Source organism: Stenotrophomonas sp. TWI169 (genome assembly GCF_039674705.1).
Lineage (GTDB): Bacteria > Pseudomonadota > Gammaproteobacteria > Xanthomonadales > Xanthomonadaceae > Stenotrophomonas > Stenotrophomonas maltophilia_P.
The window spans coordinates 1-56,558 of the sequence record NZ_JBDJOB010000013.1 but is presented as its reverse complement, the minus strand read 5'-3'; the positions used below and the strand labels follow the sequence as shown (position 1 = coordinate 56,558).

The following is a 56,558-nucleotide window of genomic DNA, read 5'->3' as shown; positions in this document are numbered from 1 at the left end:
GTGACGGTCTGGGATCACCCTGAACTCACCGTACCCGCCGGCTCCCAACAACAGGGCGCGCTCGCCGGTCGTCTGGTGCAGAGCGATGGCACGCTGTTCTACCCCTACATCGGGAAGGTCAAGGCGGCGGGCAAGACCCCGTCTGAGATCCGTGAGGAAATCAGCCGGCGCCTCGCGCAGTACGTGGAATCGCCGCAGGTGGATGTGTCGGTCCTCAACTACGGCAGCCAGCGGGTGTGGGTCACCGGCGCGGCCGAGCGGTCCTCGCCCGTCCCACTCGGTACCTCGCCGCTTACCCTGACCGATGCCATCAGCCAGGCCGGACTGAACGCAGCCCAGGCGGATCTCTCGGGCATCCAGTTCAGCCGCGACGGAGTGAGCTACACCATCAACCTTGAAAGTCTGGCCAAGGAACATGGTGGGCGCCAGCTGTTCCTGAAGGATGGCGATTCAATTTATATCCCCTATCTGGATCGCAAGGAGGTCTTCGTCGTTGGCGAGGTCAACCTGCCAGGCGCGTACAGCTTCCGGACTGGCGACGTCACATTGAACCAGGCGCTCGGTCGTGCACGCGGGCTGCTGCAGCAGACGGCCAATGGCAATGCGGTGTACGTCATCCGCGGCAGCACCGATCTGCAGCAGGAGCCTTCGGTGATCTATCAGCTGGAAGCACGCTCACCAACAGCATTTGCCGTTGGCAGCCAGTTCAAGCTGCAGCCCGGGGACGTGGTGTTTGTCGGCGCCGCAGGTGTGAGCCGCTGGAACCGCTTCGTCAACCAGCTGCTGCCCTTCACCAATATCCTCTACACGGCCGCGCGCACCGGAACCGAAGTCAGGGACAACTGACATGGCGCGCACGGGAGCAGCCTCGGTGCGTTCATTCCGACGCACTTCAGGCCGTCTATTGCGCATGGCGTTGATCGCCGTGGCGCTCGTGCTTGCCGGTTGCACCACCGGCAGCCGGGCAACGGCGGACAGCTTCCGGCTGTTGCTGCACAAGCCCGTTGAGGTCAGCCCCGCTACCGTGGCGGCAAATCGCTTCCCGCAGGTGCTGGTCGAGACACGGGACCTGACCGCGGTGGCCGTTCTTGGCTACGTTGATGGTGGCCGGCAGCAGTGGTACGCCGGCACGCATGCCGTGATCGAGCTGGACGGCAACGGCGTGCTGCTGGGCTCAAGCGGGCTGGGACGTCAGTTGCAGACGCGGATCATCGGCGCGTCCCCCTTCGACCGCCTGACGTCGTTAAGCGGACCGGCACAGGTGCAACGCCAATACGACTGGATGTCGTCGTATCAGCTCGGCGTTGTCGTCACCGGCACGCTGACACCCGGCGCCACCGAGGAGGTCAGGATTCTCGGCCGCACCCGCACCCTGCAGCGATTCGTCGAGCATCTCCAGGGCGGCGGAATGGACACGCAGAACATCTACTGGGCGGACCCGGCGACCGGATTCATCTGGAAGAGCCGGCAGCATCTTGCCCCCGGGTACGTCGTGGAACTCACCCAGCTCAAGCCCTACCGTGCCCCGAAGGGATGACAGGCATGAACACTCGAATTCTCTGCCTGATGCTGTCGGCGCTACCGTCACTGTGCTGGGCGCAGGCGCCGTCGGTCGTGCGCGTCGAGGGTGCGGTCGCCCATCCCGGTGACCAGGCCATCCAGCCGGAGCGGCGACTGGCCGATGTGGTTGTCCAGGCCCAGCCTGCGGCCGGCGCCTATCTGCTCGGCAGCAGCTATCTTCGCCGCCAGGCGCTCGTTGAACAGGTCCGACTGCGTGCCGGAATCCTGCACGGCCTGACGCAGCTTCAGCTCAACGCAGATCCGGCCATTGTCGAAACCGCGGCGACCCTCCAGCAATGGGTGCAGGCGCACGCCGCGACCGGACGTGTACCGACGGTGATTTCGCCACGCCTGATGCAGGTGCAGCCGCAGAGCAATCCGGTGCTCATGGCCGGCGATGTCCTCCGCATTCCCGTCCGACCTGATCACATCACGGTCCTCGGCGCGGTCCGAACCAGTTGCACTGTCCACCATTCCCCGCAGCGCGATGCACGGGACTATCTGCGTGACTGCCCACCCAGCGCGGCCGCCGATCCCGACTCGCTCTATATCGTGCAACCCGATGGCCGGGTTCAGCAACAGGGCATTGCACTCTGGAACCGCGCGGATCCCCAGGCGGTCGCCCCTGGCGGTTCGATCTATGTTCCGTTGCGCGAATCGGTGCTGAAATCCATCGACCCGGCATTCAACAACGACGTTGCCACCTTCATCGCCACCCAGCCTGTCAGCCCGTAATGACCGACATTCCCCAGCGTGCACGCGTGCCGCGCCCAGCCCGCTTTGCGCTGACCGCGCTCGCCTTGTCACTGAGTGCCGCGTTGCAGGCCCAGGAAGCCCCTCCGCCGACCGCCAACGAATGGGGCGGCATCGGCCTCCTGCAGACACCGACGGCACGCATGGCGCCCGACGGCGACCTCAGCTTCACGGCCTCGCACAATTCCCCGTACAGCCGCTACAACCTCACGCTGCAACCGTTCCCCTGGCTTGAGAGCACGTTCCGCTACATCAACGTGTCCAACATCCGCTATGGTCCGAACATCGCGGGAGACCAGAACTACAAGGACAAATCGATCGACTTCAAGCTGCGGCTCTGGCAGGAATCACGATGGCTGCCGGAGCTTGCCTTCGGTGTACGCGACCTCGGTGGTACCGGCTTCTTCTCCAGCGAATATCTGGTTGCCAGCAAGAATCTGGGGCCCATCGACGCCTCCATCGGCCTTGCGACCGGCTACATCGGCAACCGCGGCGATTTCGCCAATCCACTGGGAGCGATCGACGATCGATTCAAGAATCGACGCCCCATCGCGGGCAGCAACATCAACGACGCCGGTCGCTTTGGTCTGGACAACATGTTCAAGGGCCCGGTCGGCGTCTTTGGCGGCATCACCTATCAGACGCCGCTGGATTCGCTGCTGGTCAAGGTCGAGTACGACGGTAACGACTACCGCCGTGAGCCGCGCGGGAACAATCTGGAACAGCGCACCCCCATCAACGTGGGGCTGGTCTACGTCCCCAACCGCAACGTGGAACTCACCGCCGCGTGGGAACGCGGTGACGCGGCGATGTTCTCGCTGACCTGGCGCGGCAATCCCGGCCATGCCGTGTCTGCGCCCAAGCCTTTCGATCCCCCGCCGCAACGGATCGTGCCTCGCGACCCGCAGGCAGCCGCGGTTGCGGCGACCGCAGCGCGCGACGCCGGCGCCACGACAGCAGAAGGCGGCCCGGACTGGGCTGCCATCAGCGCCGACCTCACCCGGAATGCAGGCTTCCGGGTCGAGCGCATCTCCCGTCGCGGCGATGAGCTCTACGTGGACGGCTACCAGAACCGATACCTCCACAACGCCAAGGGCCTGGGACGCGCCGGCCGCATCCTGGCCAATGCGACGGGCGATGAGTACGAGTGGTTCACGCTGCGGACAACACGACTGGGGATGCCCATCGTGGACACGTCCGTCGCCCGCGGTGCCCTCGTGGGCTATCTGGATGGTCGGGTCAGCGAGGACGTGCTACGTCGCAGCACCGAGGTGCAGTCTCCCGACGACGTCACTCGCCAGACGTTGTATGAACCCAGGACACGCCCCTATGGCGGCGGCTTCAACATCGGCTACCGACAGAATCTCGGTGGCCCGGATGGTTTCATCCTTTACCAGATTGCCGCCAATTATTCCGGAAGCCTGTTCGTACGCCCCAACATGTGGCTTACAGGAACCGTCAGCGCCAACCTGATCAACAATTACGACAAGTTCAAGTACAACGCCCCAAGTCGACTCCCGCGCGTGCGCACCGATCTGCGCAGGTACATGGTGGACTCGGACGTGGTGTTGCCAAATCTGCAGTTCAATGTGGCTGGGCGCCTGGGCCGCGATCTCTATGGCATCGCGTACGCGGGTTACCTGGAGTGGATGTATGCCGGCGTAGGCGGTGAACTGCTGTATCGTCCCGGCGGTGAGCGATGGGCCGTCAGCGCGAACCTGAATCGCGTGCAGCAACGCGACTTCGATCAGCGCTGGGATCTGCGCGACTACAAGGTCACGACCGGGCACGCCACCTTCTACTACAGTTTCGACGCCCGCGAGCGCATCGTCGGCTCGCTGTCCGTCGGCCAGTATCTGGCGGGGGACAGGGGCGCAACCCTGGACGTCGCCCGCGTCTTCGACAATGGCGTCACGATGGGTGCCTATGCAACGAAGACCAACGTTTCCGCACGCGATTTCGGCGAAGGCAGCTTCGACAAGGGAATCTACATAAGCGTCCCGCTGGACGGATTCCTGCCACGGTCGACACGCGGACGAGCCGCGTTCAACTGGAATCCCCTGATCCGCGACGGTGGCGCCATGCTCAGCCGCAAATATTCGCTGTACAACATCACCGGCGATCGCGACGAGCGATTCTTCTACGACAACATCCGCTCGATCGACGATTGACCTGCCGGAACGCAGCAGGGCGGCCAAAGGCCGCCCTGCTGCACGTTCGCCCGGTGAAGACCTACAGGTACCGCACCCAACTTTCGATGCCTTCGGCCATCAATCTGTAGACATGCTCGAAAGCAGGACGCTGCTGGCGATAAGGATCGGGGATTTCCCGGTCCTGCTGCCACTTGCCCAGCAGGAAGGTCTTGCCCGACGCCTGCGGCGCGATCTCGGTGATGCGGTGAATGTGCTTGCGCTCCATGGCCAGCACCAGATCGGCCGCCCCAAGGATCGCATCATCGATCTGGCGTGCGCGGTGAGCCAGCCCATCCATGCCCTGCTCCACCAGCAGCGCCTGGGCAGTGGCGTCGATACCATGCCCGACGAGTGCTCCCAGACCTGCGGAAGAAACCTGGATGCCTCTGCCCTGGACCGCCCGTCGAAGCATCACTTCAGCCGAGGGACTGCGGCAGATATTGCCGACGCAAACAAAAAGTACGTTATTGAACACTGACCTGGATCCTGTGGCATTCCATGCAGGCCCCGCCGCGAAACGGGCGGAGCGCTGACAGCTGCACAGATTACCTTACAGCGCCGCTGCTGGCGAGAAAATAGCCATGCAATTCATGGAATTACGTCGCAGTTCGCAGTTCTGCAGGGTCAATAAGCCGACTTCTGCCCGAGAACCTTCAGCGCCGTCAACGCAATGATCCGCACATCCAGGGTCGGGCTCCAGCGACGGATGTAGTCGATGTCGTACTGCACGCGCTTCTTCATCGACCGCAGTTCCGGCGTCTCGCCCCGCAGCCCGTGCACCTGCGCCCAGCCGGTGATGCCCGGCTTGACGTAATGGCGGTGCATGTAGCGTTCGATCACGCGTTCATAGTGATTGTTGTGCTGGATCGCATGCGGACGCGGGCCCACCACCGACATGCTGCCACCCAGCACGTTGAAGAACTGGGGCAGCTCATCCAGGCTGCTGCGCCGCAGGAAGGCACCGAACCGGGTCACCCGCGGGTCGCCCCGGGTCGCCTGCGTGATCTGCCCCGTCCCTTCCTCATGCACGCGCATGGAGCGGAACTTCAGCATCCAGAACTCCTTGCCGCCCAGGCCGTGGCGGCGCTGGCGGAACAGGATCGGGCCAGGTGAACTGAGCTTCACACCGATCGCCAGCACCACGAACAGCGGCGCCAGCAGAATGACCGCTACGCCGGCCACGAGGATGTCCTCGATGCGCTTGAACAGGCGGAAATTGTGGTCCACCAGGCCCTGGCGCACGCCGATCATCGGCACATCGCCCACCTGGTGCACGCCCGGGTTCAGTGCCCCCAGGCCCGTGGTATCGGGAATCAGGCGGATCGGCACCGGGAACCGCTCGATCTGTTTGAGCATGTCACGGATGGGCGCGGTATCCCCCAGCGGAAGGGACACCCAGACCTGGTCGAACTCCCCCCGGTGCGCATCCAGGTAGCGCGGTACATCATCCAGTGCGCCCAGGCGCTGCGGGGCATCGCCGCCACGCCGGGTGGCAATGTCGCCCTTGCTGGTGAAGTAGCCGATCACCTCCTTGCCCATCTCCGGCTTGCCGCGCAGCAGGCGATGCAGCCTGAGCGCCGGGGCCCGGAGCCCGACCAGCAGGATCCGCTCGCGATCCAGTCCACGCGAACGCAACCGGTGCAGCTGGACACGCAGGAGTACGCGCAGCCCCGCCATCGAGGCCAGGCCGCCGATGTACCAGCCCACCAGCCAGCGCGATGGCACGGCATCGGCCAGCCCCACCAGCACGGCATACAGGGAGAACAGGGCGAAGCTGCCGGACCAGGCCAGCAGCAGCAGCCAGAGGTCGGCCAGCAGGCCACGCAGGCGCCAGTTGCGGTAGACCGGTGCGATGGAGAAGCAGACGATGGCGCTGAGAATCACCGCACCGAAGACGATGCGCTGGGACTGGTTGGGGGCCGGCGTGCCGTAGCATACGACGTGGGCCAGTGCAGCCATGCCGGGCAGGAGCAACAGGTCTCCGAGGCGAAGCCCCAGTTCCAGGGCCGCCCGGGCTTCGACCCGGCGGCGGCCGGCATCGGCACGCTCTGCGGGGAGGTCATCTACCGATCCATGTAGCACTGCACTTCTCCAAGCTGTGTTCCGATCCAGCACTACAATGTGATGGCTGTCGCATACCAGGCCTCCCCAAGCCGGTGCGAACAGACGGAATTGCGTCAATAAGTCGAACGTGATTGTGAATGATGTGAAAGGCAATTGGTAGGAAGCGGCAGCCCGTCGCGCGCCCATTCACCCGCCCGACCCACCCTAAGTCATTAGAACTATTCCTATTTTTTAATATTTCAAAATGCGTCAAAATGATTCGCACTACGTCCGACAGCGTCCAGAAATTGACGTTTGATGCACGGAATCATCCCATCACGCTCCGAAGGATCAACCCGATTGGCGCCGCCGGGCCCCCCGTCCCCGTCACGTCCGCCAGGCCTGGCACCCTGCACTGCACCAAGGCCGCTCATCGCCCTCTGCTACCATCGGCGGTTCTGTTCATCGCCCCCCACCCGCCCGCGATGACGCCAAACAACGTAACGAAACACAGGAGTCTGCATGTCTTCCGAGCTGCTCAAGTCCCTTGGCCTGGACGCGATCAACGCTGGCACGTACCTGGGCAACGGGGAGTGGTCGAGCGCTGCCAGCGGTGAGCTGATCACCCCGGTCAACCCGACCACGGGCGAGCCGATCGCACAGGTGCGTGCGACCACCGAGGCTGAATACGAGACGGTGATCGCCCGCGCCCAGGAAGCGTTCAAGCAGTGGCGCACGACCCCTGCCCCGCGCCGTGGCGAAGCCGTGCGCCTGTGCGGCGAGGCGCTGCGCAGGCACAAGGATGCGCTGGGCTCGCTGGTTGCCCTGGAGATGGGCAAGAGCAAGCCGGAAGGCGATGGCGAGGTGCAGGAGATGATCGACATCGCCGACTTCGCCGTCGGCCAGAGCCGCATGCTGTATGGCTACACGATGCACTCGGAGCGCCCCGGCCACCGCATGTACGAGCAGTACCACCCGCTGGGCCTGGTCGGCATCATTTCAGCCTTCAACTTCCCGGTCGCGGTGTGGAGCTGGAATGCATTCCTGGCGGCGATCTGCGGCGACGTGTGCATCTGGAAGCCGTCCAACAAGACGCCGCTGACCGCCATCGCCTCGATGAAGATCTGCAACGACGCGCTGCGCGAAGCCGGCTTCCCGGACATCTTCTACCTGGTCAACGATGCCGGCACCGCACTGTCGGAAAAGCTGGTTGATGATCGTCGCGTGCCGCTGATCAGCTTCACCGGCTCCACCCAGGTCGGCCGCACCGTCAATGAAAAGGTGGCGCGCCGCCTGGGCCGCTGCCTGCTGGAACTGGGTGGCAACAATGCCATCATCCTCGACGAGACCGCCGACCTGAAGCTGGCTGTGCCGGGGATCGTGTTCGGCGCCGTCGGTACGGCCGGCCAGCGCTGCACCACCACCCGCCGCCTGATCGTGCACCGCTCGATCTACGCCGACGTGCTGGCCACGCTGGTCAAGGCGTACAAGCAGGTGGAAGGCAAGATCGGCGACCCGACCGATGCCGCCAACCTGATGGGTCCGCTGAACAGCGAAGGTGCCGTGCAGCAGTTCCTCGACGCCATTGCCCAGGCCAAGGCCGCCGGCGGCACCATCGAGACCGGCGGCACCCGCATCGACCGCGCCGGCAACTTCGTGCTGCCGGCCATTGTCAGCGGCCTGAAGAACAGTGATGCCGTGGTCCAGCACGAGACCTTCGCGCCGATCCTGTACGTGATGCCCTACGACAGCATCGACGAAGCCATCGACATGCAGAACGGGGTACCGCAGGGCCTGTCCTCGTCGATCTTCACCCAGAATCTGAAGACCGCCGAACGCTTCCTGTCGGCTGCGGGCTCGGATTGCGGCATCGCCAACATCAACATCGGCACCTCCGGTGCGGAGATCGGTGGCGCGTTCGGTGGCGAGAAGGACACCGGTGGTGGCCGCGAGTCGGGCTCGGACGCATGGAAGGTCTACATGCGTCGGCAGACCAACACCATCAACTACTCCGATTCGCTGCCGCTGGCCCAGGGCATCAAGTTCGACCTGTGATGCATCCCGGCCCGGACGTCGCCGAGAGTGGGGCCCCGACGGGGGCTCCAATCCTCGACTTCAGCGGCCGCCGGGTGCTGGTTGCCGGCGGCAGCAAAGGCATCGGCCGCGAGATGGCCTTGGCCTTCGCTGCGGCCGGCGCCCATGTCTCGGTCTGCGCACGAGGTCAGGCGGGGCTCGACGCCCTGCTGGCCGACGCAGTGGCCCAGGGGGCATCACTGCACGCCTTTGCCGCCGACCTGGCCGACCCCGGCCAGATCGACGCCTGGCTGCATGCGGCCGCAGCGTCCCTGGGCGGCGTCGACGTGCTGGTCAACAATGCCACCGGTTACGGCATGGCAGACGATGAAGACGGCTGGGCCGCAAGCCTGCAGGTCGACCTGATGGCCGCGGTGCGGGCCTCGCGGCTCGCCCTGCCCTGGCTGCGCGAATCGAGCGACGCCTGCATCCTCAATCTCTCCTCGATCGCCGCGCAGCAACCCCGGCCGGGGGGCGCTCCCTATGCGGCTGCCAAGGCCGCTCTTTCGCACTACACCACGTCGCAGGCGCTGGCACTGGCGCCGGACCGGATCCGGGTCAACGCCATCGCCCCCGGCTCCATCGAGTTTGCCGACGGTCTGTGGGACCGGCGCAGGACCCGCGACCCGGCGCTGTATCACGGCACCCTGGCAAGAATTCCGTTCGGCCGCTTCGGCCAACCACGCGAGATTGCCGATGCCGCGCTGTTCCTGTGCTCGCCGCTGGCGCGCTGGATCACCGGTCACGTGCTGAACGTCGATGGTGGCCAGGTACTGATGGGCTGAACCGCTCGGGCCGGGCACTGCCCATGGGATTGCCCGGACGGAGGCACTATCATGTGCGTACTGCAAGGAGGACCCGATGAGCGTGGCACCCCGACAGACAAGCGCCCTGGCCGTGGTCAGCCTGGTCATGGGCATTGCCGCCTGGACTGTCCTGCCCTTCGTGGCCAGCATCGTCGCCATCGTCACCGGCCACATGGCCCGCGCCGAGATCCGCCGCCGCCCGCATGAACTCGAAGGCGATGGCCTGGCCGTCACCGGGCTGGTGCTGGGCTGGGTGATGGTGGCAGCCGCCCTGGCGGCAGTCCTGGCCTTCATCCTCTTCTTCGGTGGCCTGGCCTGGCTCGCCGCACTGTCGAACTGACCGCCATGACCTCCTCCGACAGCACCGAACGCTTCAGCAGCCGCGTCGCCGATTATGTCCGTTATCGGCCTGACTACCCGCCGGCGTTGATGGAATGGCTGCATGGACCGATGGGCGTCGACCACGATGCACGGGTGGCCGACATCGGCGCCGGTACCGGCATTTCCAGCCGTCTGTTCCTCGACACCGGCCATCCTGTGGTCGCGGTCGAACCCAACGCCGCCATGCGCGCCGCCGCCGAAGGCTGGCTGGCTGCATATCCGTTGTTCCAGGCCGTCGATGGGCGTGCCGAGGCCACCGGCCTGGCAGAGCACAGCGTCGATCTGGTCAGTGCCGCGCAGGCCTTCCACTGGTTCGACACCGACGCCGTCCGTGTTGAATGGCAGCGCATCCTGCGCCCCGGCGGACTGGCGCTGATCTACTGGAACTCACGCCTGCTCGATGCCAGCCCGTTCCTGGTCGGCTATGAGCAGTTGCTGCTCGATTACGGCACGGACTATTCCGCCGTGGCCGAACGCTACCAGGATGACGCCACGATGCAGGCATGGTTTGGTGCCGGGTTGCGCGGCCAGGTGGAACTGCCGAACGTGCAGCATCTGGATCTGGACGCCCTGCGCGGCCGCCTGCTGTCGTCCTCCTATGCGCCACAGCCCGGGCATCCGCGCCATGCGCCGATGCTGGCGGCACTGCAGGATCTGTTCGCGGCCCACGCGGTCAACGGCCAGGTCGCCTTTGAATATCGAACCCGAGCCTTCCTCGGCACGCTGGACTGAACCGACGCATGTATTCGCTTGCCCGCCCCTTCCTGTTCTCGCTCGACGCCGAGCGCGCCCACGGCCTCGGCCTGTCCGCATTGGACGTGGCCTACCGCACCGGCACCACGCCGCTGCTGGCCGCACGCATCGCGCCGCTGCCGAGCACCGTGTTCGGGCTGACATTCCCCAATCCGGTCGGCCTGGCGGCCGGCCTGGACAAGAATGGCGAGCACATCGATGCGCTGTTCGCGCTGGGTTTCGGCTTCGTCGAGATCGGCACGATCACGCCGCGGCCACAGGCGGGCAACCCGACGCCGCGGCTGTTCCGGCTGCCGGCGCACAACGCCATCATCAACCGCATGGGCTTCAACAACGCCGGCGTGGATGCACTGGTGCGCAATGTCGAGCGCGCGCGCAACCGTCGCGGCCTGCTCGGCATCAACATCGGCAAGAACAAGGACACCCCCAACGAGCAGGCCGTCGACGACTATGTGGCCTGCCTCGACAAGGTGTACCCGCTGGCTGACTACATCACCGTCAACATCTCCTCGCCCAACACCGCCGGCCTGCGCGAGCTGCAGGAGGAAACCGCACTGCGCCAGCTGGTCAGCCAGCTGCGTGACCGCCAGGAAGACCTGGCCGCGCGGCACGGCCGGCGCGTACCGATGCTGGTGAAGGTGGCGCCTGACCTCAGCGAGCGCGACATCGACGCTGCTGCGCGCGTGCTCGGCGAGCTGCAGGTGGACGGCGTGATCGCGACCAACACCACGATCGACCACAGCAAGGTGGCCGGCGATCCGCTGGCGAACGAAGCCGGCGGTCTGTCCGGTGCCCCGGTCCTGGAACAGTCCACCCTGGTCCTGCGGCGGCTGCGCTCGCGCCTGCCCGAGTCGGTGCCGCTGGTCGGTGTCGGCGGCATCCTGTCCGGCGCCGACGCAGTGGCCAAGATGGCGGCGGGCGCCTCGCTGGTGCAGTGCTACAGCGGCCTGATCTTCCGCGGGCCGGCGCTGGTATCGGAATGCGTGGAGGCGATCCGCCGCCGCCGCGAAGCGCCCAGCCGTGGCGCGGTGGCGCCGCTGTGAGCGCCCCCATGGATGGACTCGACACCGCCGCACCGCTGCGCTGGACACTGACCCGGAACGCGCCGCTGCAGGCGCTGAACACCTTCCACGTGCGTGCCAATGCCGCGCAGCTGCTGGAGCTGCATGACGCATCGCTGTTGCCGGACGTGCTGGCGCTGCCGGAGGTTTCCGGCGGACCGCTGCTGGTGCTGGGCAGCGGCAGCAATGTGCTGATCGCCGACGATGTGCCTGGCACCGTGCTGGTGTTCGGCAACCGCGACATCAGTTTCCTGGAGCATCGCGCCGATCATGCGGTGATCCGCGCCGGTGCCGGCGTGCCCTGGCACGGCCTGGTGATGTGGTCGCTGCAGGAAGGCCTGTCCGGGCTGGAGAACCTGGCCCTGATTCCAGGCACGGCCGGTGCAGCGCCGATCCAGAACATCGGCGCCTATGGCGCACAGGTCGGCGAGTTCATCCAGGCAGTGGAAGCCTGGGACTGCCACGAGCAGGCCTGGGTGCGGCTGGACAACGAACAGTGTGGCTTCGCCTACCGCGACAGCGTGTTCAAGCAGCAGGCAGACCGCTACCTGATCACCGCCATCGAGCTGAAGCTGCCCTTGCTGCACGACCTGCGCATGGACTATGCCGGCATCCGCGAAGAACTGCAGGCGCAGGGCGTGGAGCTGCCCAGTGCCGTGGACGTGGCCAACGCAGTCATCGCGATCCGCCGCCGCAAGCTGCCCGATCCGGAGGTGCTGGGCAATGCCGGCAGTTTCTTCAAGAATCCGGTCCTGCCCCTGGAGCAGGTCGACGTGCTGCTGCAGCATTTCCCGGACCTGCCGGTGTTCCCGGCCGATCGTGAGGACCGGCGCAAGGTCTCCGCAGCGTGGATGATCGAGGCCTGCGGCTGGAAGGGCTTCCGTGAGGGCGATGCAGGCGTTGCTGCCAGCCATGCGCTGGTCCTGGTCAACCATGGCAACGCCACCGGGGCCGAGCTGCTTGCGCTGGCGCGGCGCATTTCCGCGTCGGTGCTGGAGAAGTTCGGCGTACCGATCGAGCCGGAGCCCCGCCTGCTCGGCGCACAGTGGTGAACACCCCCGCCCTTTCCACCGGCGCCACCCCGATGCGGGCGGCGCTGCTGATGCTCGGCAGCACCCTGGCGTTCGGCATGATGGCGGTGGCGATCCGTTACGCCACCCGTTACGTACCGACCCAGGAGGTCGCCTTCTTCCGCAACGCGTTCGGCCTGCTGGCACTGCTGCCGATGCTGCTGCGGCCGGGCCATGCGCCGCTGAAGACCCAGCAGCTGCCACGCTATTTCGTGCGTAGTGCGATCGGCCTGGGTTCGATGCTGTGCGCGTTCTGGGCGTTGGGCCATCTGCCACTGGCGCAGGCGGTATCGCTCTCGTACTCCACACCGTTGTTCGTCACCATCGCCGCCGTGCTGTGGTTGGGCGAAACCGTGCGTGTGCGCCGCTGGGCCGCAGTGGTGGTCGGTTTCATCGGTGTGCTGGTGATCGTGCGGCCGGGCACCACCGGCTTCACCGCTGGCAGCCTGGTCGCCGTCGCCGCTGCGGTGCTGAGTTCACTGGTGGCCATCCAGATCAAGCAGCTCACCCGCGTGGACAGCGCCGATACCGTGGTGCTCTATACCTACGTCTTCTGGGTGCCGCTTTCGCTGGTTCCGGCAGTGTTTGTCTGGGTCTGGCCCAGTGGCGTGGCCTGGCTGTGGCTGCTGGTCACCGGCGTGATGGGCACGGTCGGCCAGCTGCTGTGGACGCGTGCGCTGCGCCTGGGAGAAGTGTCGGCGCTGACGCCGATCAGCTTCCTGCAGCTGCCGCTGGTGACCCTGTGCGGGTGGCTGCTGTTCAACGAGACCGTGGACCGCTGGACCATCGTCGGTGCGGGCATCATTCTGGCCGCCAACGCTTACATCGCCCACCGCGAGGCCGTGCTGTCGCGGCGGGCGGCTACGGCGGCGGCGTCAGCGGCGGCCAAGCCCGCCGAATGATCCACCGTCAACGCTGCAGCGGCGACGCGTCCAGCGCGCGATACGCGCGTTCGGCTGCGTCGAACACATTGCCCGGCGCGAACTGTTCGCCCAGGTAGTGCAGCGACTGACGGCGCAGCTGCGGCGAGCGCTCCAGCGCGTCGCCCCCCAGCAGCACCTGTTCGAACTCGATCAGGTCCTGCAGGATCCGCCAATGCCGGTACCAGGCGATCCAGCGTGGGTCCCCCAGGTCCGGGCCATACCCTTCCACGAAACCGAGCGGACGTTCGCGCCCCCAGCGTCCACCCACCGCCGCGCCGGGGAACATCAGATCCCGCTCGCGCGGCGCCAGGGACAGGCCATCCCAATCAATCAGGTGCAGGTTGCCCTCGTTGCCCATCAGCAGGTTTCCCGCATGCAGGTCGGTATGGCACAACCGCAGCGGCGGCCGTTCGTCGCGCAGTTCATCGTGCAGTTCCGACGCGCGGCGGTGGACCTCGGCGATACGTTCGCGGCGCAGCTCCCAGACGGCCAGGAATGCGCTGCCCAACCGATCCTGCGCGACCGGCAAGGCATCGCCCGGCTGCAGCCAGCGCCCAACGGTGTTCAACGCATCCGCTTCAAGGCGCAGGCTCGGCAGCGCGCGTTGCAGCGATTCGGGCACCTCAGCGTCATGCAGCCGGCGCAGCACGTTGCCCAGGCGCAGCCACTGCGCATGGCTGAGCGGCGCCTCGAAACCGGACTGGCCCTCGATGTAGGGAAACAGCGTGAACTGCAGGCCCCAGCGCTGGACCGACGCGCCGCCGGTCAATGCCGGCCATGGCGCCACGATCTCCTCGATGCCCAGGGTGCCCCGCAGCCAATGCAGCGTGTCCCAGACCGCCGGTTGCACCTGGTAGGTGCGGCATTTCAACCACCACTGACCGCGTCGCGCGTCGATGCGGTAAACGCTGGCATTGGCGTCTGCGCCAACCGGGCGAGGCACCACGGCGGCGGTGGTGATGCCATAGGACTGTTGCAGGACTTCGCCGATATGGCGCGCCGAAGCGGATGACATGGAAGCAATCGTGCATTGATACCCGACGTCACTATCGCAGATGGCGCATCGACGGCACAGACATGTCCGTCACAGCACTGTGCTTGCGGGCCGGGCGAGCCATGCCGACGCGGTTGCCACGGCGTCAGCGCGCGTAGTGGCCCAGGAACATGGCGACCGCCGATGCCGCCACCCGCGCGCGCTCGTCGGCCCCCAGCGGCGCCTGCCCCATCGTTACCTGCGGCCAGAAGGCGAAACTCTTCACCAGTCCATGCAGCTGATGGGCGGCGAATTCGGGATCGACCGCACGCAGCCGGCCATCGGCGATCGCTGCACGGATCCAGGCGCTTTCCCCACTCTCCTTCTCGCCCATGCGACAGACGATTGCCTGCGCACGTTCGGGTGAATGGATGATCTCCGCCATGGCAACGCGGGCCAGGTCGATGAAATTGGCATCACCCAGCAGTTCCAGCTTCTGCTCCAGCAACGCGAGCAGCTGCGGCTCCAGTGGCTGCTCCGCACGGTAGGGCAGCTCGACGCCGGCCATGCTGCGTTCCCAGAGTTCCTCCAGAATCAGCGAGAACAGTTCTTCCTTGCTGGGGAAGTGGTTGTAGACCGTGCGTTTGGATACACCGGCCGCTGCCGCGATCCGGTCCATGCTGGTGGCCTCATAGCCGGCCGTGCGGAATTCCTCCACCGCCGCGCGCACGATGGCCTCGCGTTTGCGGTCGGTCAGGCGCTGCGGCGGACGGGACATGGCGACACCAGATAACTGAACGGATACCCCCATTTTACACCGATGAGTATACTTTTCCGCAGCAGGAAACTACACTGTGCAGTGTACCCTGCGGACGTCACCCATGAAGCGCCTGCTCCTTGTCCTCCTGCTTGGAATCCTCGCCGTGACCGCCTACACCTTCTGCAAGTCCTGGTCCCTCCCCGACTTCCCCGACTCCCCGCAATACCGCGAGGGCAAGTTCCACAACGTACTGCCGCGGCCGGCGATGGGCCTGCGCAACGGGCTGGAGATCTGGTGGACCTTCCTGTTCAACAAGCCGAAGGGGACCGTACCCGCGGGCGCCATTCCGGTGCAGGCGCTGGATCGTGCCGCGCTGGAAGCCGCGCCGGATCGCAGCCTGTTCCGGCTGGGGCATTCGACGATCCTGCTGAAGCTGCGCGGCCAGTATTGGCTGACCGACCCGGTCTTCTCCGAACGGGCGTCACCGGTGCAGTGGATGGGCCCTGCCCGCTTCCACGCCCCGCCGATCAGCATCGAACAGCTGCCGCCGATCGCCGGCGTGATCCTCTCGCACAACCATTACGACCATCTGGATCGCGCTGCGGTGATGCAGCTGGCGGGCAAGACCACGCGCTTCATCGCGCCGCTGGGTGTGGGTGATCAGTTGATCGCCTGGGGCGTGGACGCGGACAAGGTCGAACAGCTGGACTGGTGGCAATCGACCGAAGCCGATGGCCTGCGCCTGACCGCCACACCCGGCCAGCACTTCTCCGGCCGCGGCCTGGGCGACAGCGACCGCAGCCTGTGGGCCTCGTGGGTCATCCAGGACGGCGACTTCCGCATCTTCTTCAGTGGTGACACCGGCTACTTCGATGGCTTCAAGGCCATCGGCGAGAAGTACGGCCCGTTCGATCTGACCATGATCGAAACCGGCGCATACGATCCGCGCTGGGCATTCGTGCACATGCAGCCGGAGCAGACGCTGCAGGCCCACCTGGACCTGCGCGGCAAGTGGCTGCTGCCGATCCACAACGGCACCTTTGACCTGGCCCTGCATGACTGGCAACAGCCCTTCGAGCGCATCACCGCGCTGGCAGCCGCGCACGATGTGCCGATCGCCACGCCGATGATGGGCGAGGCGCTGGACATGCAGGCGCCGCAGGCAGGCACGCGCTGGTGGGAACAGGTGGCGCTGCGCTGAGCTTGCCTGGGCGCTGCTGTCACGGGGCGCCGGTTCGTGCAGGCAGTGACCTTACGGACGATGGCTGTCGCGACGCCGTGCAGGGCGTCGCGCCACGCGTCCGCCCTCTCCCCTATTGCAGCGCGTCATGTAAACGATTACACCCCCTGCTAGCGTAGCGCCTGCCCGATCCTGGCCGAACCTCCAAGGCTGTCGACATGACGCTGCGTGCTGATCGCTTCCGCCCCTCCTGGGCCTGCCTGCGCTACGTCGCGCGCGCTCTGCTGCCGCTGGCCGTGATGGCCTCCGCCGCGCAGGCGCAGACACTGCCACCGCGCAGCCAGTGGCAGGCCAGCAGCTCGTCACAGCAGGTCCCGGCGATGGCCATCGGCCATCTGATCGACAACGACCCGAAGACGGTCACCGGCGGCGCCTTCAGCCCCGGACACTGGTTCCAGATCGATCTGGGCGCACCTGCCCTGCTCGGGGGCGCGCGCCTGACCTGGGATGTCTCCAATCCCGAGGGTTACACGCTGCAGACCTCGATGGACGGCCGGCAGTGGCAGACCGCCTACACCATGGCCGACTCGCTGGGCGATGTGGAGACGCTGTACTTCGAACCGCGCCAGGCGCGCTATCTGAGGCTGGCCAGTCCCCAGCGCACGTCGGACTGGGGGGTCTCCATCTTCGAGATGGAACCCTTGGACGCCACGCTCAGTGCACGCGTGCACGGACTCGACAGCGCACAGGCAGCCGCGTTGTGGCAAGGCGGTAGCGGCGTCGCCCTCCCTACCGATGGCAAGGGCAGCCATGTGCTTGAAATCACCCTGCCGCGCGCTCAGCCGGGCACCGGCCTGGCGGTGGAGTGGGCGGGCCAGCGTGGCGCCGCACGCCTGCAGGCCCAGGATGCGCAGGGGCGCTGGCAGCCGCTGGCGCAGGACACGCAGGCCGCCAGCCATGCCCAGAGTTGGTTGGCCAGCGATACGGTGCACGATGTGCGTGCCCTGCGGCTCATCGTCGACGGGCCCTCGCCACAGGTCACGCGCCTGCGCCTGCTCGGCCCGAAGGCCGTGATGACGCCGATGAAGCAGTACCAGATCGCCGCCAGCGGCGCGCAGCGTGGCTTGTTCCCGGCGTCGTTGCAGATGCAGCAGACGTACTGGACGGCCGTGGGCGTGCATGCCGGACGGCAGAAGTCGATCTTCGACGAATACGGCAACATCGAGGCATTCAAGGGCGCACCGCTGGTGCAGCCGATCTGGCGCAATGCCGATGGGCGTGCCGCCGGTGCCGCGGAACAGGCCGTGCAGCATGCCCTGCGCGACGGCTGGAAGCCGATGCCCTCGGCCGCCTGGTCGCCGCAACCCGGTCTGGAACTGCGCAGCGAAGCGTTCGCGATCGAGCGCGACGGCCAGCCCGTCACCTTCCTCCGGCATCGACTGCGCAATACCGGTACCACGCCGGTCGAGGGCACGCTGAGCCTGGTGGTGCGGCCGATGCAGATGAACCCGCCGTGGCAGAACGGTGGCCTGTCGCCGATCCGCGACGTGGCCATCGACGGCCAGAGCGTGCGCGTCAATGGCCGTACCCTGCTGTACTCGCTGTCGGCGGTCAGCGCCTCCGGCGCGGCACCGTTCGGCCCGAACGGCGAAACCGAGATCACCTCCGCCATCGCTTCGGGCCGGTTGCCCGGCGCACGCCAGGCCACCGATGCGCGTGGGCTGGCGGCGGCGGCGCTGGACTACCGGATCACACTGGCGCCCGGCGCCAGCCAATCCGTGGTCGTCGCCTTCCCGCTGGGTACGGCGGCGGCCGACGCCAAGGGTGTACTTCCGGAGCCACCGGCACTGGACCTCGCGCGCCTGCCAGGCGATGCCGATGCCGGCTTCGAGACGCTGGCCGCCGAAGCCTCCGCCGACTGGCAGGCACGATTGGGCCAGGTCGGACTGCGCCTGCCCGATCCATCGCTGGTCGACATGCTGCGTGCCCAGGCCGCGTACATGCTGATCAACCAGACCGGCCCGGCCATGCAACCCGGCCCACGCAACTACAACCGCTCCTTCATCCGCGACGGCATGGCCACCTCGGCGGTGCTGCTGCGGATGGGCGAAGCCAAGGTCGCACGCGACTACCTGGCGTGGTACAGCGAACACGGGGTACATGCCAACGGCCTGGTGTCGCCGATCCTCAATGACGATGGCAGCGTCAACACCGGCTTCGGATCGGACATCGAGTACGACAGCCAGGGCCAGTACGTCGCGTTGGTGGCCGATGTCGCGCGCCTCGACGGTGGCCCCGAGTCCGTGCGTGCATACCTGCCGAAAGTGAAGGCCGCGCTGCGCTTCCTGCAGGAACTGCGTGAGCGCACGCTGGTACCCGGTTACAAGGCCGATCAACCGGCGCCGGAACGCTTTGCCGGCATCCTGGCACCGTCGATCAGCCACGAGGGCTATCCCTCTCCCACCCACAGCTACTGGGACGACTACTGGGGCCTGAAGGGCTGGCATGACGGCGCATGGCTGGCTGAATCACTCGGCGACCACGCCACCGCCACCTGGGCACGCGGGCAGTACAAGGCGCTGTATGACGCACTGCACGCTTCGATCCGCGCGACGATGGCGTGGAAAGGCATCGATTTCATTCCCTCCTCCGCCGATCTTGGCGATGGCGACCCGACCGGCGTCTCCATCGCGCTGGATCCCACCGGTGCGCAGAGCGTGCTGCCGGCTGATGCGCTGCGCACCACCTTTGCCCGCTATCTTGACGACGTCCGCAAGCGCAACCAGCCCGGTGCGCTGTATGCGTACACCCCTTATGAAATCCGCAACGTCCTGAGCTATGTGCATCTGGGCCAGCCCGCAGCGGCCGACGAGCTGCTGCAGGGCCTGCTGCGCGACCGTCGCCCGCTGCAATGGCAGGTGCTGGCCGAAGTCGTGCACTCACGGCTGCGTTTTCCGCGCTACCTGGGCGACATGCCGCACACCTGGATCGGTGCCGAATACGGCCGCACCCTATTCGGGATGCTGATGCGCGAGGACGACGATGCCCTGTCACTGCTGCCGGGTACGCCGCCCTCCTGGCTGGCCGGCGATGGCCTTGCGGTGGAACGCCTGCCGACGGCGTACGGCACGCTGCGGATGCAGGCACAGCAACGCGACGGTACGCTGACCGTGACGCTCGGCGAAGGGCTGCGCAGCGCCACGGCCGTCAAGGTCTGGTGGCCCGCGCGCACGGCACCGAAGCAGGTGCGCGTGGACGGCCATAGCGTTTCCGACTTCGATGCCGAGGGTGTGCGGTTGGCGAAGCCGTTCAGGACGCTGGAGGCGCGTTGGTAGAGCAGCCGAGCATGGCTCGGCTCTACAGAAGCAGCCTTGGTGCCGGGGCATGCCCGGCGTCAGAGATCCGGCAAGCCCGGCGGGTTGGTCTGCGACTGCGGCACGGCTTCCTCGGTCACGTTCCAGCGCGCCAGTGCCTGTGCGTAGGTGCCGCTGCCGATCTGGGTATTGAGCGCCTGGGTCACCGCATCGGCCAGGCCGCTGCCCTTGCGCGTGGTGACCGAGATCGCAGCAGCGTTTGGCCAACCGCCCGGAAACAGGCCAACGCGCCGCACCTTGCCATCGCGCGCGGAGTACGCGCCGGTGGCGTTGGGTTCGAACGATACATCGGCCCGGCCGGTGATCACGGCCAGGCGGCCGACCACCGAATCATCGAAGTACTGGTATTGCACCGGCTCCAGCCCGGCCGCGATGTTCTGTGCATCCCACTGCCGCAAGATCTGGTCCTGGTTGGTGCTGGCACCGACCACCACCTTCAGGCCAGCGACATCGGCCGGCTTCTCGATCTTCTGGATGGGCCCGTCGGTGCGCGTATAGATGCCGAGCAGGTCATAACGGTAGCTGGAGAAGTCGAACTTCTTCTTGCGCTCTTCGGTCACGGTTACGTTGGACAGCACTGCGTCGTACTTGCCCGACTCCAGTCCCAGCGGCCAGTCGGCCCAGGCGACCGGCACCACCACCAGCTTCAGGCCCAGCGCATCGGCCACCAGCCGTGCGATGTCCGGCTCGATGCCGATCACTTCCTTGCTGTCGGCGCCATAGTCGGCCAGCGGCAACTGACCGGGATGCGTCGCGACGGTCAACGTGCCCGGCGTCACGAAGCGGAAGTCCGCCGGAACCAGCGCCTGCGCTTTCGGATCCACGGTCCCCCGCAGCGCTGGCGCGCCGGCACCGGCCAGGCTGCTGGTCGCTGCGGGCACGGCCTCCGGTCCCTGCCGTGCACGGGAATAGACGATGCCGGCAATGCCGATGACCAGCACAGCGATGACCAGCAGGGTGCTGCGCGAGGGACGACGAGACGTTGCAGGACTCATGGGGGTCACATCCGGATCAGAGGGTCTTGGCGAGAAAATCGGCGGTGCGCTGCTGGCGCGGGTGTTCAAATATGGCCTCGGGCGGGCCCTGCTCGATCACCCGGCCCTGGTCCATCATCACCACGTGGTCGGCAACGCGGCGGGCGAAGCCGAGTTCGTGGGTGACGATCACCAGCGTGGTGCCGGAACGGGCGAGCTCTTCGATCACGCTGAGCACTTCGGCCACCAGTTCCGGGTCCAGCGCCGACGTCGGCTCATCGAACAGCAGCACCTTCGGCTGCAGGGCCAGTGCACGGGCGATGGCGATGCGCTGCTGCTGGCCACCTGACAGCTGGCGCGGGAACGCATCGGCCCTGTCCGCCAGACCGACGCGCTCCAGCAGCACGCGCGCCTGCTGTTCGGCCTGCGTACGCGGCACACCGCGCACCGCCATCGGCGCCTCGATGATGTTCTCCAGCGCGGTCAGGTGCGGGAACAGGTTGAAGCCCTGGAACACCATGCCCACCTCGGCACGACGGCGGCGGATCTCGCGCTCCGGCAGCTCGTACAGGGTGTCGCCGTCACGGCGATAGCCGATCAGCTGGCCACCGACGCTGACGAAGCCGGTGTCGGCGCGCTCCAGGTGGTTGATCAGCCGCAGCAGGGTCGACTTGCCGGCACCGGACGGGCCGATCAGCACCGTTACGCTGCCGCCGCGCAGTTCCAGGGTGATGTCCTCCAGTACCGGCTGCCCGTCGAACGCCTTGCCGACACCGTGCAGCGATATCGGCGCTCCCTGTCCGGCCTCGGCCGCGCTCGCGATGCGCGGCCGCACCGCAGCCGGCGATGCCGCACGCGGCGCGGGCGAGGATACCCGCGACACGCTGCGCTCACGCTGCAGCTGGCCACGCGCGAAGCGCTGCTCCACGCGCCGCTGCAGCAGCGACAGCACGGTCAGGATCACCAGGTACCAGACCGTGGCCACCATCAGCAGTGGCACCACCTCCAGGTTGCGGCGGTAGATCACCTGCACGGTGTAGAACAGCTCCGGCAACGCCAGCACGTAGACCACCGACGTGCTCTTGGCCAGGCCGATCACATCGTTGAAGGCGGCCGGCAGGATCGAACGCATCGCCTGCGGCAGGATGATGCGCCGCACCTGGCGGCCGCGCGGCAGGCCCAGCGCGGCCGCTGCTTCATACTGGCCGTGATCGACCGAGAGGATGCCACCGCGGATCACCTCGGCCGAGAACGCCGCCTGGTTCAGTGTCAGGCCCAGCACCGCAGCCGTGAACACACCGATCAGCTGGGTGGTGGGATACGAGAACAGGCTGATGCCGGTGAACGGAATGCCCAGTTCGATCGTGCTGTACAGATAACCCAGATTGTTCAGCAGCAGCAACAGCACCAGCAGTGGAATCGAACGGAACAACCAGACGTAGCCCCACGATACCGCCGACAACAACGGCGAGCCGGATACCCGTGCCAGCGCCAGCAGCGTGCCCAGCGCGAAGCCCAGGCCGGTGCCGAGCGCGGTCAGCAACAGCGTGCGACCCAGCCCTTCCAGCACCGGGCGGGCGAAGAACCACTCGGCGAAGGTGCCCCAGCCCCAACGTGGATTGCCGAGTACCGACTGCAGTCCGATCAGGATCAACGCCAGCGCCAGGACCGTGCCGAACACCTGCAGCGGATGCCGCGCCGGCACGATCTTCAATGCCGGTGCCGGACGCGCGGCCAGACCCTCGATCGCGGTGGACGGCGTACTCATGCGTGGACTCCCTGCACGGCGGCAGTGCTTGATGCCGGCGGACGCGCCGGTGCCCGCAGCTGCTTCTCGAACGGCAGATGGGCGATCGATTCCGGGTCGGCAGACAGATCGAACAGTGCGGTGTAGCCATGGCTCAGGTACAGGCCGACCGCCTCAGGCTGACGGAAGCCGGTGGTCAGGTACACGCGGCGATAGCCCTGGCGTGCGGCCTGGTCTTCAAGCTCCTGCAGCACCCGCCGGGCGATGCCCTGGCGGCGCAGGCCAGGCAGTGTCCAGATGCGCTTGAACTCGGCCGTATCCGGGTCGCGGTGCGGCATGAACGCGCCGCCGGAAATGGCCACGCCCTCACGCAGCAGCAGCACGAACGCTCCCACTGGCGCAGCGAATGCCTGCGCTGGATAGCGTTGCAGCTCCTCGCGCGCACTGCCACCGATGCGTCGCCGCACATCGGCGTAGCGACTGTCGTACTCCTGTTCGAGCCCATCGAACAGTGGCCGCGCCAGTGGATCGTCCACCGATGTGTAGAGGAAGCGCTCCTCGAATGGTGCCGTACTCATGCTGCGTCCTCCACCAGATAGTGTTCGGCCAGCCGCGCCCAGAGGCTGGCGGCAGGGGCGATGGCCGCATCGTTGAACACGTAGCGCGGGCTGTGCAACGGCGCACTGTCACCGTTGCCGACGAACACGAAGCTTCCGGGCCGGGCCTGCAGCAGGAAGGCGAAGTCCTCGCTGGCGGTGCGCGGCGCGAAGGCATCCAGCACCTGCCCTGCGCCGAATCCCTGCAGAGCCACCTCACGGATATAGGCGGTCTGCTGCGGATGGTTGATCACGCTCGGGAAGCCACGCGGGAACTCGATCTCGGCGCGCGCCCCGAACGCGGCGGCGGTCTGCTCGGCAAGCTCGGTCACGCGACGGCGCAGCGTGTCGCGAACGTCGGGCAGATAGGCGCGTACGGTCAGCGTCAGCTCCACCACATCGGGAATCACGTTGGCCGCCTGCCCACCGTGGATCGAACCGACCGTCACCACGCCCATCTGCCGCGGGTCCACATTGCGCGACACCACACTCTGCAGTGCGGTGACGATGTGCGCGGCGGCGAGGATGGGATCCACGCTTCCCTGTGGTTCCGCACCATGCCCGCCCTTGCCGATCACCCTCAACCGTGCCCAGTCGACCGATGCCATCGCCGGTCCGTCGACAAAGCCGAAGTGCCCCACCGGCACACCCGGCCAGTTGTGCAGTCCGTAGATCGCATCCACCGGAAAGCGCTCGAACAGACCGTCGGCGAGCATCCTTGACGCACCGGAGCCGGTTTCTTCCGCCGGCTGGAACACCAGTTGCAGGGTGCCATCGATGCGCCCGTGCCGGGCCAGGTAATGCGCCGCCGACAGCAGGATCGCAGTGTGGCCATCATGACCGCAGGCGTGCATCCGTCCTTCGTTCTGGCTGGCATAGGGCAGCCCGGACGCCTCCTGGATCGGCAACGCATCGATGTCGGCGCGCAGCCCAAGCCGGCGGCTGCCCTGACCCCGCTGCAGCGTTCCGACCACACCGGTTCCACCGACGCCCGTGGTCACCGTATAGCCCCACTGCTGCAGCAGTTCGGCTACGCGTGCGCTGGTGCGATGCTCCTCGAAGGCGAGCTCCGGGTGTCGATGCAGGTCGTGGCGGATGGCGATGGCCTCATCGGCGCGTGCGGCTATTTCAGGCAGCACGCCCGTCGGCCCGGTGGGCGCCACAGTCAACGATGCCCGGCGCAGTACGTTCATCGCCTCACCCCACCTTCCGCGCCGGTTCGGCGGCCGTCGAATGACGGCTGGCCTTGTACGGCAGGCCCAGGTGGTCGCGCAGCGTCTTCCCTTCCAGCTCGCGCTGGTGATACCCGCGCGCCTGCAGGATCGGCAGTACCAGGGTCACGAAATCGTCCAGCCCCTCGCGCTGCGCCGCAAAACCCAGAATGAAGCCATCGCTGGCGCCCGCCTCGAACCAGCGGATCAACTCGTCGGCCACGTGCTCGGGTGTACCGATGAAGTTGGGCCGCGGGCTCACCGCCTGCAACGCGACCTGGCGCAGGCTCAAGCCCTGCTCGCGGGCATCCTGCTTGATCCGATCGGTGGTGGAGCGGAACGAATTGCTGCCGATCTCGCCCAGCTCGGGGAACGGCGCGTCGGGATCGTACTGGGTGAAATCGTGATGGTCGAAGAAGCGCCCGAGGTAGGCCAGCGCATCGTCCAGGCCCGCGAGTGCGGCAATCGCCTGGTACTTGGCTTCGGCCTCCTCGGCGGTGTGGCCGACAATCGGCCCGATGCCCGGAAAGATCTTCACGTCATTGCCGCTGCGCCCGTGGGCGATGGCCGAGTTCTTCACCTTCTGGGTGAAGGCACGGGTTTCTTCCAGCGAGGGCGAGTGGGTGAATACCGCATCGGCATACTTGCCGGCCAGCGCGATGCCGTCGTCGGACGAGCCCGCCTGGAAGATCACCGGCTGCCCCTGCGCGGAGCGCTGGATGTTCAGTGGGCCTTCGACCTGGAAGAAGCGGCCCTTGTGGTCGAGGCGGCGGAACTTGTCGGTGGCGAAGAAGGTGCCCTGTTCGCGGTCGCGGATGAAGGCATCGTCGTCCCATGAATCCCACAGGCCCTGCACCACCTCCAGGTATTCGTCGGCGATCTGGTAGCGCAGCGCATGTTCCGGATGCGGGCGGCCGTAATTGCGGCCCGATCCTTCCAGCGGCGAGGTCACCACGTTCCAGCCGGCGCGCCCACCACTGATCAGGTCCAGCGAGGCGAACTGCCGGGCCACGGTGAACGGATCGCTGTAGGAGGTGGACAGCGTGCCGGCCAGGCCGATCTTCTTCGTCGCCGTGGCCAGCGCGGACAACAGCGAGATCGGCTCGAAGCGGTTGAGGAAGTGCGGGATCGATTTCTCGTTGATGTACAGCCCATCGGCAACGAAGCCGAACGCGATGCCGTTGTCTTCGGCCGTGCGCGCGATGTCGATGTAGAAGTCCAGGTTCACGCTGGCATCGGCCGGGTTGGACGGATGCTTCCACGCATGCATGTGGCTGCCAGGTCCCTGCAGCATGATGCCGAACGGGATGGGGCGCGGTGTCTTGCTCATGGGTATCGCTCCTGCAGGTCAGGCCACCGCCGCGCGTGGCGCGGGCGACAGCAGTTCAAGGGATGCCAGGCGTGCGTCGAGGTCGGCCACCGGCGCATCGAGGATGAATTCGCCCACGCCGAAGCGGCGGTGCAGTGCGTCCAGTTCCCCGCGCACCTGCTGCGCGTCGCCCGACAGCACGCTGGGCCGCGTCTCTTCGATACGGAAGTCGGTCACGCCCACCTGGCGGGCATACTCGGCCGCGGCGTCCGGGCTGGGCAGGTTCACCGTCTGCCCCGGGCCGAGGTGCAGCTTGTAGACACGCAATGCGCCGACATGGCGCGCCGCCGCTTCGCTGGTGGGCGCCGCGAAAGCGACGGTGGCCAGCAACGGCGGCTGCGTGGATACGGCGCGATAGGCCTCGAACGCCGCTTCGATGTGCTTCGGGTCGCCGTCGAAATGGGCGGCATAGACGAAGCGCCAGCCCAGCTCCGCCGCCTGCCGTGCGCTCTGCGGGCTGGCGCCCAGCAGGAAACGCTCGGCCGCCACCTGCGGCACCGGCCGCGCCTGCGCATTGGCATGCGCATGATCTTCGGCCAGCGAGCCGGACAGGAATCCTTCCAGATCGCGCAGCTGCTGATCGAAATCGGCGAAGGCCGGTCGCCCCGCGGCCAGCGCTGCGGTGGACGCCGGCAGGCCACCGGGTGCCTTGCCCACCCCCAGGTCGACGCGTCCGGGCGCCAGCGCCGCCAGCAGGTTGAAGTTCTCGGCCACCTTGTACGGCGCATAGTGGCGCAGCATCACGCCACCGCTGCCGATGCGGATGCGCCGGGTCTGTGCCAGCACCCATGCCGCCAGCACCTCCGGCGCCGGACTGGCCAGGGTCGGTGCGGCGTGATGCTCGGCAAACCAGTAGCGGTGGTAGCCCAGCTGTTCGGCACGCTGGGCCAGCTGCAGGCTGTTGCGCAGCGCCTGCTCGGCGCCTGCGCCTTCGGCCACCGGGCTCTTGTCCAGCACGCTGATGAGGTAGCTCATGTCCGCGTCCTCGCTCAGGGGTGGGCCACAGGAATGCCAAGCAGGCCATTGAGTGCGGCCAGGATCGGCTCGGCGCCGGTCACGTACTGCCGGTCCTGGTAGGCACCGTTGGCGTGTTCGCTGCGCACGCCCTGCGGCAGCACCAGCTTCGGCAGCGACTGGTCCTGCTCGCCCACCGCCGCGATCACCTCGCGGCGTGGCCGCGCGAAGCCGATGCGGCGCACGTCCAGCTGTGCATCCAGGCCGTCGATGCTGGACAGCGCGCCTTCCAGCAGCAGGCTGTGCCGGCAGAAGAAGCGCTGGCCCGGCAACTGGCCGTCGACGAACTCGCGATCAAGCAGGAACAGGATGGGTTTGGGGGAGGCAGCTGCAGCCACGGGTTCGTCCTCGTCTGGGCCGGCAATGAAGTGCCGTTTCGCTATCGATGCTAGAGAAGCTGTGCGCCGCGCCCGTACCTGCTGGCGACAATCGCCGGTCGGATCCGGCCACGCAGATGCAGGTTGGCAATAAGCAGACTGCTGGCCGTTATGGGCAGCTCAGGCGATGCGGCGCAGGGGCGCCGGCCCGCTGGCGGCATGCGGCAGCAGATGCCCGGCAGCGCGCTCGGCAGCCAACTGGATGCGCGCCTGCAACGCCGCGCTGTTGATCTGCTCGCCATCGAAATCGGCTGGTGTGGCGTACACGCCGATGGGCAACGTATGCGCCTGCAGGAAGCTGAACAAAGGTCGCAGCTGATGGTCGATCACCAGCGCATGCCGCTCGCTGCCCCCGGTGGCCGCCAGCAGCACAGGGGTATCCACCAGCGCCTCGAGGTCGATGAAGTCCACCAGGTGCTTGAACAACCCCGGGTACGAGCCACGATGGACCGGTGCGGCCACCACCAGCAGCTCGGCGTCCTCGAGGGTGGCCAGCGCCTGTTCCACCGCGGGCTCGGCCTCGCTGCGCGACAGCGTCTGCCCCAGCGCGCGCGCAATCGGCGCCAGCTCCACCAGTGTCACGCTGGCATGCAGGCGCTGCTGCAGCGCCTCCAGCAGGTGCCGTACCAGCAACAGCGTGCGCGAATTCGCCGATGCCGTTGGCGAACCGATCAACGCAACAATCTTCAACCCAGATGACATGCCACTCTCCTCGGTAACGCCGGACGCTGGCCGGCGACGCCATGCCTGAACCTCAGAACCGGTAATTGACCCGCCCGTACCAGAACGCGCCGATCCTGCTGAGCACGTCACCGCTGTCCCAGGTGGTCTCGATGCTGGCCACGTCGGTGGCGCTGCGCGCGTACTCCGGCACCTTGCGGGTGCGCTTGTCGAACACGTTGTTGATGCCCAGCGCCGCACTCCAGCCCGCGCCCAGCTCCACACCGCCGGACAGGTTGGTCACCAGCACCGGTGGCTGCCTGTACTCCACGCCGTTGTTGAGGCGCTTGATCGACCCGTAGTAGGTAACGTCCACATTCGAGCGCCAGCGTCCGTTCTGCCAGCCCAGTCCGGCCACCTGGGTGTAGCTGGGCGTACGGAAGCGCAACGCGTACTCGCCGGACTTCGTCAGCAGGTTGATGTTGGGCAGCCCCTGCAGCGCCGCAGGAATGGCGCTGACGCTGCGGATCGTGGTGCGTCCGACGTTGGCGGCATAGCTCCAGCGCAGCTTGCCCCACGATGTGTCCTGGTTCGCCTCCAGCGTCAGCTCCACGCCGCGCGTGCGGGTGTCGCCCACGTTGGTGAAGTAGCTGGCATAGAACGCGTCGCCCGGCAGGATGCTGATGCCGGCCGAACCCAGCAGCGCATCGATCGTGTTCTTCTGCGCGGAGGTCAATACGGTGCCGCTGTTGTCGGTGATGCGCGCCGGATCCTGCGCGTTGTAGCCGATCTGGCTGGACTGGCCGAGCTGGCCGCGGATGTCGATATGGTAGGCATCCACGGCCAGGTGGAAGGCCGGGCTCGGGTCCCAGGTCACGCCGATGCTGTAGTTGGTGGCCTTCTCCGGTTTCAGCGGGGTGGCACCCAGTGCCACCGCAGCGGGCGAGGACACCTGCGCCACCAGCGTCGTACCGCACGGGCAGCTGCCCGTGGCCTGGTAGAACTGCGCGCCCAGGCTTGGCGCGTGGAAGCCGTTGCTGACCGTCGCACGCACGCCCAGTGCGTCGGTGATGTCGAAGCGGCTGGTCAAGCGTCCGGTCGAGACGCTGCCGAAGTCCGAATGGTCTTCCCAGCGCGCGGCCGCATCCAGGTACCAGCGCGAGGTGACGTTGGTCGCCGCCCCCACGTACACCGCCTTGCTGTTGCGCGTGGCCTTCACCGCGTCGGCGGTGGAGTAGCCGACAAACGCAGCGGCACCGAATCCGGTGTACGACTCCCACTGCCCTGCCCCGCGCTCGTAGCGCTCGTGCTGGTACTCGGCACCGGCACTCACTTCCAGGGGTGAGGCAAAGGCCGCCACCTCAAAGCCCCGGCGCAGGTCCAGGTTGGCAATGCCCTGCTGGTAATCCAGCTTGCCGTCATAGAAGTCGGTGGGCGAGCCCGGGTACGGCAGCGAGTAGTTCACCGAGTTGCGGGTATAGGTGCGCACCGTGCTGCGGTTGCCGGTCAGGCTGGCGTCGTAGTCCCAGCCGGCCAGCTGCCCCTTCACGCCGGCGGTGCCGGTGTACTGCTTCTCCTTGGTCTCCAGCACCGGCAGGAAGCCGTCGGGAAACACGCTCAGCACCCCCGGTGTCCGGTACGTGGTGAAGATCGTGGCCGGCAGGCGGAAGTTCTGGATCGCCTGCGCGGTGCGGTCACTGGCAGTGGCGTTGGCGTAGAACTGCGCGCTCTCACCCAGGCCATGGCCCACGTTCACCGCAAACGCCTTCAGCGCATACGACGGTGAGCTGAGGATGGTGTTGGCTTCGGCATCGCGCGTGGCCTCGGCAGGGTCCGGCGTCGCACCGGCCGGCAGGCGGTTGTTCGGCCGCAGCGCGACCCGGTTGCCATTGGCATCGATCGCCGGATAGCTCAGATAGCCATCGATGTAGCGTCGCGTCCGGATCGCGTGGTGCTGGCGCGTGGTCTCGCCCGAGAGGTTGATGAAGCCGTCCTCGCCCCAGGGCAGGCCGACGTTGGCGCGCACGCTGGTACGCGTACCGTCGCCATCGATGCTCTGCCCGCTCTCCACCGACACCTCACCGCCCTGTGCCTGCGATTTCAGGATGACGTTGACCACACCGGTGATCGCGTCCGAGCCGTAGATGGCGGAGGCACCGTCGCGCAGCACTTCCACGTGGTCGATGGCCGACACCGGAATCAGCGCCAGATCCGCCCAGGCGTGGCCAGGAAAGCCACCGCCGTTGGCACCGCTCACATAGGCACTGGCGTTGCGGCGCTTGCCGTTGACCAGCACCAGCGTGTAGCCCGGTGAAAGATTGCGCAGCTGATAGCCGCGGATCAGGCTCTCCTGGTCGCTCTGGTAGCCACCGATCTGGCTCAGCGACGGCAGGCTGCGCTGCAGCGCTTCGAGCAGGTTGGCCTGCCCGGTCGCAGCAAGATCCTCGGCGGAGATCACGTCGATGGGCGTGGAGCTGTTCTTGACCGTGCGCGTGCTGGTGCGCGAGCCGGTCACCACCACTGCGTCCAGGGTGGATGCAGCGACGTTGGCGGCAGCCGCTGTGGTTGCCGGCTGCGCACCGGCGTCTGCCGCATGCACGGGGGCCGCAACCAGGGCGGCGGCGATCAACACAGCAAGAGGACTCAGGACAGGGGCGTAGGCGGCAGGCATGGGGGCTCGTGGGGTGGGCCGGAAACACGGTTCCATTCAAGGGCCTGTTCACCCGCCACGACAGGCGTGATCGCGTCACCCAGCCGTAACATCCGGCCACCCACATGACCGCTGGTAATGACGTTAGGCAGCGCGCTTGCATGGGGTCGGATCCCTTTCGAAGGAAACGGATCCGACCCCAGCCGCCATATATCCCGCAGGCATCACCTCATGACCGCATGCCACGCGGCGGCATGCACCATCACCGGTAGCATCAGGCCATGCCCATCCACGCTGCCGATCCCACCGCGCCGACCGTCGCCATCGTGGCCTGCCACGGCCAGGGCCTGTTCGAGTTCGGTTGTGCGGTGGGCCTGTTCGCACCGGTGCGTCCGGAACTGGGCGTGGCGTGGTACCGCACGCAGCTGTGCGCGGGCGAACCCGGCGCGCTGCGCATGCTCGGCAATACGCAGGTGCAGTTGCCGCATGATCTCAACGCGGTGGACGATGCGGACATCATCGTCATTCCCGGTTGGCGCGAACCCAGTGAACGCCCGCCGCAGGCGTTGCTTGATGCGCTCGTCCGCGCCCACGCGCGCGGCGCCCGCATCGCCTCGATCTGCTCGGGCGCCTTCGTGCTGGCCTGGGCCGGCCTGCTCGATGGCCGCCAGGCCACCACCCACTGGCGGCTCACCGAAACGCTTGCGCAGCAGTTCCCCCGCATCGGCGTGCGCGACGACGTGCTCTACGTCGACGCCGGCAGCATCATCACCTCGGCCGGTTCGGCCACCGGCATGGACATGATGCTGCACATGGTGCGCAAGGATTACGGCGCGCGCGTGGCCAACCTCGTTGCCGAGCGCCTGGTGCTGGCGCCCTGGCGTGATGCTGGGCGCAGCCAGCGCGTCAGCCGCGCCATTCCCAGCGGCGAGCCGACGCGCCTGGCCAAGCTGATGGAATGGATGCGGCGCAATCTGCGCGAACCGCACTCGCTGGGCAGCCTGGCCGAACAGGCCGCGTTGAGCCAACGCACCCTGCAACGGCAGTTCCTCGACGCCACCGGCCTGTCACCCATCGACTGGCTGATCCGCGAGCGGGTGGCTTTCGCCCGCGAGCTGCTGGAAACCACCGACCGCCCGCTGCACTGGGTCGCCGAGCAGGCCGGTTTCGGCTCACAGGAATCATTCCGCCGCCATTTCCGCGGGCTGGTCGATGCCAGCCCCACCGAGTACCGTAGCCTGCATCGGCAGGGCATCGAAGCCGATCGACTGGTCGGCTGCTGAGGGTAGGCCTGCGGCAACGTCCGCCTTTCCACTCCGCCATCGGACCGGCAAGATATCGCCATGTCCCGCAGGCCGATGGAACGGTGATGACTGACCGCCCTTACAGGAACTACCGCTTCGGGATAGGCGTGTCGCTGGTGCTGGCGGCGTTCATCGCCACCCTTTCGCTCATCGCTGTGGCCACCCCCAATCTGGGTTGGGGCGTTGTGGCGCTGGCCACCCTGGCGATCTGGGTGGGCGTACCGTTGCTGCTGGTGCTTGTGCTGGCGTGGCTGCGCTACATGGTACGGGACCGTGGCCAGGTGCCCGGCCGCGTGCACGCCGTGATGTTCGTGCCCACCGCCGCAGCCATGCTCATCGTTCCGCTGTGGCAGTCCCTGCAGAACACCTGGGACAGCCTCGCCGGCGGCTCGCGTGCCGCCATCGCGGAACTGCACGTCAATCTCAGCGGGCAGCCGCTGTGGCTGGACACCTCGCCGTATGCATCCACCGGCTCCGGCGTTGGCCCGGACCTGCCCATGCAGGGCGACACGCCCGAACGTTTCATCGCCTTCCACCGCTACCCCAACGCGCAGTCCGATGCAGACAGGGCATTCCCGTATGAAGACGGGCGCCTGAAACGCTCGGTGGATCACTACCGCTACGCCACGCCCTCCGGAGATCGTGCCGTCACCGACGTGCCCTTGCTGCGCCACCCCTATCCGGACCTTGCGCCCTTCAACGCGTCATGGAGGCGCCCGGGCACGCCGGAACTGGTGCACCTCTATTACCACTACCGCGATCATGTGGAGGTCGCGCCGGCGCTCGCACGCCTCAGCGGCACTACCGCAGATGATCTGGAGCGCAGCCGCTTCGAAGGCCTGGTGCTGTTCAAGGTCCACAACTACGGCGGCGCGCCCATCGTGCGGATGGAGGTCAATGGCCTCACGCTGGACATCGGAGACGGCGCCATCGCCAGCATCCGGACGCCGCCCGCGGACTGCACCGCGTACGGCTACCCGGACGGCGCCGCGCTGCTTCCGCTCGATCAGCCCTTGCAGGTCCGCTGGCAGACCAGCAGCGAGCCGATGCGCTGGCACAGCGCCCGCGTGCAGGTACCGGCGTTCCGCACGCCGCAGCCCATGGAGGGCCAGTCAACCCTGCAGCGCGTGCTGCTGTATGTGCTGCCTGATGACGCGCTGGCCGCCGAACGCTACGCGGAAATATTCGACCGCGATACGCGGCGCGGCATCCGCGCTACTGGCCTGCCCGCGGCGGCCGCTACGGTGGCCACCTGCGGCAGCGCCTACGCCACCTATGGCGAAGACGCGCCGCCGCCGCTGGCAGACTGAGCAGCGTCGCCGCGGCGCCTGTTCTCAGCGGCGGCCACGCATCCGCCAGCACTGTGCGATGAAACCGAGCACGAACACCACGAAACACCCCAGCAGGGTCTGCAGCACGACCGGAGCCATCGGCGCGGCCGCAATCGGATGTGCCACCGGGATGCGGGTCAGCGTTTCATTCACGCCCGGCACCAGCGACAGCAGGAAGCTGAACGACAACGCGAAGGTGGACAGATACCGCGCCGCCCGCCCCAGGAAGCGCAGGCGCGCGGCTAGCACGCCGCCGAAAGCAACCAGCAGCACGATCACGCCAAAGGCGTGGCCGGGATTGAGTCCGCCCGTGCTGGACACGGTGAACGAGGTTGCCACCGACAACACCAGGCCTAGCAGGTAGAGCTTGCCGGCACGCGTGGCCGGATCGATCGCGCGGTGGCGGACGAAGCCGTAGAGACCGGCCACGATGGGAAGCAGGCTGACGGCAGTGTGGATGACGCCGAGGGCGGACAGCGGGTGTGGCATGGGAGTGCTCCGTTGGGATTAAACAAACCTACTAGTAGGTAGGCATGGTGGGCAAAAAGAGGACCCGCGTTGCCGCAGGCCTTCCGCATACAGTTCTCAGGCGGCGCTCACCCGCGCGATCGCCAGCCGCGCCAGGGCCGCGAAGGTCGCCGCATCGCCAAACCCCCGCGCCGCCAGCATCGCACCGTGCACGGACGCCATGAACGCCTTGGCTTCGTCGTCCGCCGGGCCCTGCAGGCGCAGCTGCCCCTGCGCAGCGCCCTTCTGCAGGGTGCGGGTCAGCCACTCGGTCAGGTCCTCGAAGTGGCCGCGCACTTCCTCGGCAATCTCCACCGGGATCATCGGTGCTTCCGCGGCCAGCATCGCGCAGATGCAGAACGACGCCGTTCCGCCGGCGATGCAGCTGGACCAGTAATCGACATAGGCGTTGAGCTCCAGCAGCGGATCACCCAGCTGCCGGTCCAGCAGCGCCAGTCCCTCGCGCGCCTCGGCCCGGTACAGCACCACCACCGTGCGCACCAGATCGGCCTTGCTGGGGAAGTGGTGATGGATGCTGGCCTTGCTGATGTTCACCCGCGCGGACACGTCCGCGTAGCTGAAACCGTTGTAACCACCGGCTTCCAGCAGGGAACGGGCCTGCGCCAGAATCTCCAGCGCTTTCGGGGACAGCGACTCTTTCATGGCGCAAACCTACTAGTAGGTAGATAGGCCTGTCAACGGGCCGACCCGCGCCGTTCAGTGGGAAGACACATACAGCGCACCGGCTGGCGCGGGTGGCACCGCGAAGCTGCGCCGCATCCGCGCCACTTCCGCCGCCGGCGGCAGGCCGAACAGACGCTTGAACTCCCGGTTGAACTGCGACGGGCTGGCATACCCCACCGCCAGCGACGCCGCCTCGGCGGTCATCCCCTGGCGCAGCATCAGCAACCGCGCCTGGTGCAGGCGCGTGGACTTCACGTACTGCATGGGCGAAGTGCCGGTGACGTCACGGAAGTGATCGTGGAAGGTCGCCACGCTCATCCCAGCCTCCGCCGCCAGGTGTGCCACGTCCAGCGCCGTGGCATAGGCCGCATGGATCTGCCGCAACGCCCGGCCGATGCTGCCGAAACGGCCGCGCATGGCCAGCGCCTCACGCATCGCAGCGCCCTGCGCGCCGGTCAGCACGCGGAAGTACACCTCGCGCACCAGCGCCGGGCCCAGCACTGCCGCTTCCCGCGTGTCGCCCAGCGCATGCAGCAGCCGTATCACCGTGGCCTGCATCGGCGGGTCCATCGGGCTGGCCATCATGCTGCGCGCAGGTGTCTGCCCCGGCGCTTCATGCGCGTCCAGCGCAAGCAGCAGGTCGGCCGCCAGCTGCAGGTCCAGGTGCAGGTAGATCGCCAGCAACGGCGCCTCCGCCGACGCGTCGGTTTCCATGGTGAACGGCACCGGCACCGACACCGCCAGGTAGTGCTGCGCGTCGTACTGGTAGACCTGCCCGCCCAGGTAGCCGCGCTTGACGCCCTGGCAGACGATCACGATGCCCGGGTCGTACAGCACCGGCGTGCGCGCCAGCGGCCGGTTCGAGCGCAGCAGGCGTACGCCCGGCACGGCGGTGAGCGTGTAGCCCTCCTCCGGCGCCAACGCCTGCAGCAGCCCCACCATGCGCGCCTGCGCATCCTGCTGCACCGGATCATCGCCAGACCGCACCGCACACCTCAGAGGAATAGGCAAGATCGGCCGAAGCTTAGGCCTGTAGGGCATCCCCCACAAGCACTACTGTGCAAGCCCGCTTTCCATGAGGCCATCACCATGTCCCCCTCCCGTCTGCTGCTCATCACCGGCGTCAGCAGCGGCTTCGGCCGCGCCCTCGCCGAACAGGCCCTGCAGGCCGGCCACCGCGTGGTCGGTACCGTGCGCAACGAACCGGCCCGCCAGGCGTTTGAATCCCTCGCCCCGGGCCGCGCGTTCGGCCGCCTGCTGGACGTCACCGACCACGCCTCCATCGACGCGCTGGTCGATGCCATCGAAAGCGGCATCGGCGCCATCGACGTGCTGGTCAACAACGCCGGCTATGGCCACGAAGGCATCCTCGAGGAATCCACGCTGGACGAACTGCGCCACCAGTTCGAGGTCAACGTGTTCGGCCCCGCCGCGCTCATCAAGGCCGTACTGCCGCACATGCGCGCGCGCCGCCGTGGCCACATCCTCAACATCACCTCGATGGGCGGCTTCATCACCCTGCCCGGCATCGCCTGGTACTGCGGCAGCAAGTTCGCACTGGAGGGCATCAGCGAGGTGCTGGGCCAGGAAGTGGCCGCGTTCGGCATCCACGTCACGGCCGTTGCGCCGGGATCGTTCCGCACCGATTGGGCCGGCCGTTCGATGGTGCGTGCACCGCGCAGTATTGAAGATTACGACGCCTTGTTCGACCCCATCCGCAGTACGCGCGAGGCCAAGAGCGGCCATCAGCTGGGCGATCCAGAAAAGGCGGCGCAGGCCATGCTGAGCATCATCGACAGCGACGCACCGCCCAGCCACCTGCTGCTGGGCAGCGATGCCGTGCAACGTGTGCGTGAAAAGCTGCAGGCCATGTCCAGCCGCATCGACCAGTGGGAGGTCGTGAGCCGATCCACCGACGGCGGTTGACATGCAGGTATTTACCTGCCCATTCTGTCCGCCATGGATGCAGACAAGGTGTTCAAGGCCCTGGCCGACCCCACGCGCAGGACGCTGCTGGACCTGCTCTGCGCAGACAACGGCCAGACGTCGGGCCAGCTGTGCGAACACCTGGACATGGCCCGGCAATCGGTCACCCAGCACCTGGGCCTGCTGGAAGACGCCAACCTCATCAGCACGGTGCGCCGTGGCCGCGAGAAGCTGCACTTCATCAACCCGGTGCCGCTGCATGACGTCTACGAGCGCTGGGTACGCAAGTTCGAGCAGCAGCGCCTGAGCCTGCTGCATGACCTGAAACGAGAACTGGAAGGAGAATGACGATGTCCGCAGCGTCCACCCGCTTCATCCACGTGATCTACATCGCTTCCACGCCACAGAAGGTGTTCGAGGCCATCACCCGGCCCGAGATCGCCCGCCGTTACTGGGGCCACGAGAACGTCTCGGACTGGAAACCCGGCTCGCGCTGGCAGCATGTGCGCGCCAACGACACGCGCTCGGTCGAGCTGGTCGGCGAAGTGGTGGAAAGCACCCCACCCTCGCGGCTGGTCATCACCTGGGCTGCGGCCTCACAGGCCGACAACCCGGACAGCTACAGCCGCGTCACCTTCGAGATCGTGCCCTACCAGGACATGGTGCGGCTGACCGTCACCCACGACGATCTGGAACCCGGCAGCGGCATGGATACCGGCATCCGCCAGGGCTGGCCGATCGTGCTGTCCAGCCTGAAATCGTTGTTGGAGACCGGCAAGGGCTTGGATGTGTTTGCGAAGCCAGCGTAGTCGTCGGGATGGCTGCCCGCGCAGGCGGCACTCGGGAGATGCCCCCCTGTCGCCGGCTCGGCAAAACTCCCAATCGATCCCAACAATTGAATTATATGGAACAATAGGGAGCACATGGTTCTCGAGTTCCGATATGCCCCCCGCGTTGCTAACCGTCGAACAGGCTGCCCAGCAGCTCAGCCTGCACCCCAAAACCGTCCTTCGGCATATCCGTAGCGGCCAACTGCGCGCGACCCGCATCGGCAAGTCCTATCGCATCACCGCTGAAGACCTCGACGTGTTCACCGGCACCGTGCGTGAGCCCTCCGCTGCGCGCCCACAGCTGACCACGGTGGTGGATATTCCCGGATGCGGTGCGGCACGTGCCGCCGACCTGGTCCGTGCCCTGCATGCGCGCGTCACCGCCCGCGAGGCCGACGATGAGCCGCTGCGCATGGAGACGATCTATTCGCCCGAGCACGATGTGCTCAAGCTGATCGTGATCGGTGGCCTGGCTGGTTCCACGGCGCTGCTGGTCAGCCTGCAGCGTCTGCTGCAGGACCACAGCGCATGAAGCGGCAGCGCCCCGGCATTCCCACGCAGCGCGTACTTGCCGCCTATCGCCAGGTGCTTTCGGACTGGCCGGTACCACACGAATCGCACCATCTCGCCACCCGCGCCGGTTCGACATTTGTGGTCAGCTGCGGCCCCGAACACGGCCCTGCCCTGGTGCTGCTGCATGGCACCCTCAGCAATGCCGCCAGCTGGATGTTCGATGCCGCACGTTGGAGCGAGTACTACCGCGTGCATGCCGTCGACATCATTGGCGAACCGGGTCTCAGCGAAGGCACGCAACCTGCGCTGGACAGCGATGCGCATGCGCAATGGCTGGATGATGTCCTCGACGCACTCGGCGTGGAAAGCGCTGCATTCGTGGGCCTGTCCTTCGGCGGATTCCTGGCAATGGATTACGCGTTGCGAAGGCCTGCCCGGGTTAACGCACTGGTTCTGGTCAGCCCCTCGGGTATCGGGCGCCAGCGTGCATTCCTGCTCAAGGCGCTCCCACTGTTGCTGCTTGGCCGATGGGGGCGCGAGCGCCTGCGCCGTGCGGTCATGGGCCCCGAGCCACTGCATGCACCTGCACGTGCGCAGCCGCTGCTCGACCTGTTGGCATTGATCCGTGCCGAGGTCCGGCCACGTCCGCTGCGCATTCCCCGCATCAGCGACGAGCGCTTGGCTACGTTGCATCCACCGGCAGCCCTTGTCATGGGCGCGCGTGATGCCCTCATCGACACCCCTGCCGCCGCCGAACGCATGAAACGGCTCGTCCCGACGGCGGACGTCACCCTGCTGGCAGACGCCTACCACTACATCCCCGGCCTGCGCGAAGACATCCTCGCCCGGCTGCGTCGACTGCAGAGCCTCCAGCATGAATGATTCCATTGAGTACATCGGCACCATCCGTCTCCTGCGCATCGAGCCGCAGGGCCCGACACTCGATGCCAACGGCCTGCGCGACCTGGTCGGCGATGCCCTTGGGCATCAGGCCGAGTGGATCGCCATTCCGGTGCAACGCCTCTCTCCGGACTTCTTCGAGCTGCGCTCCGGCATGGCCGGGCAGTGGCTGCAGATGCTGGTGAACTACCGCCTGCGTTTTGCCGTGCTGGGGGATGTCAGCGCCCACCGCGCACAGAGCGAATCGCTGGACGCGTGGATCACCGAATGCAACCGCGGCCGCAACGGCTGCTTCGTGGCCGACTGGGACGCGCTGCGGGCGCGGCTTGCGGCGCCGGCCCGCTAGCGCGCGGTCCAGCCCCCGTCCACCGGCAGCGCCGTGCCGGTCATCTGCGCCGCGGCGTCCGAAGCCAGAAAGACCACGGTCTGCCCCAGCTGCTCGGGGGTGACAAACTGCAACGAGGGCTGCTTTTCAGCCAGCAGCGCACGCGCGGCGGACTCTTGGTCGATGCCCTCGCGCTCGGCCAACGCGGTGATCTGCTGCTCGACCAGCGCCGTTCGCACCCAGCCCGGGCAGATTGCATTGGCGGTAATGCCGGTGCCCGCATTCTCCAGCGCGGTCACCTTGGTGAACCCCACCACGCCGTGCTTGGCCGCCACATAGGCCGACTTGTTCACCGAGCCCACCAGCCCATGCGCCGAGGCGATGTTGATGATGCGGCCGGCGCCCTGCTGCTTCATGTAGGGCAAGGCCGCCGCCGTGGCATGGAACACCGCCGAGAGATTCAGCGCCAGGATCGCGTCCCACTTCTCTACGGGAAATTCCTCGATCGATGCGGTGTGCTGGATGCCCGCGTTGTTCACCAGGATGTCGATGCGGCCCATCCTCGCGACGGCGTTGGCGATCATGTTCCGTACGGCCTCGCCCCGGGACAGATCGGCGCCGTCATGCGCCACGCGCACACCGAACTCCGCTTCGAGGTTGGCACGGAGGCTCTCGATCTGCGCCGCATCGCCGAAGCCGTTCAGCACGATGTCGGCGCCCTGTCGCGCCAACGCCGTGGCGATGCCAAGGCCAATACCACTGGTGGAACCGGTGACCACCGCGACCTTTCCGTTCAACATGGGCGAGCTTCCATCACGTGCAGGGGGCCAGTGTAGCTCCGCAACTGCACGCCACGCGTGGATGCGCCCCTCTCGGCAGGAATTCATATTGGCTCTATAGTCGGCGCCATCCACCCAAGGATGGCTCGATGAACCCCAGCAAGGCCCTGCTGCCGGCGGCCCTCGCCGCACTGCTCGCTCCTTCCCTCAGCCAAGCCGCATCGCCCGAGCAGCTGGCAACGCCGCTCACCACTGGCAGTGTGCGCCTGGATATCGCCAGTGGCCGCGTGGAGGGCGATGCATGCCTGTCCAATCGCCCCGCCGACGCACAGGGCCACTTCGTGCTCAATGCCGGTCTGAACGTCGCACGGGTCACCGATGACGAGGGCAAGCCGGTCGGATTCGATGGCTGGTACGACCCGGGCGTGGATGGCGAGGCGCGCGTCTACACTCTGGCCGAGCCCACGGCCACGCTCTGCGTGCAGTACGTGGGCGCGTTCCCGCTGTACCCGAAGCACGATGCCATGGGCGACTTCAAAGGCATGATGGCCTTCAACGGCGACAGCGCCCGTTTTACCGAGCAGTCTGCATGGCTGCCTCAGGCGTTCGACCCCAAGGCCCGCGTGCGCGGCAGCGAAAGCCGCTACGACCTGCAGGTGGACTGCCGCGGCTGCCGCTTCCTGTACCTCAATGGCAGCCCCGCCATCGAAGGCACGCAGGGCCGCTTTCGCAGCGACAACGCGCGGCCCATCCTGCTGTTCGGTGGCAGCGGCCCGATCACCCACACCGCGCAGGTCACGCTCCTCAACGAGAGCCTGCCCACGCCCAAGGTCGACGCGCTGTCCCGCGTCGTGCAGCAGGTGGCCGACGTGCACGCGCGCTACATGGGCGTGCCGCTGGCCGACCGCCCCACCTTCCTGCGCATGGTCACGCTCAACCAGGCCGAGCGCGACCGCGACGGCAGCGAATGGGGCTTTGCCACCTGGCCGACCATCGCCATGAGCGGCAGCATCGGCAACGTGGCCGATTCGCTGCTGGCCGGCGGTGAACAGGCCGAACGGCGCGTGCAGTACGTCGCGCACGAAATGGGCCATTACTACTTCGGCACGCTCAACCGTCCGCAGGGGCCGTACTACTGGGTGCTGCTGGAATCCAGCGCCGAATTCCTGTCGATCAAGGCGCTGCGTCAGATCAGTGGTGACGCTGCGGCGGACCACTATGTTGCAAGGTTGCAGGCCACCGTCGATGCGCTCGATACGCCGCTGCCGGCGCTTGATGCCGTCGATGGCCACTCGGACCTGGGCGAGATGTATCGCTACGTCTATGGTCCGTTGCTGCTACTTTCGCTGGAAAAGCAGGTGGGTGAGGCGAAGATGCAGGCCTTCATGCGCGGGCTGCTGGCCGCGCCTTCACCGAAAGACTGGGCGGAGCTGCAGGCCATTGCACTGAAGGCCAGTATCGATGCCGAGGCCTGGCAGCACTGGCAGGCCAGCTGTGTGGCAGGGGGCAGGCCGAGGTGTCGGGGCTGATGCCGGGACGGGCAATCATCGCCTGATCGCATCACCAACAAGGGCGCCCATTGGCGCCCTTGTTGATTGCAGGGCAAGGCCGAAACGTCGCTTACGCCCCACTGGCATGGGTAGAATTGGCCAAACCCTGTCGTATAAGGCCATGCCATGGAACACCCTCTTGTCGAGGTTCGGGGCGCTGCCCAAGCGCTCAGGGAGTTCGCCGAAGCCCGTGACTGGGCCCAGTTTCACTCCCCCAAGAATCTTGTCATGGCCCTTTCCGGCGAAGTTGGAGAGCTGAACGAGATCTTCCAGTGGATGACAGAGGCCGACTCGTTCAAGGCGGCGACTTCGGAAACCACCGCCAAGGCCGTACGCGATGAAGTTGCCGATGTAGCCCTGTACCTCATCCGGCTGTCGGACGTGCTCGGCATCGATCTGAACGAAGCCGTCAGCAGCAAGCTGGCCACCAATGCCGCCAAGTACCCGGTGGACCTCTCGCGGGGCGTCAGCACCAAGTACAACAAGCTGTCGCAGCCATGATCGTCTACCAGGCAGACAAGGCGTCCTTCCTTCGCCAATGCAACGACGAGGAGATCGAGGAGGTCATCCGCGCCAGCTTCAAGGCGGCGACGAAGGGCGACGTAGGCGAGTCCGAGATCCGTTCCTGGCGCGAGTCGCTTCGGTACGTCGCGCGTGCACTCACCCATCACTCCATTCCCGATGACATCGGCGTGGCGGTGGAGTTCATTCTTCCCCAGTCGAAGAAGCGCATCGACGTCGTCCTGACCGGTCGCTCCGAGGACGGCTCGCCCCACGTCATCATCGTCGAGCTCAAGCAATGGTCCGCCATCAAGCCGACCAAACGCGACGCCATCGTGGAGCTTCGCGAAGGGCAATCACTCGTTCACCCCAGCTATCAGGCGTGGTCCTATGCTGCATTCCTGGAAGGCTTCAACGAAGCGGTCCATGAAGGAAAACTCCAGCTCCACCCCTGCGCCTACCTGCACAACTATGTGCCGGACGGTGTGATCGATTCGCCCCACTATCAGCCCTACATCGAACGTGCCCCGCTCTTCCTGAAGAGCACCGGGGACCTCGAAAAGCTGCGTGGCTTCATCAGTCAGCACACCAGCAAAGGCGATGGCGCGTCCGTGCTTGCCGAGCTGGAGAATGGGCGAATCCGCCCTTCCAAGGCGCTCGCCGACGATGTGCATCGGCTGTTGAGGGGAAACAGTGCCTTTGCGCTGCTTGATGAGCAGAAGCAAGTATTTGAAGCCGCCAAGGCCGCGTGTGCCCAAGCGCACGCCAGCGGAAAGCCCCGCGTCGTCATCGTCGAAGGTGGTCCAGGTACGGGCAAGTCCATTGTCGCGGTGAATCTTCTTGCCGCGCTTCGCGATGGGTTGACCGTCAAGTACATCTCCAAGAATGCGGCACCTCGCGCCGTCTACAGCAACACGCTCATCCAGAAGCCCGAGAACGCCCATCTGGTGCATCTTTTCGGCGGGTCCGGCTCCTTTACCGAGTCGGCACAGAACGCGTATGACGTGTTGGTCGTGGACGAGGCACACCGCCTTACCGAGAAGAGCGGGTTCTATGGAAACCTGGGCACGCACCAGATCCAGGAACTGATAAATGCCGCACTGTGCAGTGTGTTCTTCATCGATGAAGACCAGCGCGTCACGCTGAAGGATGTCGGCACCAAAGAGGCCATCCGGGACTTCGCCATGGCCCGTGGAGCGACGGTGGAGGAGTACATACTGTCTTCGCAGTTCCGTTGCGCGGGTTCAGACGGCTATCTGGCGTGGCTGGACGATGTACTGCAGATCCGGCCTACCGCAAACACGACGCTGGACGAGAACAGCTACGACTTCCAGGTATTCGATGATCCGTCCGCGCTGCATGCCGCCATCGAAGCGAGGAACACCGTCAACCGTGCGCGCGTTGTGGCCGGCTACTGCTGGCCTTGGAACAGCAAGAAGAACAGCAAGGAGATGGACATTGTCATCGGCAGCTACCAGCGCCAATGGAACCTCAATGACGACGGAAGCCTCTGGATCATCTCGCCGGACTCGATCGACCAGGTGGGATGCATCCATACCTGCCAGGGTCTGGAAGTGGACTACATCGGGGTGATCATCGGGCCGGACCTCGTCATGCAGGACGGCGTGCTCAAGACCGTGCCGCGCGCGCGGGACCGGCACGACAAAACCATGAAGGGTTTCGTGAAGCTGTCAAAGGCTCATCCCGCCCACGCCGCTGAACTCGCGGACACCATCATCAAGAACACCTACCGCACCTTGATGACCCGAGGGATGAAGGGCTGCTACGTCTACGCGACCGATCCGCAGGTTGCCGCCTACTTCAGGGCCCGACTGCAGTCCGTCGCCAGCGTTGAGCACGCTGTAGAGGTGGAGGCCTGAGCGCCTCCACCTGACAGGCCATCAGCGGTAGATTCACGCGGGGCGAAGATGCTCCCCCTCAACCCATCACTTCCAGTGATCCGGCCCCAGAAACGGCAGGCTCAACACAAACACCGGAACCGCCACAGGAATCAAAGCGGCACCCAGCACCTTGCCCGCCGCTGCCCCCACGCCCGGCGTGTCCTCCCGCTCCGGCAGGATACGCTCGGCGCGCGCGTTGATCGGCTGCGCCAGCGTAGCCTTCTCCGCCAGCGCCGCAGCGTCCGGCAACTGCACGCGTTCGCCATCGCCCTCGAACAACGCGCTGTAATAGCTGCCACCCTTCTTTGAAAGGTCGCAGGCGCGATCAAAAGCCAGCGAGTAACGGCTCCGCTCCAGCGGCAGGTAGTAGCGCGCGCGCTCATCGACCACCTTGGCTTCGCGCGGTGTAACGTCAATCCGCTCCAGCCTGAACTGCACCGCCTGTTGCGGCGTCACCTGCTCCGGCCGCAGCAGCAGCGCGTAGCTGCCATGCACCTTGGCCTTGTTGGCCGGGTCGCGCCAATCCTCGTGGAAGTACATCTGCGCGCACACCACCGCCTCGCGCAGCGGGCTGTCCATCAGGGCGCGGTAGTCACGGAACGGCGCCGCGTCGAAGCGCATCGGTTCGTCGTAGCGCGGCAGCAGGTACAGCTGCCCATCGTTGGCCACGAAGGCACCGGTAATCTCGCGGATCGAGGTGTGCTGCTCCGGGCCGCTGGCGCACCCGGACAGCAGGCCCAGGCACAGGGCGGAGAGAATGAAGAAGGACGTTCGCATGTCGTGTCGAGGGCTTCCCTGGCAAAGGGCCTCGCCAGAACGCGCGAGGCCAATCCGCCATGGTGCCACGCCGGCCATCACACGCCCAATCAACCGGCTTACTTCAGCCGTTCAAGCAGCCGCTGCCCCACTTCCAGCGCCGAGGCCGGGTTCTGGCCGGTAATCAGCTCGCGGTCCACCACCACATGGCCGGTCCACGGCGTGGTGTTGCTGCTGAACTTCGCACCCGCCCGCTGCAACGCGGTCTGCGGGTAGAACTTCATCTCGCCGCCGCCCAGCAGCGGCTTGGCCTGTTCTTCTTCCTGGTTGCTGATCACCGTCATCCGGTAGCCGCTGTAGATCCACTTCGGCGTGGCCGGCGTGGCCGGCGTCGCCCCCGCGTCCAGCTTCGCCACGAAACCATCGGCGTCCGACAGCGTGGACAGCAGCGCGATCGGCCCGTGGCAGACCAGCGCGGTGGTCTTGCTGCGCTGGTGGAAGTCGGCCAGCAGCCGGCCCAGCGCCGGGCTCTTCAGCAGGTCCTGCATCGGCGCGTGGCCACCGGGAATGTAGACCGCATCGAAGCGCGCGTAGCCCTGCTGCTCCACACGCGCCAGGCTGACCACCGGCGAGGCGGTCGCCGAGGTCAAGGCCAGCTTCTCCAGCAGCTCCTTGTGCAGCGTCAACTGCGCGGCATCGTTGCCGAAGTACGCCGCCGTCACCGAGGACGCATCCACCGTCGGCGCCCGCCCCTGCGGCGTGGCGAAGGTCACCTCGTGGCCGGCGTCCAGCAGCAGCTTGACCGGCTGCATCAGCTCGTTGAGATAGAAGCCGGTGGACAGCACCTTGCCGTCCTTCAGGTCCAGGTGGTTTTCGTCGGACAGCACCACCAGCACGTTGGCGGCCTGCGCGCCGCTGGCGGCCAGGGTCAGGGCCAGCGCTGCGGCCAGCCGGGTCATCAGGTTCATGGGGAGCTCCTGTTCGGGGAATGGCGGCCACTTTATTCATCGCCCCAGCGGCGATAAATTGGCCCCATCGCAAAACATCTGTTCCCCGGAGAGCCAAATGAGCCGCAAGTTCGACTATCTGGGCGATGTGGAGGTGTTCCTGGCGGTGGTGGAGCACGGCTCGTTCACGGCGGGCGCAGTGGCGCTGTCCACCACGCCGTCGGTACTGAGCCGCGCGGTCACGCGCCTGGAAGCGCGGCTGGGCCGCCAGCTGCTGCAGCGGACCACCCGCCGCGTGGGCCTGACCGACGCCGGGCGGCTCTATCTGGAACAGGTGCGCACGGCCTTTGGCCTGCTGGACGACGCCGAGCGCGACGTACTGGCCCAGGACGGTGCGCTGGCTGGTCGCGTGCGCCTGAGCGTGCCCACCACCTATGGCCACTACCGGCTGCCGCCCGTGCTGGCGCGCTTTGCGCAGCAGTACCCGCAGGTGCAGGTGGAACTGAACATCACCAACCGCAACGTGGACCTGGTGGCCGAAGGCTTCGACCTGGCCATCCGCCTGGGCCAGCTGCCGGACAGCGGGCTGGTGGCACGCAAGCTGGAAGACGCGCCGCTGCTGCTGGTGGCTGCTCCGGACTATCTGCAACGCCATGGCACGCCGCAGACGCTGGACGACCTGCAGCAGCACCTGTGCCTGCCCTTCGTGATGCCGCGTACCGGGCGGCTGGCGCCGTGGATCTTCCGCGACGACGGGCGCGACGTGGACTGGCTGCCGCGTTCGTCCATCGAGACCTCCGACGATGTGCTGGGCGTGGTGTCGCTGGCCGAACAGGGCATCGGCATCTGCCAGAGCTATGAGTTCATCGTGCGCGAGCGGTTGCAGCGCGGGCAGCTGGTGGAGGTGCTGCCGCAGCTCCGGGGGCGGTCACGGCCGTTCTCGGTGATCTATGCGCCGCATCGGCGGCAGTCGGCGGCGGCGCGGGCGATGATTGAGTTGTTGGTGGGGAATGCGGGCGCGGTTGAGGAAGGTGTTCGTTGAGGAGCGCTGCCTGCTGGCGGTGTCGTGATTGAACCGATTTTTCAGGTGCGCGGGTGATCGGGCAGCGTCGCCATCCGATTTTGAGACGAAAGGGGTGTTAAGAAGGCTGTCGCGCTATTCGCTTGTTGCGTGGGCGATTACGCCAGTTTGATTCGCAATCAGCAGGGTGACTGCGCGAATGCGTCTGGCGATGTCGCGTGCTGCACGAATGGTGCGTGCCACAATAGTTCTTCGCTCTCGATTCCTGCGATTTCTTCGGGAATTTCTATTGGCATTCGGAGCGACGGCGTAAACACCATGGCGCGCCACCGACAACGGGTGGCACCGGGTCTGCAAACCCGCGATGAGAAAAGCACCAGTTGTTTACGCTTACCCGTCGGCACCGTTCTTGAGCGGTGCCGGCGGGTAATCCGTCGGCCTTTATGGCGGGCGGTGCGTGGGGGCCTTAGGGCCCGCCGGTCTATGGTGCTATCTCATCCCGGTTTGCAGCCACGCATCGTCCGCCACCCCGCTTACGCGGTGGCGCTGTCACGCACAGCCAGGGAAACCGACGCCATGAACGATTCCGAGAACTTTTCCTCGTATACATCCGTTGAGCCCATCAACGACGACACCCCGCCGCCCGACCTCAACTCCCTGATTGGCATCCTCAAGCGCATCCGTCGGTGTGAAGGCGCTGACGGCTTGCCTTGGCCGGAGAACGATGTGTCGCCAGGACGGCGAGTCAGCCTCGCGAGGAGTGAGCGCGCGATGGTGGGCGCGCTGACGGTGCTGGAGGTGCTGCACGCCGCGGATCGCTGCCGGGTGGCGGCTGACCCGGAGCGGCATTTGGATGAGGGGGTGGTGGATGGGTTGTTTCTGGCTTGCCGGGGGTTGCTTGAGTGGGCTTGTCAAGAAGTTAGGCCTGGGTGTGACAACTGACAGATTCTTTCAAAGGAATCTGGCTATGCTCATCCGGAATTCGCTGCGATAACTGCAAGCCAATGCAGACTTTAATGGCACTGAGAGTTCAATGCAACTAACTAAATCTAATTTATTCATACTGCAGCCTAGGGATGAGGGCACATACAAAACTTGCACTCATATGCGCGGCATACCCGTGGAAACTGTCGTTCTTTTGCCCATCGCCGAAATCGCATACGGATTTTACAGCAATCGCTTTGGCCTGTGGCCTTCCGCAGTACTCTACGGCCGTCAATATGCCGTAATTCTCCATATCAATGCCGACTAGGTTTTTATGCTGCGCTCGGATATCCGCCATGAGTGATTCCACCTGCAAAACCGACGCACCGCTCGCTGTCGCGTCTATATGCACACGTGGAACAATCTGAGGCCTATGTCCATCGTAGGACTTCGCAACCGCCTCCATGAGCCCAGGCTCTTCAGACAACAAAGTAATCTCCCGCCTTATGTCCTCATTCAAACGCCAAGGATACGCCGCCGGCTTAAATACCCTGCCAGAGCCTTCGACCTCACTCCACTTTCCACTACCCCAATCAAATACGGGATCAGAAACAAGCAGGTCACCAATACTGGTCTTCTCCTTTACGCCAGCGCAGATGCCAGAAGTTACTACATATCTAGGACGGAACGTCATAATTAACTTAGCGGCAATCACCGAAGCAGCGGGCAGACCCATCCGGGGGGAAGAAACTGCAACAACACTCAGCTCACGGTCATCCGACTTCAGAATTCCCCGGAAGTATCTCGCCGGATCAAAGGGAACCCCGAACTCTTCGCAGTCAATCAATAGCGACTTGTAAGGCTCCAATTCTTCGTCGAGCGCAAGAACGAGTCCCACATCGACGTGGAAAGTCGCACCATCATTCTGATAGGGAGGACGATGCTTAGAGACGAGGAAGTCGACCGCATCGGATAAAGAAGCTGCCCAACTCAGGTCGTCAGATCTATATTTTACCAACTTCCATAAGGCGGACGAGAATACACTCGACGCATCGGAGAACTCATCATCATATGCCGTCATACCAAAGATGTACGTCGGCGATATGGCAAGATCGTTATTCCTTATAAAGCGAATCACCTCAATACCCGCACCCTTTGAAGGCCCCTCATCAGCTCTATTTGGAACATTAATATCAAGTATCAATAGATCAAATTTTACAATCTTCAATTTCCGCTTTGCATCAATTACATTATCAACGTGAGTAATGTTATCCATGCCAATTCCAGGCATCCTAGCCAGATGGGCAATAATTTTCTGCTTTTTTTCCTGCTGGTCCTCAACCACAAGAATCTTAATCATTTTATATCCGATTGAAATTTAGCAATAACCCGCTTTAGTTCCGCTTGCCATCCCGAGGATCCCATTTGAAAGTAGACGCTACCAAGAAACAGACCCCCAAACTCACTCTCGCACATCAGGGTCATATCCTCGTAGCTTGTTTCAAGGTCGCCCTCTCCAAATGACTCAAGCATTGTCACAACAATCGCTGGCACAGACATACCGTGAAGGCGAACCTTTCGCAAAAGATCGTAGCCACCAAGAGGGCGGGGCTTCCCCGTGCGGGCCCCAGGACTTCTGTCATAGTTTGGGAGCGCCATATCCACCACCAAAAGATCAGGCTTATTGGTCCGGACAGCGGAAAGACCACTTATGTAGCTTCTAAAAATCTTAACACTTATATTAGAACTTAAGGATTGAAGAAATGAAGAGACGCTTTCGGCCTTTAGGGGATCATCCTCAACCACATAGATCAGCATTTTCTGCAACCTCCCCAGTGAGTATTTGGAGTGTAGCCACAAATGCTCTCTCATCATCTTCGATGGCAAATTCAATACAATAATCACGCCTTAGGTCAAACTTCAGAATTCGCTTCAGCTTCGAGAGACCAGATCTACCTTCACTCCGAGCCATTGAGAGATCCAAATCCTCAGAGTGCTTAGCGAGAGCAGCTTCAGCGTTAGTCCTTAGAACACATAAATCGGCATCCAAGGAAATATCATTCCTAAAACGCAATGAAATTGATCCTAGCGCCTCTCGAATTTCGATATCAATTGGAGTCTGCCGGCCTGAAGCATAGAACCCGCCATGCTTAATAGCATTTTGAAGAAGGAGGAAAAGAACCTCCACAAAGCCATTTAGCTGAACGCCGGGCAGCTTTAAGGAGGTCTCAACAATATGGCTCTCTTCCAGCGACCTGCCCGTATAGCAATTTTCTATTTGCTTCAGCGCAACAAGTAAAGCCGTCTCCACCTCAAACGGCGTTTCGCTTATATCAGCAGGCCGCTTAAACCAATTGTATATTTCATCAATCTTGGCATGCATCGCGACCTTAGATCTAGCCAGAGAATTCAGAATACCCGCGTTTCTGGCTGCCGTTATCTCGTTCAAGGAGGTCGAGAATTTTTCAATCGCCGCATTCAGACCAGAGCCAAGATCCACACGCACTTTGGTCTTAATTTCACCCAATGAACGATCCACGAGTGTCCAAGCATGATCAAACATCAGCGACAAGAACTCCTCGTAAGAAGTAGAGGTCGTAATGCTATCCGCCAATGTTCTTATTTCATCTTGCGAAGGAGCCTTAAAGTAAAATAGCCCATTTCTCTTGGAATCAATTCTCCTAATATGGAGTAAATCATCACGGTACAGTTTAACGAAATCACTTATCCTCGAAGATAATCTGGAAAATGCCTTATCTATCTCAGCTCTCTCCGCAGAAGAGCAAAAATAAAGTCGGTCCCTCCAATAGTCGGGAATCACCCACATGGAACTAACTGAATCAAAATTACTAAGAAGCTGCTCTTCTGCAAATGGGGCGCGAATATGACCCTCAATTACACCATGGCGAATGCTCGTACTAAGATTGGTATCCAAGCCGAACGCATGATTTAGCGCAAATACATCAATAAAATGATTTCTCATCTGCTCAAATAGGCTGATCCTCTCGGAGGCTGCCGGCGCAGTTAAATCCCTAGCCTCCGTATCTCTCATCTTACTGAGGGCCTCCTTCAACATCTTCTCGATCTGCTCCGCTTGGTACTCGAGCACGGGCGAGGACAAGAGAAGTTGGTACCGATCAAAAGATTCCTTCAGGCTATCTTTAACCACGGAGGAAATACCCGAAGTGTCAACATAAATCATATTTGACTGAACATGATTAAGAAGATTGGAAACATTCTGCTCCCTGGTGATCGTCTTAATCTCCTCAGAGTATTCCTTTGAATTAGACGAATCCATCTCCATAAGGCGCTGACATATCGATATTCTTTCACTTTCAACCTCTTCAACGCTATCAAAAGCCGTTGAATCTTCCATGACCCCCGGAGTGCATATATATCTAAGAAAATATATCTCTCGCCCTGTCCCACCAAAATTGCAAAGCTCGGTTGGCCGCTCGCACCCATGAGCCGTTAGGACATTTTCGTAAGAGTCTGAAAGTTCGCCCCCCCACTTGCTATCAGTCTTTGCAGAGAGGTGAAGTAAGATCGCCTTTGAAATTGGATCAATCCCCATTGTCTCCAACGAGATACGCTGCACTAGATCCGACATAGGGTAGAGGCGAAATATATCAGGGGCTTGAAGACAGTGATCAACAGCAATCTCTGCAGCAGAAACTATATCGCCTCTAGCTAGGGCACATCGGAAACGTCCAACTCTTGAGCAACACAGCAGGTAGTCCCCCCCAGACGCCGCAAGACGTTTGAAAGCTGCATCAGATTCTTCAATCAGACCTTTACTGAGATATATTTGAGAAAGATGCATCTCACGCTGCATCGGGTGAAGCTCGTCAGGCAGCGCAGACACGTCACCAGCAATGAGCGCGGACGCCACCTTCTCTGAAAGCGATTCAAAATTGTCCGGGAGTATTCTCCCCATCCTTTCTACACCCACCTCCTCAGCGTAAGTTGGCAGTGCCAAGTCGGCCACACTTCTTCCGAAGGCGGAATAGGGTTGGGAAGATGATATTATTACTTCGCCCAGGTTGCGACCGTCGGTTCGCGATATAAACGACGCGATCTGTCTTGTTACGGGCAGGTGCCCGCAGATTAGCGCTAGCTTTTGCAAATGGAGCCTGCTTCGGACATACGAGTCTGTCGGAAGAAGCATTTCAGTCATGCACTTAGCTATCTGATCGATAACCGATTCTGCACTTAGCTCCTCTGCGCTCCCTCCTTGCAAACTAGCAAGTGCCAGCAATTCAGGGGAGGCTCCATTATCAGCCATTACCAAGTCATACTTTCCGGCAGAATAGCTATCCAAGCAGGCATTCTGACGGACATCAATCGCCTTTCCGAGGAGGCTCTCAATCTCGGGATCTTCTATTGAACGAATTAATTCTAGCGACTCAATTATGCAAGCCCGAGAACCTGCATCAATCTCGCCGCTGAGGTACAAACGAGATGCCACCACGTGAGCATGCAGCCGATCGATCAGCGGGTGCAACTCTTGCCAAGAGAGCAAACTTTTGGCGTCTTCAATTTGAGTTATTAAGTACGGATTTAAGCTATATGTCGCGTAGTCGAAGATGCTACCACTTCCCCTCAATCCGTCAATGATCTCATTTATTGATATAATTGAATAGTTTTCTTCGGATCTCAAACTGCAATAGTATGAAACCCACCCAAGAAGCGGGCTTACGTCTTGGGAAAGCAATTCTTCAAGGAATTTCTTCTGCGCCTGCAACCCCTCAGACAGGGCCAGGAGCTGAATCCTTGATGAAATTAACCATATTGACCAGCCAAAGGCTGCCTGAATATCATCGAGCGAAGTCTTGGCTGATACATAGTCCCCCTTCAAGAAAGACGACTCGTAGGAAACTCGCTCCTTGACGAAGCTCCTAAGCTTTTCCCGCCACAGTCCAATTATCTCCGACGACCACATAAATTCTCTGCAGATATCCGCATGCTGCAGCTGAATTCTTTTCTGGATGTTAGATGGAGTTGCCGGGAACGGGTCTCCAACGGCAGCCCATCTGTACATCGGGTTGGACATCAGCCGCGGAATCACGTCCCGATAAATCCTTGGCTCAACAGCGCATCTTGCCATACTTAAAGCGAGGCGCTTATCCTTCTTTCTCTCCATTAATCTCAGAAAATATCCTACCCCTTCGCTACGCGACAGGTCCTTTCGGAGCTTTGGTGGATTCCGTTTCGCCATATCCGCTTGACTGTTAATAGAATGCAGCGCTGATCTTAGCTTGAATCAGAGCTGGAGCGTATGGAGCAGTGCGGTCGGGACGAGGACACGGTGTTTCGGATGGTCCTAGCGACAAGCAGCACGCCGCCCGGCAAACGCTGGCATCCAAGCACATCAGGTGAGGCGGTCCGAGGTCACACGTCATTACATTGACACATCCAGCCGCGGAGGCTGATGTTAAAAAATGTGCTTGTACAGAAAAGGGCGCCTCTCGGCGCCCTCGTTCTTTCAACTCATTCCCACTCAATAGTCGCCGGCGGCTTCCCCGAGATGTCATAAACCACCCGCGACACCCCCCGCAACTCATTGATGATCCGGTTGCTCACCGTCCCCAGGAACTCATACGGCAGATGCGCCCAATGCGCCGTCATGAAGTCGATCGTCTCCACGGCGCGCAGTGCAATCACCCACTCATAAGCGCGCGCGTCACCTACCACGCCCACCGACTTCACCGGCAGGAACACGGCAAACGCCTGGCTGGTCTTGTCGTACAGGTCCGCCTTGCGCAGCTCATCAATGAAGATGGCATCGGCCTTGGCCAGCAGTTCGGCGTATTCCGGCTTCACCTCACCCAGAATGCGCACGCCCAGGCCCGGGCCCGGGAACGGATGGCGGTAGACCATGGTGCGCGGCAGGCCCAGTTCAACGCCCAGGCGGCGCACTTCGTCCTTGAACAGCTCGCGCAGCGGCTCCACCAGGCCCAGCTTCATGTGCTCCGGCAGGCCGCCCACGTTGTGGTGGCTCTTGATCACATGCGCCTTGCCGGTCTTGCTGCCGGCCGACTCGATCACGTCCGGGTAGATGGTGCCCTGCGCCAGCCACTTGGCGTTGCTCAGCTTGTTCGACTCTTCGTCGAAGATCTCAACGAACAGGTTGCCGATGATCTTGCGCTTGGCTTCCGGGTCGCTCACGCCTTCCAGCGCCTTGAAGTAACGGTCGGCGGCATTCACGCGCACGACCTTCACGCCCATGTGCTCGGCGAACATCGCCATTACCTGGTCGCCTTCCTGCCAGCGCAGCAGGCCGGTATCCACGAACACGCAGGTCAGCTTTTCGCCGATGGCCTTGTGCAGCAGCGCAGCCACCACGGACGAATCGACGCCGCCGGACAGGCCCAGGATCACTTCGTCATCGCCCACCTGTTCGCGCACGCGGGCGATCTGGTCGTCGATGATGTTGGCGGCGGTCCACAGGGTCTGGCAGCCGCACACGTCCACCACGAAGCGGCGCAGCAGCGTCTGGCCCTGCAGGGTGTGGGTCACCTCCGGGTGGAACTGCACGCCGTACCAGCGCTTTTCTTCGTTGGCCATGGCGGCCACCGGAATGCGGTCGGTGGTGGCGGTGATGGTGAAGCCCGGCGGCGCAACGGAGACGTGGTCGCCGTGGCTCATCCAGACATTCAGCTTCGGCTCGCCGCCGTGGTCGCTCAGGCCCTTGAACAGTGCATCCGGGTTGATGACGTTCACTTCGGCGTGGCCGAACTCGCGCTGGTCAGCGGCTTCGGTGGCACCGCCCAGCTGGGCAGCCAGGGTCTGCATGCCGTAGCAGATGCCGAAGATCGGCAGGCCACTGTCGAACACTTCCTGCGGTGCAGCCGGGGCACCCGGCAGCGTGGTCGATTCCGGTCCACCGGACAGGATGATGCCCTTGGCGCCGAAGCCGGCGATCTCGGCCGGGTTGTGGTCCCACGCCCAGATTTCGCAGTAGACACCCAGTTCGCGGATGCGGCGGGCAATCAGCTGCGTGTACTGCGCGCCGAAATCGAGGATGAGGATCTTGTCGTTATGGATGTTGGTCATGGTGCCGTTCCAGTGGTGTTTTTCGCAGCGCCCGGCGCTTCAAGGCTCTGTGTCAGCGTGGCGATGAACGCCTCGCGTTGTTGAATATGTGAGGGGTCTTCCTCGTCCCAGCGCAGCATCAGCAGGCCGTGCGGTGCGGTGGGGTTGGAGCGGTCAGCGCGCGGCAGCTCGGCGATTTCCTGCACTTCGGTGCCGGGCACGATGCGCCGTTGAAAGGCGTGCATCGGGTAACCGGAATCAACGGCGTTGCCCCAGAACGCGGACTGCACGCTCATCCGTTTCGGCTCCAGCGGCCCCAGCTCGGCGGTGACCACAGGATCTTCAAGCCTGTCACCCAGATCGGTAACGCACCGCAGGATGACCTGCAGCGGGCGCTCGCCGGTGCCTTTCAGCAGCCAGCGCTGCTCGCCCGCGGCCTGCACCTGCCAGCCCTTCGGCAGCGAGAACGTGTTCTGGCACGCCTGCACGTGCTGCAATTGCGAAACCGCCGCGCCCGGAGACCCGGAGCGCGGCGGCGGTTCGGACAACGAACAGCCTGCCATCAGCAGGCTGCCCGTAATCGCAAGAGCAGTTCGCAAGCGCATCAGGCGCGGTAGTTCGGCGGCTCTTTGGTGATGGTCACGTCGTGGACGTGGCTCTCACGCTGGCCGGCGCCGCTGATCTTCACGAACTTGGGCTTGCTGCGCATCTCGTCGATGGTGGCGCAGCCCACGTAGCCCATGGTGGCGCGCAGGCCGCCCATCAGCTGGTGGATGATGCCGCCCACCGGGCCGCGGTACGGCACGCGGCCTTCGATGCCTTCCGGCACCAGCTTGTCGGCGGTGGCGGCGTCCTGGAAGTAGCGGTCCTTGGACCCCTTCTCCATGGCAGCCAGCGAGCCCATGCCGCGGTAGCTCTTGTACGAACGGCCCTGGTACAGCTCGGTCTCGCCCGGCGATTCCTCGGTACCGGCCAGCAGGCCGCCGACCATGATGGTCGAGGCACCGGCGGCCAGTGCCTTGCCAATGTCGCCCGAGTAGCGGATGCCGCCGTCGGCGATCAGCGGGATGCGGTCCTGCAGCGCTTCGGCCACCAGGTCGATGGCGGTGACCTGCGGCACGCCGACGCCGGCGACGACGCGGGTGGTGCAGATCGAGCCCGGGCCGATGCCGACCTTCACCGCGTCCGCGCCGCTGTCCAGCAGCGCCAGTGCGGCTTCGCCGGTGCAGATGTTGCCGCCGATGACCTGCACGTTCGGGAAGTTCTTCTTGACCCAGCTGACGCGGTCCAGCACGCCCTGCGAGTGGCCGTGCGCGGTATCGACCACGATCACGTCCACGCCGGCGGCGACCAGCGCTTCCACGCGGCGATCGGTATCGCCACCCACACCGACGGCAGCGCCGACCAGCAGGCGGGTCGACAGATCCTTGGCAGCGTTGGGGAAGTCGGTGTTCTTCTGGATGTCCTTGACGGTGATCAGGCCACGCAGTTCGAACGAGTCATTGACCACCAGCACCTTCTCGATGCGGTTGCGGTGCAGCAGCTGCAGCACTTCGTCGGACGCGGCGCCTTCCTTGACCGTGATCAGGCGATCCTTCTTGGTCATGATGTGGCGGACCGGATCGTCCAGCTCGGTCTCGAAGCGCATGTCGCGGTGGGTCACGATGCCGGCCAGCAGGCCGTCGCTGCCCACCACCGGCACGCCGGAGATGTTGTGCGCCTGCGTCAGGGCCAGCACGTCACGGATGGTGGTTTCCGGGCCGACGGTGATCGGGTCGCGGATGACACCGGCCTCGAACTTCTTCACCTTGGCCACTTCCGCGGCCTGCTGTTCCAGGCTGAGATTCTTGTGGATGATGCCCATGCCGCCGAGCTGGGCCATGGCGATGGCCAGGCGGGCTTCGGTGACGGTGTCCATCGCGGCGGACAGGATCGGAAGCTTGAGCTTCAGGTCTCGGGTCAACCGCGTTTCGAGGTTGACGTCCTTGGGCAGGATGGTCGAGTGGGCGGGGACGAGCGAGACGTCGTCGTAAGTGAGTGCTTCAGCCTGGATGCGCAGCATCGGCATACCCGAGATGTGGGGAAGCGCGACATTTTACCTTGTTTTCGCGCCGCGTGGCAGGGGGTGGATGCGACGCAGTGTCGCGCGGGCGGCGGTCGGTTCAGGAGGGCTTGGGTGGGTGCCAAACTTGGTTGGCACCTGCCAGGAGCGGGTCGGCGGGAATCGCGGGGCATCAATGCAACCCCGGTAGCGGGGGGGGGGGGGCGGGGCGCGGCCGGGGGGCGCCCCACACCCCCGCCCCTTCGCACGCCGCAGCACCCAA

At 64.7% G+C, this 56,558-nt stretch carries 51 protein-coding genes (1 of these 51 running past the window's edge); 26 read left to right on the top strand and 25 right to left on the bottom strand.

What is annotated here, in order from left to right; all coding sequences use genetic code 11:
• The 4 genes from ABE543_RS11625 to ABE543_RS11610 form a co-directional block, all read left to right on the top strand.
• Positions 1 to 846, top strand: partial view of a polysaccharide biosynthesis/export family protein gene (locus ABE543_RS11625; RefSeq protein ID WP_180875995.1) — the 3' portion only. Its footprint begins 255 nt before the window's first position; 846 of the gene's 1,101 nt are visible here — the last part of the coding sequence; its start codon lies beyond the left edge, outside the window; its stop codon occupies positions 844 to 846.
• Between the two features lie 64 nt (positions 847 to 910).
• Positions 911 to 1,537 (top strand): YjbF family lipoprotein, encoded by a 627-nt coding sequence (locus tag ABE543_RS11620; RefSeq protein ID WP_065175569.1) that lies wholly within the window; start codon positions 911 to 913, stop codon positions 1,535 to 1,537.
• Between the two features lie 5 nt (positions 1,538 to 1,542).
• Positions 1,543 to 2,295: a capsule biosynthesis GfcC family protein gene (locus ABE543_RS11615; protein WP_346475704.1), complete on the top strand. Its 753-nt coding sequence runs from the start codon at positions 1,543 to 1,545 to the stop codon at positions 2,293 to 2,295.
• On the top strand, positions 2,295 to 4,484 hold the full coding sequence (locus tag ABE543_RS11610) for a YjbH domain-containing protein (protein ID WP_197600496.1): 2,190 nt from the start codon (positions 2,295 to 2,297) through the stop codon (positions 4,482 to 4,484). The genes ABE543_RS11615 and ABE543_RS11610 overlap by 1 nt, the downstream gene beginning before the upstream one ends.
• 61 nt (positions 4,485 to 4,545) lie before the next feature.
• Here ABE543_RS11610 and ABE543_RS11605 read toward each other — a convergent pair whose 3' ends face one another.
• Complete coding sequence (locus ABE543_RS11605; RefSeq protein ID WP_053516763.1) at positions 4,546 to 4,980, bottom strand: low molecular weight protein-tyrosine-phosphatase; 435 nt, start codon at positions 4,978 to 4,980, stop codon at positions 4,546 to 4,548.
• A gap of 149 nt (positions 4,981 to 5,129) precedes the next feature.
• Positions 5,130 to 6,587, bottom strand: a complete 1,458-nt coding sequence (locus ABE543_RS11600) for an undecaprenyl-phosphate glucose phosphotransferase (RefSeq protein WP_111186541.1) — start codon at positions 6,585 to 6,587, stop codon at positions 5,130 to 5,132.
• A 483-nt stretch (positions 6,588 to 7,070) separates the two neighbouring features.
• On the opposite strand from ABE543_RS11600, the gene ABE543_RS11595 reads away from it, so the two are divergent.
• From ABE543_RS11595 to ABE543_RS11565, 7 genes are all read left to right on the top strand, one after another.
• Positions 7,071 to 8,603 carry an aldehyde dehydrogenase family protein gene (locus ABE543_RS11595; RefSeq protein WP_111186677.1) on the top strand — a complete coding sequence of 511 codons (1,533 nt, stop codon included), beginning with the start codon at positions 7,071 to 7,073 and terminating at the stop codon, positions 8,601 to 8,603.
• The gene (locus tag ABE543_RS11590) at positions 8,603 to 9,406 is read left to right on the top strand and encodes an SDR family oxidoreductase (RefSeq protein WP_346475703.1); all 804 of its coding nucleotides are present in this window, start codon (positions 8,603 to 8,605) and stop codon (positions 9,404 to 9,406) included. The genes ABE543_RS11595 and ABE543_RS11590 overlap by 1 nt, the downstream gene beginning before the upstream one ends.
• A 76-nt stretch (positions 9,407 to 9,482) precedes the next feature.
• Positions 9,483 to 9,767 carry a DUF4190 domain-containing protein gene (locus tag ABE543_RS11585; RefSeq protein ID WP_053517549.1) on the top strand — a complete coding sequence of 95 codons (285 nt, stop codon included), beginning with the start codon at positions 9,483 to 9,485 and terminating at the stop codon, positions 9,765 to 9,767.
• 5 nt (positions 9,768 to 9,772) lie between these two features.
• Entirely contained in the window at positions 9,773 to 10,540 is a 768-nt protein-coding gene (locus ABE543_RS11580) for a class I SAM-dependent methyltransferase (RefSeq protein ID WP_053517550.1), read from the top strand.
• Between the two features lie 8 nt (positions 10,541 to 10,548).
• Entirely contained in the window at positions 10,549 to 11,604 is a 1,056-nt protein-coding gene (locus ABE543_RS11575; protein WP_065181373.1) for a quinone-dependent dihydroorotate dehydrogenase, read from the top strand.
• Positions 11,605 to 11,612: 8 nt separating this feature from the next.
• Positions 11,613 to 12,674, top strand: coding sequence for a UDP-N-acetylmuramate dehydrogenase (gene murB, locus ABE543_RS11570; protein WP_263178003.1), 1,062 nt, complete (start codon positions 11,613 to 11,615; stop codon positions 12,672 to 12,674).
• Between the two features lie 32 nt (positions 12,675 to 12,706).
• On the top strand, positions 12,707 to 13,594 hold the full coding sequence (locus tag ABE543_RS11565) for a DMT family transporter (protein WP_065175629.1): 888 nt from the start codon (positions 12,707 to 12,709) through the stop codon (positions 13,592 to 13,594).
• A 7-nt stretch (positions 13,595 to 13,601) separates the two neighbouring features.
• Here ABE543_RS11565 and ABE543_RS11560 read toward each other — a convergent pair whose 3' ends face one another.
• Complete coding sequence (locus tag ABE543_RS11560; RefSeq protein WP_197572325.1) at positions 13,602 to 14,630, bottom strand: phosphotransferase; 1,029 nt, start codon at positions 14,628 to 14,630, stop codon at positions 13,602 to 13,604.
• A gap of 124 nt (positions 14,631 to 14,754) precedes the next feature.
• The gene (locus tag ABE543_RS11555; protein WP_065175563.1) at positions 14,755 to 15,366 is read right to left on the bottom strand and encodes a TetR/AcrR family transcriptional regulator; all 612 of its coding nucleotides are present in this window, start codon (positions 15,364 to 15,366) and stop codon (positions 14,755 to 14,757) included.
• Between the two features lie 103 nt (positions 15,367 to 15,469).
• Between ABE543_RS11555 and ABE543_RS11550 the strand changes: the two genes are divergently transcribed.
• Both ABE543_RS11550 and ABE543_RS11545 read left to right on the top strand, forming a co-directional pair.
• Positions 15,470 to 16,549: an MBL fold metallo-hydrolase gene (locus ABE543_RS11550; protein WP_346475702.1), complete on the top strand. Its 1,080-nt coding sequence runs from the start codon at positions 15,470 to 15,472 to the stop codon at positions 16,547 to 16,549.
• 197 nt (positions 16,550 to 16,746) lie between these two features.
• Entirely contained in the window at positions 16,747 to 19,863 is a 3,117-nt protein-coding gene (locus tag ABE543_RS11545) for a discoidin domain-containing protein (protein ID WP_346475701.1), read from the top strand.
• Positions 19,864 to 19,922: 59 nt separating this feature from the next.
• Here ABE543_RS11545 and ABE543_RS11540 read toward each other — a convergent pair whose 3' ends face one another.
• The 9 genes from ABE543_RS11540 to ABE543_RS11500 all read right to left on the bottom strand — a co-directional run bounded on the left by ABE543_RS11540 (position 19,923) and on the right by ABE543_RS11500 (position 30,521).
• Positions 19,923 to 20,897, bottom strand: coding sequence for an ABC transporter substrate-binding protein (locus ABE543_RS11540; RefSeq protein ID WP_128990415.1), 975 nt, complete (start codon positions 20,895 to 20,897; stop codon positions 19,923 to 19,925).
• A 16-nt stretch (positions 20,898 to 20,913) separates the two neighbouring features.
• On the bottom strand, positions 20,914 to 22,644 hold the full coding sequence (locus ABE543_RS11535; RefSeq protein ID WP_346475700.1) for an amino acid ABC transporter permease/ATP-binding protein: 1,731 nt from the start codon (positions 22,642 to 22,644) through the stop codon (positions 20,914 to 20,916).
• Positions 22,641 to 23,201, bottom strand: a complete 561-nt coding sequence (locus ABE543_RS11530) for a GNAT family N-acetyltransferase (protein WP_065181368.1) — start codon at positions 23,199 to 23,201, stop codon at positions 22,641 to 22,643. Before ABE543_RS11530 ends, ABE543_RS11535 begins: the two co-directional genes overlap by 4 nt.
• Entirely contained in the window at positions 23,198 to 24,412 is a 1,215-nt protein-coding gene (locus ABE543_RS11525; protein WP_053517561.1) for a M20 aminoacylase family protein, read from the bottom strand. Before ABE543_RS11525 ends, ABE543_RS11530 begins: the two co-directional genes overlap by 4 nt.
• Before the next feature lie 4 nt (positions 24,413 to 24,416).
• Positions 24,417 to 25,760 carry an LLM class flavin-dependent oxidoreductase gene (locus ABE543_RS11520; RefSeq protein ID WP_262218436.1) on the bottom strand — a complete coding sequence of 448 codons (1,344 nt, stop codon included), beginning with the start codon at positions 25,758 to 25,760 and terminating at the stop codon, positions 24,417 to 24,419.
• 18 nt (positions 25,761 to 25,778) lie between these two features.
• Positions 25,779 to 26,774: an LLM class flavin-dependent oxidoreductase gene (locus ABE543_RS11515; RefSeq protein ID WP_053517564.1), complete on the bottom strand. Its 996-nt coding sequence runs from the start codon at positions 26,772 to 26,774 to the stop codon at positions 25,779 to 25,781.
• A 14-nt stretch (positions 26,775 to 26,788) separates the two neighbouring features.
• On the bottom strand, positions 26,789 to 27,151 hold the full coding sequence (locus tag ABE543_RS11510) for a DUF3088 family protein (protein ID WP_053517565.1): 363 nt from the start codon (positions 27,149 to 27,151) through the stop codon (positions 26,789 to 26,791).
• Between the two features lie 159 nt (positions 27,152 to 27,310).
• On the bottom strand, positions 27,311 to 27,892 hold the full coding sequence (gene msuE / locus ABE543_RS11505) for an FMN reductase (RefSeq protein WP_253118785.1): 582 nt from the start codon (positions 27,890 to 27,892) through the stop codon (positions 27,311 to 27,313).
• Positions 27,893 to 27,944: 52 nt separating this feature from the next.
• A complete protein-coding gene (locus ABE543_RS11500; protein ID WP_346475699.1) occupies positions 27,945 to 30,521 on the bottom strand; it encodes a TonB-dependent receptor in 2,577 nt (858 codons plus the stop codon).
• Between the two features lie 260 nt (positions 30,522 to 30,781).
• On the opposite strand from ABE543_RS11500, the gene ABE543_RS11495 reads away from it, so the two are divergent.
• Together ABE543_RS11495 and ABE543_RS11490 are read left to right on the top strand one after the other, a co-directional pair.
• Positions 30,782 to 31,783, top strand: coding sequence for a helix-turn-helix domain-containing protein (locus ABE543_RS11495; protein WP_065175558.1), 1,002 nt, complete (start codon positions 30,782 to 30,784; stop codon positions 31,781 to 31,783).
• An 86-nt stretch (positions 31,784 to 31,869) separates the two neighbouring features.
• Positions 31,870 to 33,114 (top strand): hypothetical protein, encoded by a 1,245-nt coding sequence (locus tag ABE543_RS11490; RefSeq protein ID WP_277381694.1) that lies wholly within the window; start codon positions 31,870 to 31,872, stop codon positions 33,112 to 33,114.
• A gap of 24 nt (positions 33,115 to 33,138) precedes the next feature.
• Here the strand turns inward: ABE543_RS11490 and ABE543_RS11485 are convergent, their stop codons facing one another.
• The 3 genes from ABE543_RS11485 to ABE543_RS11475 form a co-directional block, all read right to left on the bottom strand.
• Positions 33,139 to 33,624: a hypothetical protein gene (locus ABE543_RS11485; protein ID WP_053517571.1), complete on the bottom strand. Its 486-nt coding sequence runs from the start codon at positions 33,622 to 33,624 to the stop codon at positions 33,139 to 33,141.
• 96 nt (positions 33,625 to 33,720) lie between these two features.
• Complete coding sequence (locus tag ABE543_RS11480) at positions 33,721 to 34,305, bottom strand: TetR/AcrR family transcriptional regulator (RefSeq protein ID WP_111186666.1); 585 nt, start codon at positions 34,303 to 34,305, stop codon at positions 33,721 to 33,723.
• A gap of 54 nt (positions 34,306 to 34,359) precedes the next feature.
• Positions 34,360 to 35,313, bottom strand: a complete 954-nt coding sequence (locus tag ABE543_RS11475) for an AraC family transcriptional regulator (RefSeq protein ID WP_231108690.1) — start codon at positions 35,311 to 35,313, stop codon at positions 34,360 to 34,362.
• Positions 35,314 to 35,415: 102 nt separating this feature from the next.
• Between ABE543_RS11475 and ABE543_RS11470 the strand changes: the two genes are divergently transcribed.
• The 6 genes from ABE543_RS11470 (at position 35,416) to ABE543_RS11445 (ending at position 38,841) form a co-directional block, all read left to right on the top strand.
• Positions 35,416 to 36,252, top strand: coding sequence for an oxidoreductase (locus ABE543_RS11470; protein WP_197600485.1), 837 nt, complete (start codon positions 35,416 to 35,418; stop codon positions 36,250 to 36,252).
• Positions 36,253 to 36,285: 33 nt separating this feature from the next.
• Positions 36,286 to 36,600 (top strand): metalloregulator ArsR/SmtB family transcription factor, encoded by a 315-nt coding sequence (locus ABE543_RS11465; protein ID WP_346475698.1) that lies wholly within the window; start codon positions 36,286 to 36,288, stop codon positions 36,598 to 36,600.
• 2 nt (positions 36,601 to 36,602) lie between these two features.
• The gene (locus tag ABE543_RS11460) at positions 36,603 to 37,061 is read left to right on the top strand and encodes an SRPBCC family protein (protein ID WP_111186664.1); all 459 of its coding nucleotides are present in this window, start codon (positions 36,603 to 36,605) and stop codon (positions 37,059 to 37,061) included.
• Positions 37,062 to 37,194: 133 nt separating this feature from the next.
• Positions 37,195 to 37,614: a helix-turn-helix domain-containing protein gene (locus tag ABE543_RS11455; protein WP_346475697.1), complete on the top strand. Its 420-nt coding sequence runs from the start codon at positions 37,195 to 37,197 to the stop codon at positions 37,612 to 37,614.
• Positions 37,611 to 38,477 (top strand): alpha/beta hydrolase, encoded by an 867-nt coding sequence (locus ABE543_RS11450; RefSeq protein ID WP_197600483.1) that lies wholly within the window; start codon positions 37,611 to 37,613, stop codon positions 38,475 to 38,477. The genes ABE543_RS11455 and ABE543_RS11450 overlap by 4 nt, the downstream gene beginning before the upstream one ends.
• Positions 38,470 to 38,841 carry a DUF4180 domain-containing protein gene (locus ABE543_RS11445; RefSeq protein WP_346475696.1) on the top strand — a complete coding sequence of 124 codons (372 nt, stop codon included), beginning with the start codon at positions 38,470 to 38,472 and terminating at the stop codon, positions 38,839 to 38,841. Before ABE543_RS11450 ends, ABE543_RS11445 begins: the two co-directional genes overlap by 8 nt.
• Here ABE543_RS11445 and ABE543_RS11440 read toward each other — a convergent pair.
• Positions 38,838 to 39,620, bottom strand: a complete 783-nt coding sequence (locus ABE543_RS11440) for a 3-hydroxybutyrate dehydrogenase (RefSeq protein ID WP_197600481.1) — start codon at positions 39,618 to 39,620, stop codon at positions 38,838 to 38,840. The genes ABE543_RS11445 and ABE543_RS11440 overlap by 4 nt on opposite strands.
• 128 nt (positions 39,621 to 39,748) lie before the next feature.
• On the opposite strand from ABE543_RS11440, the gene ABE543_RS11435 reads away from it, so the two are divergent.
• The 3 genes from ABE543_RS11435 (at position 39,749) to ABE543_RS11425 (ending at position 43,530) form a co-directional block, all read left to right on the top strand.
• A complete protein-coding gene (locus ABE543_RS11435) occupies positions 39,749 to 41,128 on the top strand; it encodes a hypothetical protein (RefSeq protein ID WP_197600480.1) in 1,380 nt (459 codons plus the stop codon).
• A gap of 249 nt (positions 41,129 to 41,377) precedes the next feature.
• Complete coding sequence (locus tag ABE543_RS11430) at positions 41,378 to 41,650, top strand: nucleotide pyrophosphohydrolase (protein ID WP_227255387.1); 273 nt, start codon at positions 41,378 to 41,380, stop codon at positions 41,648 to 41,650.
• Positions 41,647 to 43,530 carry a DUF2075 domain-containing protein gene (locus ABE543_RS11425; protein ID WP_197600479.1) on the top strand — a complete coding sequence of 628 codons (1,884 nt, stop codon included), beginning with the start codon at positions 41,647 to 41,649 and terminating at the stop codon, positions 43,528 to 43,530. Before ABE543_RS11430 ends, ABE543_RS11425 begins: the two co-directional genes overlap by 4 nt.
• A 66-nt stretch (positions 43,531 to 43,596) precedes the next feature.
• On the opposite strand, the gene ABE543_RS11420 is transcribed toward ABE543_RS11425, so the two are convergent.
• Together ABE543_RS11420 and ABE543_RS11415 are read right to left on the bottom strand one after the other, a co-directional pair.
• Positions 43,597 to 44,328 carry a hypothetical protein gene (locus ABE543_RS11420; protein ID WP_197571523.1) on the bottom strand — a complete coding sequence of 244 codons (732 nt, stop codon included), beginning with the start codon at positions 44,326 to 44,328 and terminating at the stop codon, positions 43,597 to 43,599.
• A gap of 98 nt (positions 44,329 to 44,426) precedes the next feature.
• Positions 44,427 to 45,275, bottom strand: coding sequence for a type 1 glutamine amidotransferase domain-containing protein (locus ABE543_RS11415; protein ID WP_346475695.1), 849 nt, complete (start codon positions 45,273 to 45,275; stop codon positions 44,427 to 44,429).
• A gap of 97 nt (positions 45,276 to 45,372) precedes the next feature.
• Between ABE543_RS11415 and ABE543_RS11410 the strand changes: the two genes are divergently transcribed.
• Positions 45,373 to 46,296 carry a LysR family transcriptional regulator gene (locus tag ABE543_RS11410; protein WP_346475694.1) on the top strand — a complete coding sequence of 308 codons (924 nt, stop codon included), beginning with the start codon at positions 45,373 to 45,375 and terminating at the stop codon, positions 46,294 to 46,296.
• A gap of 555 nt (positions 46,297 to 46,851) precedes the next feature.
• On the top strand, positions 46,852 to 47,217 hold the full coding sequence (locus tag ABE543_RS11405; protein WP_346475693.1) for a hypothetical protein: 366 nt from the start codon (positions 46,852 to 46,854) through the stop codon (positions 47,215 to 47,217).
• A gap of 112 nt (positions 47,218 to 47,329) precedes the next feature.
• Here ABE543_RS11405 and ABE543_RS11400 read toward each other — a convergent pair whose 3' ends face one another.
• From ABE543_RS11400 to guaB, 6 genes are all read right to left on the bottom strand, one after another.
• The gene (locus ABE543_RS11400; RefSeq protein WP_346475692.1) at positions 47,330 to 48,559 is read right to left on the bottom strand and encodes a hypothetical protein; all 1,230 of its coding nucleotides are present in this window, start codon (positions 48,557 to 48,559) and stop codon (positions 47,330 to 47,332) included.
• The gene (locus ABE543_RS11395; RefSeq protein ID WP_074901671.1) at positions 48,556 to 49,017 is read right to left on the bottom strand and encodes a response regulator; all 462 of its coding nucleotides are present in this window, start codon (positions 49,015 to 49,017) and stop codon (positions 48,556 to 48,558) included. The genes ABE543_RS11400 and ABE543_RS11395 overlap by 4 nt, the downstream gene beginning before the upstream one ends.
• A complete protein-coding gene (locus ABE543_RS11390; RefSeq protein WP_346475691.1) occupies positions 48,998 to 52,252 on the bottom strand; it encodes a hypothetical protein in 3,255 nt (1,084 codons plus the stop codon). The genes ABE543_RS11395 and ABE543_RS11390 overlap by 20 nt, the downstream gene beginning before the upstream one ends.
• A gap of 437 nt (positions 52,253 to 52,689) precedes the next feature.
• Positions 52,690 to 54,255: a glutamine-hydrolyzing GMP synthase gene (gene guaA / locus ABE543_RS11385; protein ID WP_049483147.1), complete on the bottom strand. Its 1,566-nt coding sequence runs from the start codon at positions 54,253 to 54,255 to the stop codon at positions 52,690 to 52,692.
• Positions 54,252 to 54,731 carry a hypothetical protein gene (locus ABE543_RS11380; protein WP_346475716.1) on the bottom strand — a complete coding sequence of 160 codons (480 nt, stop codon included), beginning with the start codon at positions 54,729 to 54,731 and terminating at the stop codon, positions 54,252 to 54,254. Before ABE543_RS11380 ends, guaA begins: the two co-directional genes overlap by 4 nt.
• A 107-nt stretch (positions 54,732 to 54,838) precedes the next feature.
• Positions 54,839 to 56,296: an IMP dehydrogenase gene (gene guaB / locus ABE543_RS11375; protein WP_014036909.1), complete on the bottom strand. Its 1,458-nt coding sequence runs from the start codon at positions 56,294 to 56,296 to the stop codon at positions 54,839 to 54,841.
• Between the last annotated feature and the right edge of the window lie 262 nt (positions 56,297 to 56,558).

Excerpts from the sequence above, each read along its gene's own strand:
- ABE543_RS11620 (WP_065175569.1), top strand. The coding sequence starts at position 911 with ATGGCGTTGATCGCCGTGGCGCTCGTGCTTGCCGGTTGCACCACCGGC.
- ABE543_RS11615 (WP_346475704.1), top strand. The coding sequence starts at position 1,543 with ATGAACACTCGAATTCTCTGCCTGATGCTGTCGGCGCTACCGTCACTG.
- ABE543_RS11610 (WP_197600496.1), top strand. The coding sequence starts at position 2,295 with ATGACCGACATTCCCCAGCGTGCACGCGTGCCGCGCCCAGCCCGCTTT.
- ABE543_RS11595 (WP_111186677.1), top strand. The coding sequence starts at position 7,071 with ATGTCTTCCGAGCTGCTCAAGTCCCTTGGCCTGGACGCGATCAACGCT.
- ABE543_RS11590 (WP_346475703.1), top strand. The coding sequence starts at position 8,603 with ATGCATCCCGGCCCGGACGTCGCCGAGAGTGGGGCCCCGACGGGGGCT.
- ABE543_RS11585 (WP_053517549.1), top strand. The coding sequence starts at position 9,483 with ATGAGCGTGGCACCCCGACAGACAAGCGCCCTGGCCGTGGTCAGCCTG.
- ABE543_RS11580 (WP_053517550.1), top strand. The coding sequence starts at position 9,773 with ATGACCTCCTCCGACAGCACCGAACGCTTCAGCAGCCGCGTCGCCGAT.
- ABE543_RS11575 (WP_065181373.1), top strand. The coding sequence starts at position 10,549 with ATGTATTCGCTTGCCCGCCCCTTCCTGTTCTCGCTCGACGCCGAGCGC.
- murB (WP_263178003.1), top strand. The coding sequence starts at position 11,613 with ATGGATGGACTCGACACCGCCGCACCGCTGCGCTGGACACTGACCCGG.
- ABE543_RS11565 (WP_065175629.1), top strand. The coding sequence starts at position 12,707 with ATGCGGGCGGCGCTGCTGATGCTCGGCAGCACCCTGGCGTTCGGCATG.
- ABE543_RS11560 (WP_197572325.1), bottom strand. The coding sequence starts at position 14,630 with ATGTCATCCGCTTCGGCGCGCCATATCGGCGAAGTCCTGCAACAGTCC.
- ABE543_RS11555 (WP_065175563.1), bottom strand. The coding sequence starts at position 15,366 with ATGTCCCGTCCGCCGCAGCGCCTGACCGACCGCAAACGCGAGGCCATC.
- ABE543_RS11550 (WP_346475702.1), top strand. The coding sequence starts at position 15,470 with ATGAAGCGCCTGCTCCTTGTCCTCCTGCTTGGAATCCTCGCCGTGACC.
- ABE543_RS11545 (WP_346475701.1), top strand. The coding sequence starts at position 16,747 with ATGACGCTGCGTGCTGATCGCTTCCGCCCCTCCTGGGCCTGCCTGCGC.
- ABE543_RS11540 (WP_128990415.1), bottom strand. The coding sequence starts at position 20,897 with ATGAGTCCTGCAACGTCTCGTCGTCCCTCGCGCAGCACCCTGCTGGTC.
- ABE543_RS11535 (WP_346475700.1), bottom strand. The coding sequence starts at position 22,644 with ATGAGTACGCCGTCCACCGCGATCGAGGGTCTGGCCGCGCGTCCGGCA.
- ABE543_RS11530 (WP_065181368.1), bottom strand. The coding sequence starts at position 23,201 with ATGAGTACGGCACCATTCGAGGAGCGCTTCCTCTACACATCGGTGGAC.
- ABE543_RS11525 (WP_053517561.1), bottom strand. The coding sequence starts at position 24,412 with ATGAACGTACTGCGCCGGGCATCGTTGACTGTGGCGCCCACCGGGCCG.
- ABE543_RS11520 (WP_262218436.1), bottom strand. The coding sequence starts at position 25,760 with ATGAGCAAGACACCGCGCCCCATCCCGTTCGGCATCATGCTGCAGGGA.
- ABE543_RS11515 (WP_053517564.1), bottom strand. The coding sequence starts at position 26,774 with ATGAGCTACCTCATCAGCGTGCTGGACAAGAGCCCGGTGGCCGAAGGC.
- msuE (WP_253118785.1), bottom strand. The coding sequence starts at position 27,892 with ATGTCATCTGGGTTGAAGATTGTTGCGTTGATCGGTTCGCCAACGGCA.
- ABE543_RS11500 (WP_346475699.1), bottom strand. The coding sequence starts at position 30,521 with ATGCCTGCCGCCTACGCCCCTGTCCTGAGTCCTCTTGCTGTGTTGATC.
- ABE543_RS11495 (WP_065175558.1), top strand. The coding sequence starts at position 30,782 with ATGCCCATCCACGCTGCCGATCCCACCGCGCCGACCGTCGCCATCGTG.
- ABE543_RS11490 (WP_277381694.1), top strand. The coding sequence starts at position 31,870 with ATGACTGACCGCCCTTACAGGAACTACCGCTTCGGGATAGGCGTGTCG.
- ABE543_RS11485 (WP_053517571.1), bottom strand. The coding sequence starts at position 33,624 with ATGCCACACCCGCTGTCCGCCCTCGGCGTCATCCACACTGCCGTCAGC.
- ABE543_RS11480 (WP_111186666.1), bottom strand. The coding sequence starts at position 34,305 with ATGAAAGAGTCGCTGTCCCCGAAAGCGCTGGAGATTCTGGCGCAGGCC.
- ABE543_RS11470 (WP_197600485.1), top strand. The coding sequence starts at position 35,416 with ATGTCCCCCTCCCGTCTGCTGCTCATCACCGGCGTCAGCAGCGGCTTC.
- ABE543_RS11465 (WP_346475698.1), top strand. The coding sequence starts at position 36,286 with ATGGATGCAGACAAGGTGTTCAAGGCCCTGGCCGACCCCACGCGCAGG.
- ABE543_RS11460 (WP_111186664.1), top strand. The coding sequence starts at position 36,603 with ATGTCCGCAGCGTCCACCCGCTTCATCCACGTGATCTACATCGCTTCC.
- ABE543_RS11455 (WP_346475697.1), top strand. The coding sequence starts at position 37,195 with ATGCCCCCCGCGTTGCTAACCGTCGAACAGGCTGCCCAGCAGCTCAGC.
- ABE543_RS11450 (WP_197600483.1), top strand. The coding sequence starts at position 37,611 with ATGAAGCGGCAGCGCCCCGGCATTCCCACGCAGCGCGTACTTGCCGCC.
- ABE543_RS11445 (WP_346475696.1), top strand. The coding sequence starts at position 38,470 with ATGAATGATTCCATTGAGTACATCGGCACCATCCGTCTCCTGCGCATC.
- ABE543_RS11440 (WP_197600481.1), bottom strand. The coding sequence starts at position 39,620 with ATGTTGAACGGAAAGGTCGCGGTGGTCACCGGTTCCACCAGTGGTATT.
- ABE543_RS11435 (WP_197600480.1), top strand. The coding sequence starts at position 39,749 with ATGAACCCCAGCAAGGCCCTGCTGCCGGCGGCCCTCGCCGCACTGCTC.
- ABE543_RS11430 (WP_227255387.1), top strand. The coding sequence starts at position 41,378 with ATGGCCCTTTCCGGCGAAGTTGGAGAGCTGAACGAGATCTTCCAGTGG.
- ABE543_RS11425 (WP_197600479.1), top strand. The coding sequence starts at position 41,647 with ATGATCGTCTACCAGGCAGACAAGGCGTCCTTCCTTCGCCAATGCAAC.
- ABE543_RS11420 (WP_197571523.1), bottom strand. The coding sequence starts at position 44,328 with ATGCGAACGTCCTTCTTCATTCTCTCCGCCCTGTGCCTGGGCCTGCTG.
- ABE543_RS11415 (WP_346475695.1), bottom strand. The coding sequence starts at position 45,275 with ATGAACCTGATGACCCGGCTGGCCGCAGCGCTGGCCCTGACCCTGGCC.
- ABE543_RS11410 (WP_346475694.1), top strand. The coding sequence starts at position 45,373 with ATGAGCCGCAAGTTCGACTATCTGGGCGATGTGGAGGTGTTCCTGGCG.
- ABE543_RS11405 (WP_346475693.1), top strand. The coding sequence starts at position 46,852 with ATGAACGATTCCGAGAACTTTTCCTCGTATACATCCGTTGAGCCCATC.
- ABE543_RS11400 (WP_346475692.1), bottom strand. The coding sequence starts at position 48,559 with ATGATTAAGATTCTTGTGGTTGAGGACCAGCAGGAAAAAAAGCAGAAA.
- ABE543_RS11395 (WP_074901671.1), bottom strand. The coding sequence starts at position 49,017 with ATGCTGATCTATGTGGTTGAGGATGATCCCCTAAAGGCCGAAAGCGTC.
- ABE543_RS11390 (WP_346475691.1), bottom strand. The coding sequence starts at position 52,252 with ATGTCCAACCCGATGTACAGATGGGCTGCCGTTGGAGACCCGTTCCCG.
- guaA (WP_049483147.1), bottom strand. The coding sequence starts at position 54,255 with ATGACCAACATCCATAACGACAAGATCCTCATCCTCGATTTCGGCGCG.
- guaB (WP_014036909.1), bottom strand. The coding sequence starts at position 56,296 with ATGCTGCGCATCCAGGCTGAAGCACTCACTTACGACGACGTCTCGCTC.